Origin of the sequence: Uliginosibacterium flavum (genome assembly GCF_040566545.1) — a bacterium.
GTDB lineage: Bacteria > Pseudomonadota > Gammaproteobacteria > Burkholderiales > Rhodocyclaceae > Uliginosibacterium > Uliginosibacterium flavum.
Genome location: NZ_JBEWZI010000003.1, coordinates 281,384 through 339,054, shown reverse-complemented (window position 1 = coordinate 339,054; position 57,671 = coordinate 281,384). Strand labels below are relative to the sequence as shown.

At 61.7% G+C, this 57,671-nt stretch carries 45 protein-coding genes, 2 pseudogenes and 1 riboswitch (2 of these 48 running past the window's edge); of the genes and pseudogenes, 34 read left to right on the top strand and 13 right to left on the bottom strand.

Annotated elements, in window-relative coordinates:
* The 12 genes from ABXR19_RS04875 to ABXR19_RS04820 form a co-directional block, all read left to right on the top strand.
* Positions 1–357, top strand: partial view of a DUF4914 family protein gene (locus ABXR19_RS04875; RefSeq protein ID WP_354599971.1) — the 3' portion only. Its footprint begins 1,602 nt before the window's first position; the window shows 357 of its 1,959 coding nt (coding positions 1,603–1,959); its start codon lies off the left edge, out of view; the stop codon is at positions 355–357.
* 86 nt (positions 358–443) lie between these two features.
* Complete coding sequence (locus ABXR19_RS04870; RefSeq protein ID WP_354599970.1) at positions 444–2,156, top strand: diphosphate--fructose-6-phosphate 1-phosphotransferase; 1,713 nt, start codon at positions 444–446, stop codon at positions 2,154–2,156.
* A 270-nt stretch (positions 2,157–2,426) separates the two neighbouring features.
* Positions 2,427–4,067 (top strand): thiamine pyrophosphate-dependent enzyme, encoded by a 1,641-nt coding sequence (locus ABXR19_RS04865; protein ID WP_354599969.1) that lies wholly within the window; start codon positions 2,427–2,429, stop codon positions 4,065–4,067.
* Between the two features lie 10 nt (positions 4,068–4,077).
* The gene (locus tag ABXR19_RS04860; protein ID WP_354599968.1) at positions 4,078–4,572 is read left to right on the top strand and encodes a 2-oxoacid:acceptor oxidoreductase family protein; all 495 of its coding nucleotides are present in this window, start codon (positions 4,078–4,080) and stop codon (positions 4,570–4,572) included.
* A 35-nt stretch (positions 4,573–4,607) separates the two neighbouring features.
* On the top strand, positions 4,608–5,942 hold the full coding sequence (locus tag ABXR19_RS04855) for a phenylacetate--CoA ligase family protein (protein ID WP_354599989.1): 1,335 nt from the start codon (positions 4,608–4,610) through the stop codon (positions 5,940–5,942).
* Positions 5,943–6,060: 118 nt separating this feature from the next.
* Entirely contained in the window at positions 6,061–6,492 is a 432-nt protein-coding gene (locus ABXR19_RS04850) for an amino acid-binding protein (RefSeq protein WP_354599967.1), read from the top strand.
* 471 nt (positions 6,493–6,963) lie between these two features.
* Positions 6,964–9,087 carry an NHL repeat-containing protein gene (locus ABXR19_RS04845; RefSeq protein ID WP_354599966.1) on the top strand — a complete coding sequence of 708 codons (2,124 nt, stop codon included), beginning with the start codon at positions 6,964–6,966 and terminating at the stop codon, positions 9,085–9,087.
* Between the two features lie 237 nt (positions 9,088–9,324).
* A complete protein-coding gene (locus ABXR19_RS04840) occupies positions 9,325–10,404 on the top strand; it encodes a hypothetical protein (RefSeq protein ID WP_354599965.1) in 1,080 nt (359 codons plus the stop codon).
* 380 nt (positions 10,405–10,784) lie between these two features.
* Entirely contained in the window at positions 10,785–12,620 is a 1,836-nt protein-coding gene (locus ABXR19_RS04835) for an AAA family ATPase (protein WP_354599964.1), read from the top strand.
* Positions 12,621–12,789: 169 nt separating this feature from the next.
* Positions 12,790–13,299 (top strand): tetratricopeptide repeat protein, encoded by a 510-nt coding sequence (locus ABXR19_RS04830; RefSeq protein ID WP_354599963.1) that lies wholly within the window; start codon positions 12,790–12,792, stop codon positions 13,297–13,299.
* A gap of 96 nt (positions 13,300–13,395) precedes the next feature.
* Entirely contained in the window at positions 13,396–14,052 is a 657-nt protein-coding gene (locus ABXR19_RS04825) for a 4Fe-4S cluster-binding domain-containing protein (protein WP_354599962.1), read from the top strand.
* A gap of 655 nt (positions 14,053–14,707) precedes the next feature.
* Positions 14,708–17,086: a serine/threonine-protein kinase gene (locus ABXR19_RS04820; RefSeq protein WP_354599961.1), complete on the top strand. Its 2,379-nt coding sequence runs from the start codon at positions 14,708–14,710 to the stop codon at positions 17,084–17,086.
* Positions 17,087–17,236: 150 nt separating this feature from the next.
* On the opposite strand, the gene ABXR19_RS04815 is transcribed toward ABXR19_RS04820, so the two are convergent.
* Positions 17,237–17,602: an endonuclease domain-containing protein gene (locus tag ABXR19_RS04815; RefSeq protein WP_354599960.1), complete on the bottom strand. Its 366-nt coding sequence runs from the start codon at positions 17,600–17,602 to the stop codon at positions 17,237–17,239.
* Positions 17,603–17,974: 372 nt separating this feature from the next.
* On the opposite strand from ABXR19_RS04815, the gene ABXR19_RS04810 reads away from it, so the two are divergent.
* The 3 genes from ABXR19_RS04810 to ABXR19_RS04800 all read left to right on the top strand — a co-directional run bounded on the left by ABXR19_RS04810 (position 17,975) and on the right by ABXR19_RS04800 (position 20,897).
* Positions 17,975–19,516, top strand: coding sequence for a helicase HerA-like domain-containing protein (locus ABXR19_RS04810; protein ID WP_354599959.1), 1,542 nt, complete (start codon positions 17,975–17,977; stop codon positions 19,514–19,516).
* A gap of 173 nt (positions 19,517–19,689) precedes the next feature.
* Complete coding sequence (locus tag ABXR19_RS04805) at positions 19,690–20,334, top strand: hypothetical protein (protein ID WP_354599958.1); 645 nt, start codon at positions 19,690–19,692, stop codon at positions 20,332–20,334.
* Positions 20,335–20,405: 71 nt separating this feature from the next.
* Positions 20,406–20,897, top strand: a complete 492-nt coding sequence (locus ABXR19_RS04800) for a GNAT family N-acetyltransferase (protein ID WP_354599957.1) — start codon at positions 20,406–20,408, stop codon at positions 20,895–20,897.
* 251 nt (positions 20,898–21,148) lie between these two features.
* On the opposite strand, the gene ABXR19_RS04795 is transcribed toward ABXR19_RS04800, so the two are convergent.
* Positions 21,149–21,544 carry a hypothetical protein gene (locus tag ABXR19_RS04795; protein ID WP_354599956.1) on the bottom strand — a complete coding sequence of 132 codons (396 nt, stop codon included), beginning with the start codon at positions 21,542–21,544 and terminating at the stop codon, positions 21,149–21,151.
* A 300-nt stretch (positions 21,545–21,844) separates the two neighbouring features.
* Between ABXR19_RS04795 and ABXR19_RS04790 the strand changes: the two genes are divergently transcribed.
* Both ABXR19_RS04790 and ABXR19_RS04785 read left to right on the top strand, forming a co-directional pair.
* Positions 21,845–22,942, top strand: coding sequence for a rhamnogalacturonan acetylesterase (locus ABXR19_RS04790; RefSeq protein ID WP_354599955.1), 1,098 nt, complete (start codon positions 21,845–21,847; stop codon positions 22,940–22,942).
* A gap of 214 nt (positions 22,943–23,156) precedes the next feature.
* Entirely contained in the window at positions 23,157–23,870 is a 714-nt protein-coding gene (locus tag ABXR19_RS04785; protein ID WP_354599954.1) for a YebC/PmpR family DNA-binding transcriptional regulator, read from the top strand.
* Here the strand turns inward: ABXR19_RS04785 and ABXR19_RS04780 are convergent.
* Positions 23,867–25,153 (bottom strand): Fic family protein, encoded by a 1,287-nt coding sequence (locus ABXR19_RS04780; protein WP_354599953.1) that lies wholly within the window; start codon positions 25,151–25,153, stop codon positions 23,867–23,869. The genes ABXR19_RS04785 and ABXR19_RS04780 overlap by 4 nt on opposite strands.
* A 434-nt stretch (positions 25,154–25,587) precedes the next feature.
* On the opposite strand from ABXR19_RS04780, the gene ABXR19_RS04775 reads away from it, so the two are divergent.
* Complete coding sequence (locus ABXR19_RS04775; RefSeq protein WP_354599952.1) at positions 25,588–27,045, top strand: efflux transporter outer membrane subunit; 1,458 nt, start codon at positions 25,588–25,590, stop codon at positions 27,043–27,045.
* An 8-nt stretch (positions 27,046–27,053) separates the two neighbouring features.
* Positions 27,054–28,205, top strand: a complete 1,152-nt coding sequence (locus ABXR19_RS04770; RefSeq protein ID WP_354599951.1) for an efflux RND transporter periplasmic adaptor subunit — start codon at positions 27,054–27,056, stop codon at positions 28,203–28,205.
* 286 nt (positions 28,206–28,491) lie between these two features.
* On the opposite strand, the gene ABXR19_RS04765 is transcribed toward ABXR19_RS04770, so the two are convergent.
* Positions 28,492–29,034: an REP-associated tyrosine transposase gene (locus ABXR19_RS04765; RefSeq protein ID WP_354599950.1), complete on the bottom strand. Its 543-nt coding sequence runs from the start codon at positions 29,032–29,034 to the stop codon at positions 28,492–28,494.
* A gap of 250 nt (positions 29,035–29,284) precedes the next feature.
* Here ABXR19_RS04765 and ABXR19_RS04760 point away from each other — a divergent pair, with 250 nt between their 5' ends.
* Both ABXR19_RS04760 and ABXR19_RS04755 read left to right on the top strand, forming a co-directional pair.
* The gene (locus ABXR19_RS04760) at positions 29,285–30,370 is read left to right on the top strand and encodes a GmrSD restriction endonuclease domain-containing protein (protein ID WP_354599949.1); all 1,086 of its coding nucleotides are present in this window, start codon (positions 29,285–29,287) and stop codon (positions 30,368–30,370) included.
* Positions 30,371–30,379: 9 nt separating this feature from the next.
* On the top strand, positions 30,380–30,931 hold the full coding sequence (locus tag ABXR19_RS04755) for a hypothetical protein (RefSeq protein WP_354599948.1): 552 nt from the start codon (positions 30,380–30,382) through the stop codon (positions 30,929–30,931).
* A 93-nt stretch (positions 30,932–31,024) separates the two neighbouring features.
* Here ABXR19_RS04755 and ABXR19_RS04750 read toward each other — a convergent pair.
* From ABXR19_RS04750 to bamE, 5 genes and pseudogenes are all read right to left on the bottom strand, one after another.
* A pseudogene (locus ABXR19_RS04750) lies at positions 31,025–31,285 on the bottom strand (vitamin B12 dependent-methionine synthase activation domain-containing protein); the annotation flags it as partial.
* 23 nt (positions 31,286–31,308) lie between these two features.
* A complete protein-coding gene (locus tag ABXR19_RS04745) occupies positions 31,309–32,652 on the bottom strand; it encodes a type II toxin-antitoxin system HipA family toxin (protein WP_354599946.1) in 1,344 nt (447 codons plus the stop codon).
* A gap of 3 nt (positions 32,653–32,655) precedes the next feature.
* Positions 32,656–33,030 carry a helix-turn-helix transcriptional regulator gene (locus ABXR19_RS04740; RefSeq protein WP_354599945.1) on the bottom strand — a complete coding sequence of 125 codons (375 nt, stop codon included), beginning with the start codon at positions 33,028–33,030 and terminating at the stop codon, positions 32,656–32,658.
* Positions 33,031–33,404: 374 nt separating this feature from the next.
* Positions 33,405–37,094, bottom strand: coding sequence for a methionine synthase (metH, locus tag ABXR19_RS04735; protein WP_354599944.1), 3,690 nt, complete (start codon positions 37,092–37,094; stop codon positions 33,405–33,407).
* Between the two features lie 94 nt (positions 37,095–37,188).
* Positions 37,189–37,278: riboswitch (S-adenosyl-L-homocysteine riboswitch) on the bottom strand.
* 53 nt (positions 37,279–37,331) lie between these two features.
* The gene (gene bamE / locus ABXR19_RS04730; protein ID WP_354599943.1) at positions 37,332–37,853 is read right to left on the bottom strand and encodes an outer membrane protein assembly factor BamE domain-containing protein; all 522 of its coding nucleotides are present in this window, start codon (positions 37,851–37,853) and stop codon (positions 37,332–37,334) included.
* A 335-nt stretch (positions 37,854–38,188) separates the two neighbouring features.
* Here bamE and ABXR19_RS04725 point away from each other — a divergent pair, with 335 nt between their 5' ends.
* The 6 genes and pseudogenes from ABXR19_RS04725 (at position 38,189) to ABXR19_RS04705 (ending at position 43,212) form a co-directional block, all read left to right on the top strand.
* Positions 38,189–39,301 (top strand): branched-chain amino acid ABC transporter substrate-binding protein, encoded by a 1,113-nt coding sequence (locus ABXR19_RS04725; protein WP_354599942.1) that lies wholly within the window; start codon positions 38,189–38,191, stop codon positions 39,299–39,301.
* A gap of 284 nt (positions 39,302–39,585) precedes the next feature.
* Positions 39,586–40,587 (top strand): branched-chain amino acid ABC transporter permease, encoded by a 1,002-nt coding sequence (locus ABXR19_RS04720; RefSeq protein ID WP_354599941.1) that lies wholly within the window; start codon positions 39,586–39,588, stop codon positions 40,585–40,587.
* Between the two features lie 24 nt (positions 40,588–40,611).
* Complete coding sequence (locus ABXR19_RS04715) at positions 40,612–41,712, top strand: ABC transporter permease subunit (protein WP_354599940.1); 1,101 nt, start codon at positions 40,612–40,614, stop codon at positions 41,710–41,712.
* Between the two features lie 68 nt (positions 41,713–41,780).
* Positions 41,781–42,239, top strand: a pseudogene (locus ABXR19_RS19680) (ABC transporter ATP-binding protein); the annotation flags it as partial.
* Positions 42,240–42,257: 18 nt separating this feature from the next.
* Positions 42,258–42,485: an ABC transporter ATP-binding protein C-terminal domain-containing protein gene (locus ABXR19_RS19675; RefSeq protein ID WP_435594298.1), complete on the top strand. Its 228-nt coding sequence runs from the start codon at positions 42,258–42,260 to the stop codon at positions 42,483–42,485.
* A complete protein-coding gene (locus ABXR19_RS04705; RefSeq protein WP_354599938.1) occupies positions 42,475–43,212 on the top strand; it encodes an ABC transporter ATP-binding protein in 738 nt (245 codons plus the stop codon). The genes ABXR19_RS19675 and ABXR19_RS04705 overlap by 11 nt, the downstream gene beginning before the upstream one ends.
* A gap of 199 nt (positions 43,213–43,411) precedes the next feature.
* Here ABXR19_RS04705 and ABXR19_RS04700 read toward each other — a convergent pair whose 3' ends face one another.
* Both ABXR19_RS04700 and mltA read right to left on the bottom strand, forming a co-directional pair.
* Positions 43,412–43,981 (bottom strand): isochorismatase family protein, encoded by a 570-nt coding sequence (locus ABXR19_RS04700; RefSeq protein ID WP_354599937.1) that lies wholly within the window; start codon positions 43,979–43,981, stop codon positions 43,412–43,414.
* Between the two features lie 291 nt (positions 43,982–44,272).
* Positions 44,273–45,544, bottom strand: a complete 1,272-nt coding sequence (gene mltA, locus ABXR19_RS04695; RefSeq protein WP_354599936.1) for a murein transglycosylase A — start codon at positions 45,542–45,544, stop codon at positions 44,273–44,275.
* A 69-nt stretch (positions 45,545–45,613) separates the two neighbouring features.
* Here mltA and ABXR19_RS04690 point away from each other — a divergent pair, with 69 nt between their 5' ends.
* The 3 genes from ABXR19_RS04690 (at position 45,614) to ABXR19_RS04680 (ending at position 48,321) form a co-directional block, all read left to right on the top strand.
* On the top strand, positions 45,614–46,486 hold the full coding sequence (locus tag ABXR19_RS04690; protein WP_354599935.1) for an ATP-binding protein: 873 nt from the start codon (positions 45,614–45,616) through the stop codon (positions 46,484–46,486).
* Positions 46,487–46,580: 94 nt separating this feature from the next.
* Positions 46,581–47,519 carry a Nudix family hydrolase gene (locus ABXR19_RS04685; protein WP_354599934.1) on the top strand — a complete coding sequence of 313 codons (939 nt, stop codon included), beginning with the start codon at positions 46,581–46,583 and terminating at the stop codon, positions 47,517–47,519.
* A gap of 139 nt (positions 47,520–47,658) precedes the next feature.
* Positions 47,659–48,321 carry a hypothetical protein gene (locus ABXR19_RS04680; protein ID WP_354599933.1) on the top strand — a complete coding sequence of 221 codons (663 nt, stop codon included), beginning with the start codon at positions 47,659–47,661 and terminating at the stop codon, positions 48,319–48,321.
* Positions 48,322–48,585: 264 nt separating this feature from the next.
* Here the strand turns inward: ABXR19_RS04680 and cphA are convergent, their stop codons facing one another.
* On the bottom strand, positions 48,586–51,159 hold the full coding sequence (gene cphA / locus ABXR19_RS04675) for a cyanophycin synthetase (protein ID WP_354599932.1): 2,574 nt from the start codon (positions 51,157–51,159) through the stop codon (positions 48,586–48,588).
* A 28-nt stretch (positions 51,160–51,187) separates the two neighbouring features.
* Complete coding sequence (locus tag ABXR19_RS04670) at positions 51,188–53,338, bottom strand: cyanophycin synthetase (protein ID WP_354599931.1); 2,151 nt, start codon at positions 53,336–53,338, stop codon at positions 51,188–51,190.
* A gap of 396 nt (positions 53,339–53,734) precedes the next feature.
* Here ABXR19_RS04670 and ABXR19_RS04665 point away from each other — a divergent pair, with 396 nt between their 5' ends.
* The 4 genes in view from ABXR19_RS04665 to ABXR19_RS04650 are tightly spaced (each overlapping or abutting the next) and all read left to right on the top strand, a layout consistent with a single transcriptional unit that may run on beyond the window.
* The gene (locus ABXR19_RS04665) at positions 53,735–55,987 is read left to right on the top strand and encodes a cyanophycin metabolism-associated ABC transporter (RefSeq protein WP_354599930.1); all 2,253 of its coding nucleotides are present in this window, start codon (positions 53,735–53,737) and stop codon (positions 55,985–55,987) included.
* Positions 55,984–56,457, top strand: coding sequence for a cyanophycin metabolism-associated DUF1854 family protein (locus tag ABXR19_RS04660; RefSeq protein WP_354599929.1), 474 nt, complete (start codon positions 55,984–55,986; stop codon positions 56,455–56,457). The genes ABXR19_RS04665 and ABXR19_RS04660 overlap by 4 nt, the downstream gene beginning before the upstream one ends.
* Complete coding sequence (locus ABXR19_RS04655) at positions 56,454–56,849, top strand: hypothetical protein (protein ID WP_354599928.1); 396 nt, start codon at positions 56,454–56,456, stop codon at positions 56,847–56,849. The genes ABXR19_RS04660 and ABXR19_RS04655 overlap by 4 nt, the downstream gene beginning before the upstream one ends.
* Positions 56,846–57,671, top strand: the 5' portion of a protein-coding gene (locus tag ABXR19_RS04650) for a CapA family protein (RefSeq protein WP_354599927.1). The gene runs 131 nt beyond the window's last position; only the first 826 of its 957 coding nucleotides appear in the window; it begins with the start codon at positions 56,846–56,848; its stop codon lies beyond the right edge, outside the window. The genes ABXR19_RS04655 and ABXR19_RS04650 overlap by 4 nt, the downstream gene beginning before the upstream one ends.

Here is a 57,671-nt window from a genome sequence, read left to right as displayed (position 1 = left end):
TTCATGTCCGAATGGGTCGCTCGCGAGTATCTGGCGCGGCGTGGTTCGGCGCGTTTCCATCGCGAAGAACTGGTTGCTTCGCCCTGCTCCCTGCTCGGCTACGTGCCGCGCCAGGTCAAGGTCGAAGGCTCGATGATTCCGCCGGTGCTGCTGCACGTGCAAAGCCAGCTCGAAGGCGGGCCGGAGGTGTTCGAACACGGCGCGCAGATGTGGCGCGAATTCTTCAAGCGTGAGCTGACGCCCTTCCTGACGCCGGAGCTTGATCCGCTGGGCCGCAAGATCATCCAGGCCTGCCTGAACGATGCGACGCAGGAAGATTACTGGAAGCTGATTCCGCATTCCATGTTCAAGGACTGAGTGTCATCTTCAGGACCTAAAATTGCTTCTAAACAGCCGGCCATGCCGGCTGTTGCACATCCACCGATTCAGAGAGCCCCTACACCATGAGCACACTCGCCGCCCAGCTTGAGCAGATGGAAAACCATCGCTCCGTCTTCGAAAACGAAGTCCGCAAACTGCCTCTGCCGACCTGCACCGCCTTCGGCAGTGCCGCCGCCCCGCAAGCCATCGCCTTCGCCGCGACCGACCGCGTCCTGAGCACGCGCGACAGCGCCACCGTGGCCGCGCGTTTCCCGCAGTCCGTCGCGGCTTCGGGCAATGTCGTGTTGCGTGCTGACGGACTCGCGCCGACCCGTGTCTCCGGCAAGCGAGTTGCCGCGCTGTTCTCCGGCGGCCCGGCCGCGGGCGGGCATAACGTGCTGTGCGGCATCAAGAAACTGCTCGGCGCCGACAACACCCTGTTCGGCGTCAAGGGCGGCCCCAAGGGTCTGCTCCAGGGCAAGCTCTTCGAGATCACCGATGCCGATGCGGCCAGCATCCTGAATACTGGCGGTTTCGACTTCCTCGGCACCGACCGCACCAAGATCAAGACGGCCGAGCAGTTCGAGCAGGTCAAGCAGACCTGTATCACCCATAACCTGGACGCCATCGTCATTATCGGCGGCGACGACTCCAACACCAACGCCGCACTCCTGGCTGAGTTCCTCTACACTGGCATCAAGGCCGACGGCTCCGGCGTGCAGGTGCTGGGCGCGCCCAAGACCATCGACGGCGACCTGCAAGTGCCGGGTCTGCTGCCGATTTCCTTTGGCTTCGACACCGCCACCCGCATCTACGCCGAGCTGGCTGGCAACATCCTGCAGGACACGCGCTCCTCGGTGAAATACTGGCACTTCATCAAGTTGATGGGACGCTCCGCCTCGCACGTCACGCTCGAAGTCGCGCTGCAGACCAAGCCGGCCGTGACTCTGATTTCCGAAGAAGTCGCCGCGAAGAAAATGTCGCTCGGCGCCATCGTCGAACAGATCGCCAATGCCGTCGTTGATCGCTACAAGAACAAGGGCCTCAAGCACGGCGTCGTGCTGGTGCCCGAAGGCCTGATCGAATTTATCCCCGAGATCAACGCCCTGCTCGCCGAGCTCAATGATGTCGTCGCGCACCACGCCGAGGCCTTCACGGCATTGCCCGCAGAGGCGCGCCCCGCCTTCGTCTCCAGCCACCTCGCCGCCGCCAATGCAACGCTGTTCGGCTCGCTACCGGCCTACATCGTCAACATGCTGCTGGCCGAACGCGACTCGCACGGCAATCTGCAAGTCTCGCTGATCCCCACAGAGCAACTGCTCAGCGACATGGTGCGCGCCCGCCTGGTCGCCACCGCGCCGGACGTGCCCTTCAGCACCCACCACCATTTCTTCGGCTACGAAGGCCGCTGCGGCGCCCCGACCCTGTTCGATGCCGCCTACACCTGGAACCTCGGCCTCACCGTCGGCGCCCTGATCCTCGCCGGCAAGACCGGCTACATGGCCAGCGTCTCCGGCCTGACATCGGGCGGCGAGCCGCTGGCGATTCCGCTGACCGGCCTCTTCAACGTCGAGCGCCGTCACGGGCAGGATGAATACGTCATCGAAAAGGCGCTGGTGCGCACCGAGGCAGCGGCCATGCAGTTCTTCGTCTCGCGCCGCGCCGCCTGGGCTGCCGACGACTGCTTCGCCTCACCCGGCCCGCGCCAGTTGTGGGGCCCCGCCGCGCGCCAGATGCCGATGACTGTGGCCCTGAACGAAGGCGCGGACTCGCTGCTGTTCAAGATCGGCGAGTAAGCCGTTCTCGTCGCGTGCAAAAGGCCCATCCCGTCCGGATGGGCCATTTTTTTGGGCCCTGCCTGAAGAGCCGCACCCAGTAAGCCTCTCCAGTCATGCATCTCGCACAGCGCCGTCCTGCGCGGCTCTTCGGGCAGGCTTGCTGCAGCCGCAATCCCCGTGCGATTTGCACAATGCCGCGTCGCACCAACCCGGTGCCTTGACCTGTGGCAAGTCCGTACGGCTGCGCATGCCTAGAATCTTCGGCACCGATCAAACGATGGTGCTGCAATGGCAAAGATTCTCTCCGAGCGCATGCTCCTGTCCGGTGACGAAGCCGTCGCCCTTGCCGCCCTGAATGCGGGCGTTCTGCTCGGCACCGGTTACCCCGGCACGCCGTCCACTGAAATCCTCGAAGCCTTCGGCCAGCTAGGCGGCAAAGCGCAGTGGGCGCCAAACGAGAAAGTGGCGCTGGAAGTCGGCCTCGGTGCGGCCTTCGCGGGCGCACGGGCCCTGGTGACGATGAAGCACGTGGGCGTGAATGTGGCTGCCGACGTGCTGTTCACGGCGGCCTACACCGGCGTCACTGGTGGTCTGCTGCTGATCTCGGCCGATGATCCCGGCATGGCCTCCAGCCAGAACGAGCAGGACAACCGCAACTACGCGCGCGCCGCGGGCGTGATCATGCTGGAGCCAGCCGATTCGCAGCAGGCCTATGACTTCACCGGGGCGGGTTTCGCGATCTCCGAGCAATTCGGTCTGCCGGTGATCCTGCGCATGACCACTCGCGTGTGCCATTCCAAGAGCATCGTCGTGCCGCATCCGCTGGTACGCGGCGCGGCGCCGACCTTCAAGCGCGACATCCCGGCGCGCGTGATGATTCCGGCTCACGCCCGCCCGGCGCATCGCCGCCTGCGCGACAAGCTGGCGCGTGCCGCCGTGTTTGCCGAAAGCTGCGCGCAAACCCTCGTCGAGCCGCGTGGCAAGGCGCTGGGCATCATCACCTCGGGCATCACCGCGATGCACGCGCGCGATGCCGCGCCGGATGCGAGCATCCTGCAGCTGGGCCTGTCCTACCCACTGCCGATCAACGCGATCCGGGATTTCGTGGCTTCGGTCGAGCGCTGTCTGGTGATCGAGGAAGGAGATCCGATCCTCGTCACTGAACTGCTCGCCGCCGGCCTGAAAATCGAGGGCAAGTCCGAGCGCTTCCGCTTTGGCGAACTCAACGTGGACCGTGTACGCCGCATCATTGCAGGCGATGAATCCGAGGAAGCCAAAGCGCCACCGGGCAAGCCGCCGATGCTGTGCGAAGGCTGCTCGCATCGTCCGGTGTTCGAAACCCTGCGCGACATGAATTGCATCGTTGCCGGCGATATCGGCTGTTACACGCTGGGGGTTTTGCCGCCCTTCTCGGCGATGGACACTTGCGTGTGCATGGGCGCCAGCATCACCGTCGGCCTCGGCCTGCGCCATGTGCTGCCGTTCGAAGAGGCGAAGCGTGTCGTCAGCGTGATCGGTGATTCCACCTTCGTGCACAGCGGCCTCACCGGACTGGCCGAGATGGTCTACAACCCGCCAGCCACCGGCCACGTGCTGCTGATTCTGGACAATGGCACTACCGCCATGACCGGCCAGCAGGAACATGCCGGCACCGGTCGTGACTTGATGCACGGCGCTAGCCACAAGATCAACTTCGAGGAAGTCTGTCGCGCCATGGGCCTCAAGCAGGTCGTGACGGTCGATCCGATGGCCGGCGACGGCTCGCTGGAAGCGGCGATCACCACCGCCCTGGCGAGTGGCGAACTGGCCGTGATCGTGGCACGCCGCCCGTGCATTCTGGCCGCGCCGAAAATCCGCCAGTACGACAAGGCGGCCGCCGAAAAACTGCTGGCCCGCAATGCCGCGTGCAGCGCGGCCGTGGTCGACTGAGGACAAAACGATGAGCGAACAGAAAGTAGTGAACGTGGTGGTCGCCGGTCTGGGCGGGCAGGGCGTGGTGAAAGCCTCCGACATCCTCGCCGACGTGGCCTTCCGCGCCGGGCTGGACGTGAAGAAGAGCGAGATTCACGGCATGAGCCAGCGCGGTGGCTCGGTCGCCAGCGACGTGCGCTTCGGCCCGCGCGTGAATAGCCCGATGATCACGCGCGGCGAGGCGGATTGCCTGATCGTCGTTGCACCGGATCAGATGGACGTGAACCGCCATGTGCTCAAGCCGGGCGGCGTGCTGGTCTCACCCGAGGCACTGGCGAATGTACCCGGCAAGCTGCAGGCCAAGTCCATCAACGTGGCGCTGCTCGGCGTGCTCAGCACGCATCTCGATCTGCCGGTCGAGATCTGGGAAGAGGCCATCAAGGCCAATCTGGCGGAGAAGCATCACAAGTTGAATCTGGAAGCCTTTGCGCAGGGGCGGGCAGCTGCAGCACAGCAGGCGTAGGCAGCAATCAAAACTATAAGAGGGGACAAAACATGATGTTGCGAGAAAGCTGGAACGATCTTGGCCAGGGCTTCCACCCGGTCTCGGCGCCGGATTATCTGCCCACCGCGCAGCTGCGCGATCTGCAGCTGCGTCGCCTGCAGGCCATCGTGGCGCGGGCCTATGACAACGTGAAGCTGTTCCGCGAGCGCATGGACGAGCGCAAGCTCACGCCCGCCAACATCGAATCACTGGCAGATCTGGCCAAGCTGCCTTTCACGATCAAGACGGATCTGCGCGACACCTATCCCTTCGGTCTGTTCGCCAGCCCGATGAATGAGGTGGTGCGCCTGCATGCTTCCAGTGGCACCACCGGCAAGCCGATTGTCGTCGCCTATACGCAGGAAGATGTGCAGGTGTGGGCTTCGGTGATGCTGCGAACTTTCGCCTCGGCCGGCGTGCATCGCGGTGACATCGTGCAGAACGCCTACGGCTACGGCCTGTTTACCGGCGGACTTGGCGCGCACTACGGGCTGGAGGCCATTGGCGCCACCGTGGTGCCCACCTCTGGCGGCAACACCGACCGCCAGATCATGCTGATGCGGGATTTCGGCGTCACCGGTATTTGCTGTACGCCGAGCTACTTTGTGCACCTGATCGAGCGCGCCCGCGAACTGGGCGTGGATCTGAAGGATCTGCCGCTGCGCGTCGGCGTGTTCGGTGCCGAGCCCTGGACCGATGCGATGCGTCAGCACATCGAGCAGGAGAGCAACATCAAGGCCTACGACATCTACGGCCTCTCCGAAATCATCGGGCCGGGCGTCGGCAGCGAGTGTTCGGCGCAAAGCGGCCTGCATATCTTCGAGGACCATTTCTATCCCGAGATCATCGACCCGGAAACCCTGCAGGTGCTGCCCGACGGCGAGGAAGGCGAACTGGTGCTGACTACACTGTCCAAGCGCGCCATGCCGATGATCCGCTACCGCACGCGCGACATCACCCGTATCATCACCGAGCAGTGTTCGTGCGGCCGCACCATCCGCCGCATCGCCCGTATCGGCCGCCGTTCTGATGACATGTTCATCATCCGGGGCGTAAACGTGTTCCCCTCGCAGATCGAAACTGCACTGCTCGCCGTGGAAGGCGCGCTGCCGCACTACCGCATCATTCTTTCGCGCGACAAGGGGCTGGATCAGATGGGCGTGGAGGTCGAAGTCAGCGCCGACGTCTTCAGCGATCAGGTGCGCGCCATGGAAGAGCTGCACAAGCGCCTGTCGCACAGCATCGAGCGCATCACCGGCATTCGCGCCGCATTGCGGCTGGTGGAACCGTACAGCATTCCGCGCAGCGAAGGTAAGGCCAAGCGCGTGTGGGATGAACGCAAGGACTGACTCTGTAGGTGCGGCTTCAGCCGCACGCCACGCGTGGTGGCCGACTGAAGTCGATCCTACAAAACGCTGTACATGGCCGCCCGAAGCCGGCCTTACATGAGAACGGAGAACCCAAGCCATGAAAGTCACCCAGATTTCCAGCTTCATCGAGAATCGCCCGGGCCGCCTGCACGCGGCTTGCGAAGCGCTTGCCGCCAAGGGAGTAAACATCCACACCCTGATGCTCGCCGACACCTCCGAATTTGGCATCCTGCGGCTGATCGTCGCCGACCCGGCCGCCGGCAAGGCCGCGCTGGAAGCGGCAGGCTACATCGCCAAGTTGACCGACGTTGTCGCCGTCGAAATTCCCGATGACGCAGGCGGCCTCGCCGGCATCCTCGCCAAGGCAGACGCGGCAAGCCTCAACATCGAATACATGTACGCCTTCAGCACGGCCGTGGGCAAACGTGCAATCGTCATCATCCGTTTCAGTGATGCCGATCGGGCGGTAAATGAACTGCAGCAGCGTGGCGTGAACGTAGTGGCACCGGTGGAATTGCTGCAGGCCTGACCTGGATTCCCACAACAAGATTCACGACGTCATTCCGACGGTGGAGGATTTCAAGCTGTTACGCGAGTTGGCTGGGGGGGCCACCTGAAGCATTGCCACTCGGCCGCACCACTACCCTGACGGCGGCTGAAGGCCTGAGCCAATTTTACGCAAAGTTTGGGTTTAGGGCCCGGCCCCAGAGCCGACCGGGGATGCAGATGCGGCACTAGACGCCCGTATATGCCTGCAAAGCGACTCCGCGTCTGCCCGTGCGAGTAGCTTGTAGCGCACCTCTATAGAGATGGTCGCGTTCGTGCTCCTCCCTCCGCACGTCGCCTGCCCTTTCAGGATGTGATGAAAGTCACACTCCGGGGCAATTCTGGCATAAGTCCTTGGCGTAATTGTGGGATAGTGCAGGCCGTGCTGAAGGCATATCAGTTCCGTACAAGCCATTGATAAATTTGGCGAATTTGGTGTTTAAGGGGTGGTAAAATGATCGGAAAGCGTGTGAGTGTGGCATTCGTTGGCAAGGCGGTAGTGGCGTCGGCCGTTTTGGCTTTGGTTGCGTGTGGCGGCGGGGGCGGGGGCGGTGGAGGCGGCTCCAGCAGTTCCAGCAGCACGACGGGCAGTTCTGGCGGCAGCTCGAGCTCGGGCGGCCCGGCTGTCATCACTAATTACGCAGCTGGCGGCAGCCTGTCGCTGTATTCGGGCAGTCTTGGTGGCTATGGCTACAACAACGCCAGCGGCAGTGCGGCGCGCTTTGATGAGCCTTTTGCGCTGGCTCGTGACACCAATGGCGATATCTACGTTGCCGACTACTATGACCACACCATTCGTAAAGTCACTGCATCCGGCACCGTCTCGACTTTTGCAGGGAAGCCCTATGTAGCTGGGCATGTCGATGGCTCGACGGGTAACGCCCGCTTCAACGGACCCGCAGGCATGGCCATCAGCAATGGCGTGCTCTACGTTGCCGATGTTGATGACCAAACCATTCGCAAGATCTCGGGTGGTGTTGTCTCTACCCTGGCCGGCCTGAGTGGCATCTCTGGCAGCGCGGATGGCATGACGGCAGCGGCGCGCTTTAATTCACCCAAGGGGCTGGCACTGGATAGCTTCGGCAATCTCTTTGTCGCAGACTCCGTTAGTCACACCATCCGCAAGGTCAGCAGCGCTGGCGCTGTCTCGACCTTTGCCGGATTCGCCGGCTCAATGAGCGGCAGCAACGGCACCGGTTCCAGTGCACGCTTTGCAAGCCCTGAGGCGCTCACTGTTGATGCCAGCAACAATGTTTACGTGGGCGACTACAACGGCATTCGCAAAATCACGGCAGCTGGGCTGGTGACGACCCCCGTTACTTCGTCTGATCTTTCATCTCTGGGTGGGTGTAACGGCATCATTGCCGGTTTAGCCGTTGATGCGGGTGGCAGCATTTATGTTAGTACCGGGACCCGTATCTGCAAGGTTGCCAGCAACGGCACAATCAGCTTCCTCGCTGGCAGTGGCAACTACGACGTCGTTGATGGAACAGGCGCATCAGCCAGTTTTTATACCAAAGGTATGCTCATCAACGCGAGCGGCGATACGCTCTACCTTGCCGACCGCTTCGCCGTGCGTCAGCTTTCAATTGCGACGGCGACTGTAAGCACGATTGCCGGCAAGGGATATGGCGACAGGTACGGCTTTCTCGACGGCGCCGTGGCTAGCGCGAAGTTCAAGCAACCCTATGGGATTGCCGCAGATGCCTTGGGCCGGCTGCTGGTGACGGATAGCGTTAACTTCCTGTTGCGCCGGATCGAGGCGGGGACGGTAAGCAGTCTTGCTGGCACGGCTGGTGGCTCCGGTACGGCGGACGGTAGCGGCACGGCAGGGCGATTCTCGTCCCCGAGTTCGGTCGCCACGGACGCGAACGGGAATGCCTATGTGGCGGATGGCAACGCCATACGCAAGATAAGCGCTGCTGGCGCGGTCAGTACCTTGGCCGGCAATATCACGACTGCAGGCACGAGTGATGGAAATGGTACGGCCGCACGCTTCAATGACCCGGACGGACTGAGCGTCGATAGCTTGGGCAATGTCTTCGTTGTAGAAGGCAACAGCCATACGATCCGCAAGATTACAGCGGCCGGTGTGGTCACTACTTTCTGTGGGCTTGCTGGAACGAGTGGCAGCACTGATGGCAATTGCGCATCGGCACGCTTCAATCGGCCTCACGACATCACCCAGGACAGCAGCGGCAATCTGTATGTGACTGATACGCTTAACCGGACCGTGCGCAAGATCACAGCTGCCGGCGTGGTCACTACATTGGCGGGCAGTGCCGGAACTGCGGGTTATATTGATGGCCCGCTTGCCGCGTCACGCTTCACGCTGCCGACGGCCATTACCATAGATGCCACGGGTAACTTATACATCGTCGACTATATTGACGCGGTTGTGCGCAAGATCTCCACTGCTGGTCAGGTCACCACGGTCGTTGGCAGTTCGGATGGACGCTGGATCGCTGCGACAGGCAGCCTGCCAGGGCATTTGAATGTGCCTAACAGCATGGCCGTCATTGGCAAGAAGCTCTATATCACCGATGAGAACGCCGTGCTAGTGGCGGATATTCCGTAAACGCCGCGTGTTTTGAGATTGAAAAGGCCCATCCCGTCGGGATGGGCTTTTTTCTGGGCGCTGCCTGCAGAGCCGCGCGGGGTTTGCCTGTGCAGGCAGCCTGCTTGCAGAAGACCGCCCCGTGCGGTTCTGCGGCAATGCACTTGCGCGCTGCGCCCGTCCGGGCTTATCGGTATGTCAGCGACTTGGCAGTATGATTCTGGTCTTGCACGCCACCCCCGATCACCGGAACTCGCCATGAGCAGCCCGATTACCGTTGGCATCACCGCAGATCCCTTTGTCACCTTGCTGGCCGCTGCCGCGATTCGCGCCGGGCAGGCCGTTGCTGCCGGTTACGCGGAAGCCGATCGGCTGCACGCCCAGCATGCCGGCGACCGGCGTGAACGTGCCGACGCGCAAGCCCAAGCCTCGCAACAAGGCACGGCGGCACTCGAACAAGCCGCCACCGAGGCTGAAACCAGGCTGGCGCAGCTCGCCAGTCTGGGGGCGTGTCTGGGCGCCGGCGAGCGCATCACCGCCAGCCAGCCGGTGCGCCCGCAGGCCACGGATCAGGCCAGTCTGGCTGCCTATGTGCGGGCGCTGGAATCGCTAGGCGCCGAGTTGCAGAACATCCTGCTGACCGAAGCCGGCCAGCGCAGCGCCGACACAGCCGGGCTGGGCGAGGCGCTGAGTGAATTCATGCACCTGCCGGACGAAGCGGCGCGCACGCCTTCCACCCGCTTGCTGGCCCGCATGGCGCATCTGGGCGAAGTGCCGGCCGAGCTGGCTGCGCTGGCGCAGGAGTTCGACGCCTGCCTGCCTGGCGAGCGAGCCGATCTGCTTGCCAGCGAATTGCGCCTGCGCGTGCAGCAGCACCTGCGCGCCGAGCAGGAACGCGCGGTGCACGAAGCCACGGCAGTGGTCATCGAACAGTCGCTGAAGGATCTGGGCTACGCGCTGGAAAGCGTGGCCCACACCTTGTACGTGGAAGGCGGCGTGGTGCATTTCAGCCGCCCCGGCTGGGGCGATTACATGGTCCGCATGCGCCTGGACTTCAAGAAAATGGGCGCCAACTTCAATGTCATCCGTGCCGTGGACGAAGGCAACAACGCCCGCAGTGTGGCCGATCACCTCGCCGAAGATCGCTGGTGTTCCGAATTCCCGGCGCTGATCTCTGCGCTGGAAGCCAAAGGTGTGATGTTCAACGTGACGCGTCGTGTCGAGCCCGGCGACCTGCCGGTGCAACTCGTCGAGCGCAGCAAGCTGCCGCGTTTTGGCGAGGAAGAGGAAGGCAGGCGGAGCGCCGCGCCGCAGGCCCGGAGTTTGCCGAGTAAGTGAAGGCTGCCTGAAGAACGGCCAGCATCGCGGTTCTTCAGGCGTGCGTGCCACGGAAATCACGAAGCCGTGCCCGAACGGCTCCTTCCCCTTTTCAGGGGGAAGGCTGGGATGGGGGTTGTCACGTCCAACAAGGCATTTCCCTGGTTTGACGTTTTTACCCCCTCCCTCGCCCTCCCTCTTAAAGAGGGAGGGAATGTTCGGGCCTACCGACTTCAGCGCAAGGGAGGCTTGCTCTTCAACGTGGGATCTACAAAGCCGTTGAAGCATGGCGTGATTGTTCAAAGCGATATTTTGAGATTAACACCAGCCTGAAGAACGGCCAGCAGCGCGGCTCTTCAGGCATTCAATTCAGCAACTGAATCAAACTTCAGGAAACCCCGATGTCCTACACCGAACCGCGCTGGCTTTCCGATCTGCAACGTCTGCTGGCGATCCGCTCGCAGTTCGTCATCTCCGGCAACATCCGCGACAGCTTCCTTGTGCCGCTGGCTGGCAGCCCGAGTCTGGTGCCGCTGCTGCGTGCGCTGTGGGAGAAGCTCAAGGCGCAGGGCTATCGTTGCCTGCTGGTGTATGACCCGGTCGATGGCCTGCGCGTGTATCCGAACGAAGTCGAATCGCGCGAGCTGGCCGAGCGCTTGTTCGATCTGAAACTCGCCAACGGCAGCCAGCTCGTCAGCCTCGAAACCCTCACGGGCGTGATGAAGAATCTCGTCGGTCAGCGTGAAGCGCGTTGCGCCTTGCTGGTCGATTTCGCCTCGCGCCTGACGCGTCAGGCCGATCACCTGTCGGAAGCCGAACACCGTTTCTTCGTCGCCGCCGAAAAGCTCTCGCTCAACGCCGCCGCTGTGGTGCCAAAGGATGGCGGGCCGCTGCTCTTCAACCCGATCCTGTGGCTACTCAATCGCCCGCAGGATCTGCCGTCCTGGTTCGCGCTGGATAGCGAACGCGTCGCCAGCCTGATCATCTCGCGCCCCGATTTCGAGACCCGCGCCGCCGCTGCGCTCCAGCTTGCGCCGCTGTTCGCCGGCCATGCCGAGGCTGACGCCGCCACCCGCAGCAAGCTGATCCAGCGCTTTGCCGAAGGCACCGAAGGCATGACGCTCTCGGCGCTGGCCGACATCACCGAACTCGCCAGCCGGCAGGCGCTGGGCCTCGCCGCCATCGACGACGCGGTGCGCTGCTACAAGGTCGGTGCGCTCGACAACCCCTGGCGCAAGGACTATCTGCGCAGCCGCATCCGCGATGCGCAGGGCTTCATCGAAGAACGCGTCAAGGGCCAGCGCCGCGCCGTGGTCAAGACGCTGGACATCCTCAAGCGCTCGGTCATGGGCATGACCGGCGCCCACGCCCGTGCCGGCAACAGCCGCCCGCGCGGTGTGCTGTTCTTCGCCGGGCCCACCGGCGTCGGTAAGACCGAACTGGCCAAGACGCTTACCCAATTGGTCTTCGGCGATGAACGCGCCTACATCCGCTTCGACATGAGCGAATTCGCCGAGGAACACAGCAGCGCCCGCCTGCTCGGCGCGCCGCCCGGCTACATCGGCTTTGATGCCGGTGGCGAGCTGACCAACGCGGTGCGCGAGAAGCCTTTCTCGGTCGTGCTCTTCGACGAAATCGAAAAAGCCCACCCGCGCATCCTCGACAAATTCCTGCAGATCCTCGAAGACGGTCGCCTCACCGACGGACGCGGCGACACCGCCTACTTCTCCGAAACCATCCTCGTCTTCACATCCAATCTGGGTATCTACGTCGAGAACGAACAAGGCCAGCGCGTGCAGAACGTGCGCCCCGGCGACGCCTACGATCTGGTCGAGAGCAAGGTGCGCGGTGCGATTGGCGACTACTTCAAATACCGTCTGTCACGCCCCGAGATCCTCAACCGCATCGGCGACAACATCGTCGTCTTCGACTTCATCGCCGCCGAAGTCGCCGAACGCATCTTCGACGGCATGCTGAAGAACGTTGCCCACCGCATCGCCGAAGAACTCAAGCTCCAGCTCGCCCTGCCCGCCGAAGTGCGCGCCACCTTGCTCGGCAACTGCACGCGCGACCTGTCCAACGGCGGGCGCGGCATCGGCAACGCCCTCGAATCTGGCTTCATCAACCCGCTCTCGCGTGCGCTGTTTGAACACGATCTGGAAGGCAAGCAGCGCGTGCTGGTCGCCGGAATCAGCGAGGAAGAGAAGGTGGTGAGTTTGCGGCTGGAGCTTTCTTGAAGAGTGGATTTGTTGACGCATGCGGAATGCGTGCAATCGGCTCGGATGCGGCATTTGTAGGGTGGGCACGGTGTGCCCACGCGGCGTATGATCAGATGCCATTGACACAAAACGTGGGCTCACCGAGCCTGCCCTCTTTGACTACGTGGCTCATCACGATGGTGCCAAAATGAACATTTTTAAAGTTCTGCAGGTAGGTATTGCTAATCGCCATAACAGAGTGGATAGGATTGATGTGCTCTGCAATTCTGTTCTTAAAAACAATCCGCGCGATGTTTTCTCCCTTTGGATTTTGGCAGATGTGTACTGGCGAAACGGTAAGTTTGAGCAAGCATTGCCGTACGCAATTCGAACTTTGGAAGTAGAACCTCATGACTTCGAAGCAATTCGTATTGCAGCACAAACCTATTACGAGCGTGGAGATCATGAAGTTACATATCAATACGCAAAATCTCTTTGTTCGGCGCCAGATCCCTACATCGCTGCCAAGGCCGTTTCGAAGTATCTAAAGTATTTTGATTGGGTTAATAAAATACGATGTCTTAGGAAAAATGCTGTCAAGGAGCGAAGAAGAAAGCAACTCTCTTGCCGCAGGTGGCGGCATTGGGCGCAAGCGTATGTGGAGCAGCACGAGGCTCAGTCTTCGCTATCTTCAGATGATCTCAAGGAAAGGCCGTAACCCGGAATGCGTAGCCTCATAAGGCGGGTGGTTGACCCGCGCTGAACATTACCGCGTGGCTTACGCCTGCGGCTAACCCACCCTACAATTTTCCCCATGAAAATCTCCCTCAACAAAGCCCACTTCCCCGTCACCGTGCTCGGCCCCGGCCGGCGCATTGGCCTGTGGCTGCAGGGCTGCACGATTCAGTGCAAGGGCTGCGTGTCGCAGGACACCTGGGCGCGTGATCCGGGCCGCGACATGACGGTGGCGCGCCTGCTCAGCTGGTGTCGCGCGGTGGGCAAGGACGGGTTTGATGGGGTGACGATTTCGGGTGGCGAGCCTTTCGACCAGCCCAAGGCGCTGGCCGCGCTGCTGGATGCGCTGGCGCACTGGCGCAGCAGCGCCGGGCTGGATTTCGACATCCTGTGCTACAGCGGCTATCCGCTGGCGACGCTGGAAAAACGCCACGCCGCGATCCTGCCCAAACTCGATGCGTTGATCCCCGAACCCTATGCCGACGCGCTGCCGCTGACCCATGTCTGGCGCGGCTCGACCAATCAGAAACTGATCACCCTGAGCCCGCGCGGCGCGGCGCGCTATGCGGCGTTCATTGATCAGGCGGTGACGGCGGACAACAAGCAGATCCAGGCCAGCGTGGATCAGGGCCGCGTCTGGTACATCGGCATCCCCGGCCGCGGCGACATGGCCGCGCTGGAAGCGCGATGCGCAGAGCAGGGGATTGGCTTTGATGAGGTTTCTTGGCGGCAGTGAACAAGTAGGGTGGGTTCGCGAAGCAACCCACCGTGAGGCGTGCCAAGTGCGGCGGTGGGTTGTCGCTACGCTCCGAACCCACCCTACGGCTTTGCGCGGAGCAGGGGATTGGTTTTGATGAGGCTTCGTGGCGGCGGTGAGTTCCGGGCGGGCGAGTTCCGGACGCCATGTTTTTGGCCGTCGTTCCCGCGTAGGCGGGAATCCAGTGTCTTGCGAAATGCCACTGGATTCCCGCTCCCCGTTCAAGCCGGGGGCAGGCTCCGCGAGAATGACGGGATTGGGTGGTAGAGGGTGCCTGTAGAGCGGCCACTGGTGCGGCTCTTCAGGCATGTTGGTTCGCAAGTGACCCACCATGGGTCTTGCCCAAAACGGCTCCTTCCCCCTCTCAGGGGGAAGGCTGGGATGGGGGTTATTTCGCTCAACAAGGCGTGTCCCCGGTTTGACGCATTTACCCCCACCCTCGCCCGCGCTCTGCGCCCCACTGCCGGGATTGCACTGTCGGCCGGCTACGCAAGCGGGAGGCGTACCTCCCGAATTCCTTGCTTCGCCCCTTAAAAGGGGAGGGAATGCTCAGGCCGATCTCTGCGAGCTCCGAGTTTGTTGCGGACATCAGTGCATCTTCGACGAAATGCCGGCCTTGGGCGACAATATGCACATGACGACTGAGCTTACCCCATCTGCCGAATACCACCGCCCTTGCCCCAGCTGCGGCATAGCCAATCCGCCGGAGGTGATGCGTTGTGCCTGCGGGGCGCTGCTGGCAGGGGTGGATCTGGTGCGCACGGCGGCGGCTGCGCCGGTGCTGGCCGAAGCGCCAGCGGAAGTCGCCACCCGCAGCGACGCGGCAACGCGTTTGTGTCCCTTTGAGGATTGCGGTCAGCCCAACGCGGCTGACAGCGAAACCTGCGTCTATTGCAATCGCCCGCTGGGCAGCCCCGCGCCCGCCGAAATCAGCCACGCCAGCCTGATCAGTTTGCCGCCGCAGCTGGCCGGGCGTTATCGCATTCTGCGGCCTTTCCCCTCGCGCGGCTCGGAAGCGGAAATCCTGCTGGTGGAGCCGCTGGGCGGCGGCGCGCCGGTGGTGGCCAAGCTGTATCGCGCTGGCATTCTGCCCAAGAGCGAGGTGCAGGCGCGCCTCGCCAAGATTGATCCGCGCAGCTGCGTGCGGGTGTTTGAGGCTGGCGTCGGCGGCGGCCACGCCTGGGAGGTGATGGAGTATTGCGCCTTCGGCTCGCTGCGTGATCGCCTGCAGGCCGGGCGACTGCCGCCCGAAGTATTCCAGACTGTGGTCAGCGAACTGGCACAGGCGCTGGCCGCCACCCATGCCCAGGGCATCGTGCACCGCGATCTGAAGCCGGAAAACGTGCTGGTGCGCTGCGAAGCGCCGCTGGATCTGGTGCTGACCGATTTCGGCATCGCCTCGGTGCTGGAGGCTACGCAGTGCTTCACCGGCATGGCGCGTACCCTGCTGTATGCCGCGCCCGAGAGTCTCTCCGGCGTGATCGATGCCAAGGCCGATTACTGGGCGCTGGGCATGATCCTGCTGGAGGCGGCGCAGGGCACGCACCCGTTCGCGGGCTTGTCCGATGCGGTGATCCTGCATCATCTGAGCACGCGTAGCATCGAACTCGGCGCCATCGACGACCCCAATCTGCGCAAGCTGCTGCGGGGCCTGCTGCTGCGCGACCCGCGCCGGCGCTGGGGCCAAGCCGAACTCAAACGCTGGCTGGCGTATGACCCAATGCTAGTGGAGCCGGTTGAGCAACAGCCGGGGCTGGCTGGTGCCGCGCCCTATCATCTGGGTAAAGACATCTGTCAGTCGCCGGAGCAGCTCGGCATCGCGCTGAGCCGCAACTGGCTGGCGGGCGTCAGCGATCTGCTGAATGGTCAGCTGCGCGCCTGGTTCCGCGATGCGCAGAAAGATCAGAACACCGTGCGCCTGCTGCACGATCTGCAACACGAGCGTCAGCTGACGCCGGACATGCAGCTGCTGCAGCTGATCTTGCATCTGGCCCCCGGCATTCCACCGGTATGGCGTGGCGAGAACATCGAGCCGCGCGCCATTCTCAATCGTGCGGCACAGGCGCTCAAGGGCGATCAGGCCGCCGGGCGCTGGCTGGTCGAGATCTATCAGGAACGCGTGCTGGACGCCTATGTGAAAGCCGGTCATCCGGAACTCACGGATCTGGCGAAGCGCTGGTACGGCGCCTGCGACGCCTTCGCCGCGCGCTGGAAGGCGCGCATGAGCTGGCTCAAGGATGTGGCGCGCGCGCACAACGGCCTCGGCCTGCAAAGCGTGGAAGAGGCGCTATATGGCAGCGAGCCTTTGCAGCCGACCCTGATGACGCTGCTGCCGCGCATGCTGGCGCTGATTTACGACCGGGGCTGGGCGGCGCGCCTGCGCGATCAGCTTGCCACGGAAGTCGCGCAACTCGCCAGTCAGTCGCCCTGGCTAGCTGAGCTGGGCGATACGCGCACGCTGGATAGCACCGATCTGCTGGTCCTCGAAGGCCTGCTGCCGGACGCGCGCAAGGCGACCGCACGGGCGCAGCAGTTCGAACAGGCGCAGCGCGAGCAGGACGCCGCGGAGCTGCAGGGCGTGACGCGTGAAACCAGCGAAATCCTCGGCCGCCTGCGCCAGCACGCGAACCATCGTTTCTTCACGACCACGGTGCGTGAAGGGCTCGCCAGCGATCTGGCCGATCTGGATCGGCTGCTGGCCCGAGTGCGCAGCCAGGGCGACAGCCGCAGCGACTGGCAGGCCTTGCGCAAACGCCTCGGGCGTACGGAATCGCTCGCCAATCGCCTGCAAACGCATGTCGATGACCATGCCGAGCGCGCCGCGATCAGCTCCGGCTGGTTCAGTCAGGAGGTGCTGGGTGCTTATTTCCTGGCGCTGTTCCTGCTGCCGATCTGGTTTGGCCGCAGCGTGCTGACCATCGCGCTGGGCGTGGGGCTGATCATCGTCCTGTGGCGCTGGCTGCCGCTGCTGACGACGATGCGCAAGGTGCGGGATTTGCTGGATGAGATTTGACGCGGCATGCCCGAACATTCCCTCCCCCTTTTAAGGGGGAGGGCGAGGGAGGGGGTAAAAGCGTGAAACGGAGGGCAGGCCATGTTGAGCGAGACAACCCCCATCCCAGCCTTCCCCCTGAAAAGGGGAAGGAGCCGGTTTGTCACTGGTTCAAGCAGGCCGCTCGCCATCGCATGTCAGTGCCTCAGCGATCTTCTGCATCACGCCTTCAATGTTTTCCAGCACCTCATTGTTCCAGAAGCGGATGACGTGAAAGCCCGCTTGCTCGATTTGATGTGTGCGAACTGCATCGTAATCAAGCGCTTCGGCGTGCTGTCCTCCGTCCAGTTCAATAACGAGACGTGCCTGGATGCAGGCGAAATCGACAATGTAGTTCCCAACCGGATGTTGTCGACGAAAACGTGGTTCGTCGGGAAACTGCTCGCGAAGCGCGCGCCAGAGAAGTCGTTCGGCGAGCGTCATGTCGAGGCGCAAGGCGCGGCTGCGGGTGGTGGTGGAAGGTTTGAGACGGAGCATGCAGACAAGCATATGTCAGGCGTCTGCTTTCCGAATTTGTTCACAAGGGAAATGGGCGCATACGGATCCCCTCCCCTTTTCAGGGGGAGGGTTAGGGTAGGGGTGGTCAAAACGTCAAATCGACAGACATGCCTTGTTGAGCGTGAGAACCCCCATCCCAGCCGGAGGGTCGAGTTTGCACACTCGACCCGCTTTGACGGCGCAAGGCAGTGCCTTGCGAATTCCCGTCTCAGCCCCCTGAAAGAGGGAGGGGATGTTCAGGCCTGCCGATTGCAGTGAGTGGGAATGCAAGCCCGCATTTTTACAGCAAGATCCTTCTGAACATCCCAGCCAATCAACATACAATTAGCTGAAACCCATCCGGAGAGTCCCATGGCCGCACCCCTCGTCATCGCCCGCAGTGGCGACACTGAAATTGCCCTGTTGCCCCAGTTTGCCAACCGTCACGGCCTGATCACCGGCGCCACTGGCACCGGCAAGACCGTCACCCTGCAGAAGCTGGCCGAATCCTTCGCCAATATCGGCGTGCCGGTCTTCATGGCCGATGTGAAGGGCGACCTGTCCGGCCTTGGCGCCAGCGGCGAACTCAAGCCCAAGCTGCAGGAACGCCTAGCCATGCTCGGCGTGAAGGACTGGGAGCCGGGCAAGTTCATGACCACGCTGTGGGACGTGTTCGGCGAGCAAGGCCATCCGGTGCGCGCGACGATTTCGGACATGGGCCCGCTGCTCATCGGGCGCCTGCTGGCGCTGAACGAAACCCAGGCCGGCGTGCTGCAGATCGTGTTCAAGGTGGCCGATGACAACGGCTTGCTGCTGCTGGATCTGAAAGATCTGCGCGCCATGGTGCAGTGGATCGGCGAGAACGCGCGCGAGCTGACCACCAAATACGGCAACGTCTCCGCTGCCAGCATCGGCGCCATCCAGCGCGGCCTGCTGACGCTGGAAGAGCAGGGCGCCGACAAGTTCTTCGGCGAGCCGATGCTCAACATCATGGACCTGATGCAGACCGACGCGCAGGGCCGTGGCGTGATCAACATCCTCGCTGCCGACAAGCTGTATAACGCACCCAAGCTCTACGCCAGCTTCCTGCTGTGGATGCTTGCCGAGCTGTTCGAGCAATTGCCCGAAGCCGGTGATCTGGACAAGCCCAAGCTGGTCTTCTTCTTCGACGAAGCCCACCTGCTGTTCAACGACGCGCCCGCTGCGCTGCTCGAAAAAATCGAACAGGTCGTGCGCCTGATCCGCTCCAAGGGCGTAGGCATTTACTTCGTCACCCAGAACCCGCTCGACGTGCCCGACTCCGTGCTCGGTCAGCTCGGCAACCGCGTCCAGCACGCCTTGCGCGCCTTCACCCCGCGCGACCAGAAGGCCGTCAAGGTCGCCGCTGAAACCATGCGAGCGAATGCCAAGTTCAGCACCGAAGCGGCGATCACCGAACTCGGTGTGGGCGAGGCGCTGATCTCCTTTCTCGACGCCAAAGGCACGCCCTGCATCGTCGAGCGCGCCTTCGTGCTGCCGCCAGCTTCACGCATCGGCCCGATGAGTGCTGACGAGCGCAATGCGGCGATCAACAACTCGCTGGTGTATGGCGCCTACGAAGAAGCGCTGGACCGCGAATCCGCGTATGAAAAGCTGCGTGCAGCCCCGTCGGTAAGCGGCGCGCAGCAAGGCTCTGCAGGCAGTGTTCCCGGACAGGCCCAGTCCGCGCCGCAGGACGAAGGGGGTGGTCTGTTGGGCGGGCTGGGCGGCGCGCTCGGCGGCTTCCTCTTCGGCAAGACCGGCCCGCGCGGCGGCCAGCATGACGGCCTGGCGCAGATGGCAGCGAAATCCATGACGCGGACGATTGGCAGCGCCGTCGGGCGCGAGATCGTGCGCGGGATGCTGGGGTCGATTCTGGGGGGGAGAAGGCGGTGAAGAAGTGCTGAGCGCTGAGGATTGAGTGCTGAGGAAAACCGGCAGGCATCGCGCTTGAGACGCTCTGCGCCGGGTTTTGCTCAAGATAGGCAGGAGGGACGCAAAAGCGTCCGCACAGGCGTTACCACGCGGAGCGTGGTAACGATTAAATGCGCTCGTTCGGGAACATTATCGTGTCAATACAAAGCTCAAATTTTGCGGCAATGTTGCTTCTGTCGGAGATCAATCTGCAGTGCCACACGATTGCTCGTGCCGCTGAAAAACTACACGAAAGCGCGGAACACTGGATTACGTTAGGAAAAGGAATCGACGATCAGAAGAAAGCACCACCAATCGAAATCGTCATGTGGTGCTCTGCATGCCTATCTGCAGCAGTGGCAATTCGTAGGCTTTTGTTTTTGAATGGTCAGAAAAATAAAAGTGTGGTCAAAAAGCGCTGTAAAGCACTCATGGATATTTTAGGAAATCCACTACTGCCAATCTTAAGCTCAGCAGAGGTTCGCAACTCTTGGGAGCACCTTGACGAGCGACTAGATGATTTGCTGTCCAGCTCCCCGCACGTGTTTACTGCTATCACGCCTATCCACGTAGAGGTGAAGCAACCAGATCCAAAGGTCTTCGTTTTGCGTCACTTTGATCCATTATGCATGGAGATCAAATACGGCCCAGATACAATCCCCCTCGTCCCTCTTGCGAATGAAGTCAAAGAACTTTCCGGCTTTGTGGCGGTTGCATTTAAACGGCTTCAATCTCAGCATTGTGATATTTACGGATCGCTTACGGCGTCACCATCCCATTCGGTATCAGGGCATCAATAAAACCTTTCGGTGCAATTCGCTACGCTCATTGACACCCTACGAAAATCCGCCCTTTCACGCCTTTGATCGCCATGCCCTACACCCTCGCGCCCACCACCGAAGCCTACTTCCCCGGCCTGCACCGTGCGCTGGATATCGTGGCGCGTGAGCGCAAATATCTGGCCTTCCTGCAGGCGCCGCCTTTCGAGGTTTCGCTGCCGTTCTATCGCAACATCGTGGCGAATGATCTGTGCCAGTTCGTCGCGCTGCAGGGCGAGGAGGTGGTGGGCTGGTGCGATGTGCTGCCTTGCCCGATGCCGGTGCGCACGCATGTGGGGCATCTGGGCATCGGCCTGATTCCGTCGGCGCGCCATCAGGGCCTCGGCGCGCGGCTGATGGAAGCCACGCTGGCCAAGGCGCAGGCCAAAGGCCTGACGCGCATCGAGCTGGTGGTGCGCTGTGACAACCCGAGTGCGCAGGCGCTGTATGAGCGTTTCGGTTTCATCGCCGAGGGCGTGCAGCGGCGCGGCAACTGCATTGAGAGCGAGTACATCGATACGCTGGCGATGGCCTTGTTGTTTTAAGGCGGCGTTGCATGTTTCTGAATGGATGCAAGCACTCCGAAAAACGTCATTCCGGACTTGATCCGGAATCCAGAGGAGGGTGGCGAAAGGCTCTGGATTCCGGATCAAGTCCGGAATGACGGGGGCGGAGGTCCGGCATTTGCGAGGCACTACTATCGGCGTAGCTGGCCCTGCCTGGTGAGCCGCACTGCGCTTGCCTATGCAGGCAGCGTTGCTCGCTCAGTCAATACCAGCATGACTTTTCAGGCAGGCTACTTCAAGGCTGGCGTCAGCAGCCGGTAAGCCACTAGCAAGGGTTCCTGCCCTTCATCGGCGCGGATCACAAACTCCTCTGTCGCCGGACCGTTCGCGTAGGCCGTCTTATAGGTCAACGTGACGCGTCGCCCCTCCACTTTCGTCGCCGTCCGCTCCGCGCCTTTAACCTCGCCCAGAGTGCGGCGCACTTTTTGCAGGTAGCTCACGAAATCCTGCTGCGACTGAGCTTGCTGCAGTTCCCTGGCCGCGTGGCCATAGATCCCCGCGAAATCGCCGCCCATCAAGGACATATGAAATTGCGGCACCGCCTGCTCGGCCTGATCCGGATCGGCCGGCTTGGCGCAGCCCGCCAGCACACAAACGGCCAAGATCGCCCACACGATTTTCCACATTCCAGACTCCCCAAAAAAGTCGGGCTGATCGCCCGTCCGCAGTTTCCCACATGCGCACGAGCGCCGCTTTCGCAGTGCAACCGGCCCGACAGACGATTCACCTGCAATAGCGCAATCCGGATCAAGTCAGATCATCTTCAAAAATATACCCTTAGCCGGGCTTTTCCCGCTGGTAGCTTCATGCGCGCGCATTGCCTAGCCCCGGCTGGATTGCGGGTTCAAACACAAAATTGAAAACAGAGCGGAACGTGACGTGCAGCAAAGCTGCCCGTGACCACACCGCCAAACCAGGAGACAAATATGAAACTCAGTATCGTTCTGGGCGCCTTCGCGCTCGCCCTGTCAGGCAGCGTCTTCGCTGCCAGTGACGCGCCTTCGGGCTGGACCAAATGCGCCCAGGTCGGCCAGACCTGCAGCAGCATGGTTGGCACCCACCAGGTGGCAATCGGCAAGTCCGGCGTCTTCGCCTACAAGACGCTAACCGGCAGCTTCGCCTGCACACTGGCCGACTTCTCCGGCGCACCGAGCAACTCGGCCTGGTGCTCCTACAACCCGGCCGTGGCGAGCAGCTCGTCCAGCTCCTCGTCCAGTTCCTCCTCTAGTTCGAGTAGTTCTTCCAGCTCAAGCTCCAGTAGCTCATCGAGTTCCAGCAGCAGCTCAAGCTCAAGCAGTTCTTCAAGCTCCAGCAGCAGCTCCTCCAGCTCCGGTGGCACCGCTGCCATCAAGATCTTCATCGCCGGCGACTCCACCGCCAGCGTCTATGACGCCAGCCGCTATCCGCGTATGGGTTGGGGCCAGACCTTCCAGCAGTATTTCAGCAGCTCCGCCACCGTAGTCGATCTGGCCAAATCCGGCGCCAGCACCACCAGCTTCCTCAGCACCACGAATTACACCAGCATCAAGAGCCAGATCAAGGCCGGCGACTACTTCCTGATCCAGTTCGGGCATAACGACGAGAACGGCAATCCAGCCGCCACGACCTTCAAGACCACGCTGAAGACCTACGTCGACTATGCCATCAGCAAGGGCGCCCATCCGATCCTGATCACCCCGGTGACGCGTCGCACCTTCGCGACCGACGGCTCGGGCACGATGAAGAACAGCCACATCACCACCGCTGGCGGCGACTATCCGCAAGCCGTGCGCGAGCTGGGCACGAGCATGGGCGTACCGGTTATCGATCTGACCGCACGCAGCATGACTTTCTTCACCGGCGTCGGTGACACAGGTTCCAAGGCCTACTTCCTGTATGTGCTCGCCTCGGAAGGCTATCCCGGCTACACCTCGAACACGACCGACAACACCCACTTCCGCGAGAAGGGTGCAGTAGCCGTCGGCAAGCTGGTGGTGGACGGCATCCGCACACTCAACTCACCGCTGGTGCAATACCTGAAATAAGTGCGCATGCGCGGCAAGCGGATCGATGCAAGTCGTTCCGCAAGCCGCCTGAACGCAAGAACAAAAGGCCGCACTTGCGGCCTTTTGTCATCCCAGACCCGGAAACCGCAGCGGAATGGTGGGCGCATTACATCCTTGACGCCTTAGAATGCAGGGCTTCAAGAAAGGCTCCTTCGCGAGCACTCACCAACACATCAAGCAAGGAGCAAGCGTCATGGGCGCGCAGTGGAAAGCAAAGCATAAAGACATCGCCGCGAATGTCAGGGGCCGCGTCTTCGGCAAGCTGGTCAAGGAAATCCTCGTCGCCGCCCGCGGTGGCGCCGATCCGGCGATGAATTCGCGCCTGCGCCTCGCCGTGGAGCAGGCGCGCAAGGCGTCCATGCCCAAGGACACGCTGGAACGCGCGATCAAGCGCGGCGCCGGCCTGACCGACGAACCGGTCAATTTCGAGCAGGTCATCTACGAAGGCTTCGCGCCGCATCAGGTCGCCGTGATGGTCGAATGCCTGACCGACAACGTGCGCCGCACCGCACCCGAAATGCGCGTGCTGTTCCGCAAGGGTCAGCTTGGCGCATCGGGCGCCGTGGCCTGGGATTTCGACCACCTCGGCATGATCGAAGCCGAGCCGACCGCCAAAGGCATCGACCCCGAAGAAGCCGCCATCGAAGCCGGCGCCCAGGATCTGGAGGCAGGTGAAGAAGAAGGCACGACGCTGTTCTACACCGACCCGAGCGAGCTCGATCTGGTCAGCAAGGCGCTCGCCACGCACGGCTTCAACGTGCTGTCCGCCAAGCTCGGCTACAAGGCCAAGAACCCCGTCAGCGCCGCCAGCCTGAGCGCTGAGGCGCTGGAAGAAGTCGAAGCCTTCCTCGCTGCGATTGACGAGAACGACGATGTGCAGAATGTGTATGTGGCGTTGACGGATTAAAGCTGTTCGGCCGCCAGCGCCGCCACCTTGGTACGCAGCTCTGGCACCGGGTAAAACTCATACGCTTTGCCACGTTTGGCTTTGATGAACAGCCCGAGGGACTCGAGATCCAGCAGGTCTGCGCGGGCGGTCTGATAGACGACGCCATGAGTATTCTGGTGCGCATCGATACGCAGCGCGGCTTCGGGGTGTTTGAGGGCGCTTTGAAGCAGACCTATCTGGCGGTGGTTAAGCCGGAAGCGCAGCTGTGGCGTATTGCTGGCCAACAAGCGTTCGGCATCCTGCTTTTCGGCCGTTTTACGTGCGATGTACTCATGCAGCGCAGAGATGGCGCGACGGATGGTCGTGAGCTGGTGGAGCAGAAAATAAGTGGCGTCTCCGTAATCTGTCTCGGTATGCAGGTAAGCGCGAACGTATTTTGCGGGCGCCAGCTTGATGATGTGCGAGATCGACACGAATTCCATCAGCCAGTAACCGCTGCGTGCCATGGCCCAGTAGAACAGGGCACGTGCAGTACGGCCATTGCCATCCACAAAAGGATGGTCGTAGCCGATCATGAAGTGCAACAGGATGGCGCGTAGCACCGGATGCACGAAGGGCGCCGTGTCTTCGCCAGCGTTGGCGAAAGCGCATAGCGCCTCAAGCCGCTTCGGCAGGTCCTGAAAATCGGGTGGCGAATGCAGGATGCTGCCATCCCGCTGATCAATCACATCCACATCGTTGCTGGTCCGCAGGCGCCCCGCATCGTCCGGGTTTTCGAGTGTGTCGAGCGTCAGGATGCGATGCAGCTCAAGCACGCGGGCAGGCGTGATCGGCTCCTCGCGCAGCTCCCGCAGATGTTCCATCGCGCGGTAATTGTTGTAGATCATCTGCTCGCCGTGATCACGCGGTCGCCGCCCTTCGCGCAGCATGCCAGCGGCCACCTTGCGGGTCGTCGCGGCACCTTCGATCTGGCTGGAGGTAATGGCTTCTTCGATAAGCGAGGCGAGCAGATAGGGCTGCCTGTTCTCATGGATTGAAGCCCCTTCGGGCGCGCGAATCTGCCCAGCCGCATCGCGGTCGATGTGGTGCAGGTCGATCAACACCGGCTGCGGCGTGGCGAAGCGAAAGGGCTCTCCGTTTTTGTCTTGCAACGGCAATAACTGCAGCAAGGGCGTGCGCCCCAAGCTTGTAGCCGCCCACCACTGCTCGTGGCTCAGCCCTTCAGGCGGAGTCCGGTAACGCAGCTCTTCGTGATGCAGGTAGCGTCCTGCAGGCAAAGGATTGGCGTGCTGAGCCAGCAAGCGGAGGGCATCAGGCTCGTTCAGTGAGGACAGTATCTCGTGCAGAGAGGGGGGGGGGCGAGGAATACGCATTTTTCTACTAACTTAGTGCTTAATTAGTAGGAAATTAGCACTTCAGACAATAGTCGTCTACTAAATCAATAGTGAATTAGTAAACGTTCAGGCGCTTTGCAAGATTGCAACACTTAATCTACTCAGGTCTTGGCGATTTCCGTGGCCTCCCCCGACCCCGAACAAGCCCCCCGCCCGTTTCATCCCCATGCCCCGTACCGCATCCCTGTGCAAAACCAGGCTTGACACATGGCAGACGGCCCCCCAATCTTTCACGGCTCAGGCAGGCGCGTATGGAACCATTTTCAATCTAAGCTCACCAATGCCGACAAACCAAAGGCACTCCACAGCCAAGCACTCTGCCGGCAAAAAAAGGATTCAACATGCTCAGCCGTATCGCCCCGGGTTTAAGGTGGGGTGCATTCTGTGTCTCCCTCATCCTGTGCGGATGCAAAGCCGTGGGGCCGGATTACAAGACGCCAAAACTCTCGGAAACCGAGCTTCCTCAGCGCTGGACCTCGCCGACAGGCAAAGCCGCCGCAACGGCGCCTCAAGCCGCCGCCGCGCAGTGGTGGGCCGAGCTTGCTGACCCGGCCCTGAACGATCTGGTCAACGAAGCCTTCAGCAACAGTCCGACGCTCGAAGCCGCCTTGGCCCGCCTCAATGAATCGCGCGCCGCGCATGCCCAGGCGAGCGGCGCGGCCCTGCCAGGGCTAGGCGCCAGCGCGGCCGGACAACGCGCAGATTCAGGCCCCGACTCGGCGCCGTCCAACAGCGGCTGGCTGTCGCTGAATTCAAGCTGGGAATTGGACTTGTTCGGCGCCGTGCGTCGTGGCAGCGAAGGCGCGGCGGCGCGCGAAGAAGCCCAGCTCGCCACCCTTGCCGATGCCCGCGTGAGTCTGGCCGCCGATGTGGCCGATGCTTACCTGAGCTACCGCGCCTGCCAGTCGCAAGAAACTCTCAGCGAACAGGATCTGTCCTCCCGCGAAGCCACCCGCAAACTCACCGCGGACAGCGCCGAGGTCGGCTTCACTGCGCCTTATCTGGCCATCCGCAGTGCGGCCTCGGTGGCTGAAGCCAAAACCCGCCTCAGCGACAGCCGCTCGCAGTGCCAGCAACTGGAGAATCTGATCACCCGCCTGAGCGGCATCGCCCGGCCGACTCTGGCCAAGCTGCTGGCCCAGGCGCCCACCGGCCTGAACCGCCTGCCCGAGCCCCGCCATTTTGACGTTGCCATTCCCGCCCAGGCCGTGATGCAGCGCCCCGACGTGCGCGCCGTGGAACGCTCGCTCGCCGCCGCCTCGGCCGATGTCGGGCTAGCCGAAGCGGATCGCTTCCCGCGCATCGCCCTCAATGGCGAACTCGGCTATTCAAGCAACGGCAGCAGCACTGGCGGCGGCTACCTGTCCTTCGGCTCCTGGTCATTCGGCCCCTCGATGAGCCTGCCCATCTTCGATGGCGGCCGCCGTGCCGCCGCCGTGAAATCCGCCGAATCGCGTTATGCCGAGGCGCTGGCGGCCTACAAGGCCAAGGCTCGCGAAGCCATTCAGGAAATCGAAAACGCGCTCACCCGCTACGCCGCCACCCTCGATCGCACCGAAAATGCACGCACCGCCGCCAGGCAGTACGATCAATTTTTCAAGGTCGTCGAAAACCGTTACCGCGAAGGCGCCAGCAACCTGCTGGAACTGGAAGACGCGCGGCGCACCCGCCTCGATGCCCAGCAAAGCCTGCTCAGCGTGCAGAAGGAACGCCTGCAAGCCTGGATCGCGCTGAACCGCGCGACCGGTGGCGCGGCCGACTACGCGCCCGAACCCGCCGCCCCGGGCAAATCCTCATGAATCACACCATGCCAAAACTTCTCACATCCCTTCGCCTTCCCGCCCTGCTGCTCAGCACGCTCTGCCTCAGCACGCCCGCTCTTGCTGACGACAAGGCGCCGACAGCCACCGCCCAGATCGCACACGCCGGCTCGGAGGCCGGCGCCCGCCCGGCGCCCGACTTGCGCAAGCTGCCCGTAATCCGGCCGAAGATCGAGCTGTGGCCTGACCGCGTCGAAGTGGAAGGCAATGTCATGCCCTGGCAGGAAGTGCTGGTCTTTGCAGAAACCGGCGGGCTTCGCCTGACCAGTGTGCAGGTGAATATTGGCGACTTCGTACGTAAGGGCCAGGTGCTCGCCGTACTCGACACCGCCAGCGTCGAAACCGAGCTGGAAGCCGTCAACGCCCAGCTGATCGAAGCCAAGGCCACGCACAGTCAGGCCGAAGCCACCCTCGGCCGCGCCCAACGCCTGCTCCCCTCCGGCGGCGTCAGCCAGCAAGAACTCGCCCAGTACGAAACCCAGAAACAAACCGCCATCGCCCAGCTCGCCGTGGCGCGCACCCGCGTCAAGGCGCAGGAACGCAAACTCGAATCCGCCAAACTCCTCGCCCCGGACGATGGCCTGATCTCGGCCAGCACAGCGGCTGAGGGCGATATCGTGCGCACCGCCAGCGAGCTTTTTCGCCTGATCCGCCAGGCACGCCTCGAATGGCGCGCCGAAGTGCCAGGCAAAACACTGCTGCGCATCGAACCCGGTCAGGAAGTCGTCATCGCCAGCCCGCTGGGCGAAGAACTCAAAGGCCGGGTGCGTCGCGTCGCCCCCACCATCGACATCAAAACCCACACCGGCCTCGTCTACGTCGACCTGCCCGCCGACAGCCAGCTCAAAGCCGGCTTGCGCGTGACCGGCAGCCTCAGCACCACGCGCAAAGCGCTGGTCCTGCCGGCCGCCGCCATCCTTCACGACAAGGATGGCGACCGCGTCTTCACGCTTGAAAACAACCAGGTGCAGGCCATCAAAGTCAGCATCGGTCGCACTCAGGATGACAAGAAAGAAGTCATCGCCGCCGGCCTGAGCGAACGCAGCCGGGTGGTTGCGCGCGACCTGGAAGAACTCCTCCCGGAAAACCCGAAGGCCGAGCCAGCCGCACAAAAACCCGAAGCGCCAGCAAAATCCTGAGCCAAGGCGCGCTTGCCGGAATCAATCTGAGCTGGGGACGAGCGCGGCCTGCTGGCTGACCGTCCCGCCCAGCACCTGCCTGAAGATCCGCATGCAGCAAGGTTCTTAGGCAATGCATCGCAAAGATCGTTGTCAGCATTGGGCCTTGGGCATGCCTGCCCGGAGAGGGCTGCCCCATGCGGCTCTGCAGGCATACAAAAGTCCGGAAGGGTGGGCTCGGTGAGCCCACGCGCCAGCAGCAAAATGACCCAAACCGCGTGGGCACACCGTGCCCACCCTACAGTTTTCACTCTTCGCCGAAGGCTTCAGCGGATGAATCGCCCGCCCAATCAGACGCGCAGAGCCCCGTAGCCACATACCGGTGGAAGGACGACCACGGCCAACCAACTACACGCGTGGCATGACCGTGCTTGACCGGGTTGTAATGGATGTAATCCACCCAACGCGCAAAGTCTGCGTCGTCACGCAACGTGTGTTCGAAATAGCGGCGTTGCCACAAGGTGCTTTCCCGATGCTTTTCCTTGGAAGCGCTCATCCACGCCTCAATATGCAGGCTTTCACCGAGCGCCATGGAGACGCGCCGCTTGATCAACGACCAGCGCGTCGCAAAATCGCTATCGCCCGGTGGCAGTGTCCAGATGCAATGCAGGTGATCCGGCATCAGCACCCAGGCATCAATCGAGAAAGGATGTTTTTCGCGCGTACGCGTGATCGCCTCGCGCAAGGCTGCGCGAGCCGCAGCCTCAACAAGCCAGGGCTGCCGACGATAAGTGACGACGGTGAAGAAGAAGCTCCCTCCAGGCTGTACCGCACGACGGTAGTGGCTCATCCGTTCCCCCTATGCCATTCGTAGGGTGGGCTCGGTGAGCCCACGCTTCCGAACGTACATCAAAGAACTGCGTGGGCACACCGTGCCCACCCTACCGGGCTAAATTCAGCGCCTGAGCATGATACAAATATAGAGTGCAAACAAAAAGTCCAAATACATAGTAGAGTTCGCTTGTGAGGGTACCAGCTAGTGAGTGTTTTCGTTCCTGCTTTGCCTGCTCGAAAACTCAACAATAAAACATGGAAACGTCATGGCAACATCAAGCAAAATCACCAGTGCTGAGCAGGCATACGAGGATTCATATGCAGCACCACAGGATCCTCCCCCAGACATAGTTGTCTACAACGAACTGCGTTCATGCGCTGATCTATATAGACTCTACTCGAAGGGTCAGCTTGAGATCAAACCTGACTTTCAGCGGGATGTCGTCTGGAAATCCCCAGACAAGACCCGTTTTATCGATTCTTTGATGAAACAATTGCCAATACCGAGCATGTGTTTTGGGTACGACAACAGTACGGCCAAGTGGATTGTTATTGATGGTCTGCAACGGATGTCGTCCATTGTCGAGTTCTTGGACCCAAAATCAGAATGGAAGCTATCCAAACTGCCTGATATTGACCCGAAAATTGCGGGCGAACGAGTTAGCGCATTGCGGGACGCAACGTCTCCCTTACATGTCATGTATGAACGAGTTGAGAACCTGACCTTACCGGTGACGGTTCTGCGATGTGACTTCTCATCCGGGGAACACATGGAATATCTTTTTAAAATATTCCATCGCCTGAACGCGGGAGGGATTCGTTTAACGAACCAAGAAATTAGAAATTGCATCTACTCTGGAGATTTCAACTCTATGTTGATGACCCTAGACGACACCCCAAATTGGATCGAGGCAAAAAAATACATTACTGGGCGAAAAGATCGCTTTCGTTCCGTCGAACTAATCCTCCGTATCTTCGCCTTCCAAGATAATCTGGAATCCTACAATGGGAACCTCACAACGTTTTTGAACACTTTCATGAAATGCCATCGCTTAGATGGTGCAGCTCAAATTAAAAAATACAAAAGAAGGTTTGAGCAGGTTGCGGAGATATTTGTCACGAAGGTAGCAGAACACATCGAGAAGATCGGGTTTTCGCAGGCGGAGGCGTTACTTGTGGCCGTTGCGATAAACTCCAAATCTCTGTTGTCAAGTACGCCGCTTGCCATGAAGAAAAAGATCGGAAAGTTTTATAAAATTGAGTTACTACAGACAGCAGCATTGAGCTCTGATCTGTCGCGGACAGAACATGTCCAGCAGCGTATTAACGAAGCAATTCAAGCACTCAGTTGAGGAATCTGGATGTTATCGAATGCCCGCCTGCTGGCCTCGCTTGACATGCTTGAGTACTACTTCGGGAAAGTTACAAATCCGCCAGCCCCCCCGGCAAAGCCAGAACCTGGTCAGCCGAGCCAGTTTTGCAAATACGCCGCATTAGAGCTATGCGGATGGATTGAAGAGGCTCAAGACCACATTGCGGGACTATTCGCAGCCAGCCTGAAAACCGTTGAATGCAAGTCGCGGCTAACCGAGTTGATCGAAAAAAATTACGGCTTCGACATGTACCAAAATTTTATGCCAATGATGGCTTTTGTTATCGGCATGGAACGTTACGACCTGTTAATTTCAGATCTACGCTCTCCGGGAAGTCCATTCTACATTTTGGAATCAACCATCCAAAGCAACCAGTACAAAAAATTGCGGAACACTCACGCCCATACTCATTTCAATGAAGCTGAAGTTAAAAAATTAACTCACCTAAACTCCCCTGCTGTGGTGAAGAAGCATGCTGAATGCATCTACAAAGGATTTGATGTACTGGTTTCTGAGCTGAAAATCCGCAACCTGCTGTAGGCCGCAGATTCAGTACCCCTAATCCAATTTCCCACGGCGACCTTTTCGAACCTGACTAGCAAATTCGCCCATCAAAACAACAAAGCGGAATAATCACAACACCGGCGCCAGCCAGCGCTTGGCCTCGCCCTCGCTGAGGCCCGCGCGCACAGCCCAGTCCTTCAGCTGATCCTCACCGATCTTGCTCACCGCAAAATACTGCGCATCGGGGTGAGCCAGATAGAAGCCGCTGACCGCTGCCGCCGGGTTCATGGCGTAAGTTTCGGTCAGAGTCATGCCGATGGCTTCTTCAGGATTGAGTAGCTTGAAGATCTCGCCCTTGGCGGTGTGATCCGGGCAGGCCGGGTAGCTTGGCATCCGCGCAGGTAGCCCGACGATCATCCGCGTGGCATCGCCACAAGACGGCCGCCCTGCGCCCGGATGCCCGCAAAAACAGCCTCAGCCACATCCAGCGGAAAATCGCCGGGGAGCTGCGCAGCGACCTCGGCAAGCACGCGCTCTGTTGCATCCAGCGTTTCCTGGATCACGGACTCTGCCAGCTCACGCCCAAGCCCCAGCTGCTGGGCCATGGCAATCCAGTGACGGCGCTGGATCTGTTGCAGGCCGTAGTAATTTTCACTGCCACGAATGGCCATGGCGAGCTTGGCCTTGCTGGGCGGGAGCTTGTTTCTGCCTTTGCCCATAATCGGAAAAGCAGAGAGCACATCGTACAAAGGCGTGGCTTTGAAGCGCCCGCCAGGCAGCAGGAAGAGGCTGAAGTTTTTGGCATGGCCGTCGGTGGCGGCCAGCAGCCAGAAGACGATCTGCGTCTTGAAGAAGTTGCGGCGGTCTTGTGCGGCGGATTCTGAGCCCGCCAGGATGTTCATGATCGTGGCGATGCCGGGGCCGCCATCGGCCTGGTATTTGCGCAGGGGCGGCGTGCCGGTGGCCTGGCATAGATCCTCCTGCGGCAGGCGGATGATCCAGCTGGCATCGCTGGCGGGCCGGCGGTCGAAGCGCTCGACGACCAGAACCTTCTGATCCTCGAAGCGGGCAATTTCGCAGGCGGCACTCGGCAAACCGTAAGCGGCCACGATTTTTGAGCAGAGCCATTCATTTTCGACCGAGCTGCGCATGTCGGCCTGCATGTTGCCGACCAGCCCCAGCGGCAGCTTGAAGATATGCGTGGTGGGGGTGCTGCCATGTGGCAGGAGCCACTGCGCGCCTTGGCGCAGCAAGGCGGTTTTCTCCTGTGCGCCCGCAATCGACAGGCGCAGATCATCGCCACGCTCGTCCTGCCCGAGCGGCATGCCTGCGGTGACATTGCGCAGCAATTGTGCGATGCCCGCCTCATCAATTGCCTCGCCCTGAATGCTGTGCAGCGCCTCAGGTTCGAGATCAGGCGCCAGCAACTGGATGGCGCCGACACAATCGCGCCCAAGCGTTGCGAGCAGGTCGAAGGGCGCAACGCTCTCGGCCTTGTAGCGCCGCGCCAGACGCAGTCGGATCGCATCGCTGTCGGGCAACAGATTGTCAAAGAAGGCGGCAACCCGGTCGCCCTTCCAGACTTGATTGCCCGGCGTGAAGGGCAGCGAGAGCGACAAGGGGCGCCCTTGCTCATCGGCAATCCATTCCTCGAAATAGCCGAGCTGCTCGCCGCGTGAGGTGTGCTCCCAATAGCCCACAGGAAGACCGTTCATCCAGATATTCAGGCGCAGCAGGCGCGAGCTTCGTTTGGCCATGAGCTACCAGGCCTCCCGCTTTTTTGTTGCGCTACGGCCGTTCTTCGGCGCGCTGCGTGAAGGCTCGGCCGCTTGGTGCTGGCGCGCCTCAACGGAATGAAGTGGCACGGGGTAAGCGCTCGCGGCCTGCGGATCAGCGTCGGCCACAGAGCTCATGATCACCCTTGCATCAGCAAGCACCCACTCGACCCCCAACACCCGCAGCACTTTGAACAGACGCTCGACGCTGGCAGAGGCCGGATTGGTCTCCAACTGTGCATAGGTTTGCTGGGTCACCCCCAGCAGTTCGGCCAGCGCCGATTGCGTAAGCCCTCTGGACTTGCGGAAGCCGAGCAGGATCGGGCGCAATTGATCCAGCGTGGTAATCGGATAGTTCATGGAGGCCTCCTTGCGCACAGACTTTAAATACACACAATTAACTGTAAATCAAAAATACAGCTTTCGCACTGTTAATTTAAAAAACAGTCTATTAGCTGTAATTAAAATCAACAGCCTTTCTATGCATCAGTCTGCCCGAAAGGCGCGCGGCCCTAGCCTGCGAATCGAATCATAAAGGGCCGCAATCGCTGGAGACTGGTCACTCAAGGAGATGCCGTCTCTCCGATGTCGTTCCCGCGAAGGCGGGAATCCAGCGGCGTTCGCGAAGTCACTGGGTTCCCGCCGTCGCGGGAACGACGGGACTGTGATGTCAAATGACTTGAATGAACAAGGGCCGCAATCGCGGCCCTTGTTCATTTCACCAACTCAGAAAATCACAGCACTGGTGCCAACCAGCGCTTGGCCTCGCCCTCGCTGAAGCCCGCCCGCGCCGCCCAATCCTTCATCTGATCCTCACCGATCTTGCTTACGGCGAAGTACTGCGCATCGGGGTGGGCCAGGTAGAAGCCGCTGACCGCAGCCGCCGGACTCATGGCGTAGGTTTCGGTCAGGGTCATGCCGATGGCTTCTTCGGGATTGAGCAGCTTGAAGATCTCGCCCTTGGCGGTGTGATCCGGGCAGGCCGGGTAGCCGGGGGCGGGGCGCACGCCGACGTATTGCTCGGCTATCAGTGCATCCCGATCCAGCGCTTCGCCCGCCGCGTAGCCCCAGTAATCGGTGCGCACACGCTGATGCAGCCATTCGGCGGCAGCCTCGACGAAGCGGTCGGCGATGGCCTTGAGCATGATGGCGTGATAGTCGTCATGCACGGCTTCGTATTCGGCGACGCGCTTTTCCAGATTACGCCCGGCGCTGACGGCGAAAGCGCCGATGTAATCGGGCACGCCTGAATCTGCATCGGCGATGAAATCGCTGAGGCAGTAGTTGGGCTTGCCGGCCGGGCGTTCGTGCTGCTGGCGCAGGCCGCGCCAGGCGGCGATGATTTCGGTGCGCGATTCGTCCTTGTAGATCAACACGTCGTCATTCTGCGCAGCCGCCGGGAAGAGCCCGAAGACGGCATGGGCCTCAATCCAGCGTCCGTCGATGGCCTGCTTGAGCATCCTCTGCGCATCCTTGAAAACATTCGTCGCGGTTTCGCCCACCACCTTGTCCGTCAGGATCGCCGGATAGGCGCCGGCCAGATCCCAGGTCTGGAAGAAGGGCGCCCAGTCGATGTAGGGCTCCAGCGTGGCCAGATCGATGTTACGCAGACGCTGGATGCCGGCGCGTGCAGGCTTGGCCGGCACATAAGCCGCATCGCTGTTCCACTTGAATCGGTTGGCGCGCGCAGCGGCCAGCGACACCAGTTTCACGCCGGCCTTGGCGGCGTGCTGCTGGCGCACTTTTTCGTAATCCTCGGCCACTTCCGCAACGTACGCATCGCGGCCGTCGATGGACAGCAGGCTGGTCACGACGCCAACGGCGCGTGAGGCATCCGGCACGTACACGACGGGGTGTTCGTAGTGCGGCGCGATCTTGATGGCGGTGTGGGCGCGACTGGTGGTGGCGCCACCGATCAGCAGCGGCACAGAAAAGCCCTGACGCTGCATCTCGGCGGCGACATGGCTCATCTCTTCCAGCGAGGGCGTGATCAGGCCGGACAGGCCGATGATCTGCGCGCCATGTTCTTTCGCGGCGTGCAGGATCTTCTCGGTGGGCACCATCACGCCTAGGTCGATGACTTCGTAACCATTGCAGCTGAGCACGACGCCGACGATGTTCTTGCCGATGTCATGCACATCGCCCTTGACGGTCGCCATGATGACCGTACCCTTGCCGGCGGCACCGGTGCGCTTCTTCTCCTCCTCGATGAAGGGGATCAGGTGGGCCACGGCGGATTTCATGACGCGGGCGGATTTGACCACCTGCGGCAGGAACATCTTGCCGTCGCGGAACAGGTCGCCCACCACGGACATGCCGGCCATCAGCGGGCCTTCGATCACGGCCAGCGGCGGCTTGCCCTCGGCGAACAGCTTGGCACGAACTTCTTCGGTGTCTTCCACCACGAACTGGGTAATGCCCTTGACCAGCGCGTGCGACAGGCGCGCTTCGACGGTCCAGTCGCGCCAGGCCAGATCCTGCACGTTTTCCTTGGCCTGACCTTTGACGGTCTGGGCGAATTCGACGAGGCGCTCACCCGCATCAGGATGACGGTTCAATACGACGTCTTCCACCTTGTCGCGCAGCTCCGGCGCGAGATCGTCATACACGCCCAACTGGCCGGCGTTGACGATGCCCATGGTGAGGCCCGCCTTGATGGCGTGATACAGGAAGACGGTGTGGATCGCTTCGCGCACCGGATCATTGCCACGGAAGCTGAAGCTCACGTTGGACACGCCGCCGCTGGTCTTGGCGTAAGGCAGATTCGTGTGAATCCAGCGCACGGCTTCGATGAAGTCGACGGCGTAGTTGTTGTGCTCTTCGATGCCGGTGGCAATCGCGAAGATGTTCGCGTCGAAAATGATGTCTTCGGGCGGAAAGCCGATGCCCATCAGCAGATCGTAAGCGCGCTTGCAGATCTCCGTCTTGCGCTGATAGGTGTCGGCTTGGCCCTTTTCGTCGAAGGCCATCACCACGGCGGCCGCGCCATACTGCATGCACAATTTGGCGTGATGCAGGAACGCAGCTTCGCCTTCCTTCATCGAAATGGAATTGACGATGCCTTTACCCTGAATGCATTGCAGGCCGACTTCGATGATCTCCCACTTGGAAGAGTCGATCATGATCGGCACGCGCGCGATATCCGGCTCAACCGCGATGAGCTTGAGGAAGCGCTCCATCGCGGCCTTCGAATCCAGCATGGCTTCGTCCATGTTGATGTCGATGACCTGCGCGCCGTTCTCTACCTGCTGGCGGGCCACGGCCAGTGCATCGTCGAAGCGCCCTTCGAGAATCATGCGGGCGAAGGCCTTGGAGCCGGTGACGTTGTTGCGCTCGCCGACGTTCACGAACAGGCTGTCGGCGCCGATGCTGAAGGGTTCCAGGCCGGACAGGCGCTGGCGCACTTCGATTTCGGGAATGCTGCGCGGTTTGATCGTCGCCACGGCTTCCGAGATGGCACGGATATGCGCGGGCGTGGTGCCGCAGCAGCCACCGATGATGTTCAGGAAGCCGGCTTGTGCCCATTCCGTGATGTCGGCAGCGAGCTGTTCGGGCGTTTCGTCGTAGCCCGTGGGCGAGAGCGGATTGGGCAGGCCGGCATTCGGGTGAGCGGAGACAAAGCTGCTGCAGAAACCGGAGGTCTCGGCAACGTACTGACGCAGTTCCTTGGCGCCCAGCGCGCAATTGAAACCAAAGGAAATCGGCTTGGCATGTGCCAGCGAATTCCAGAAGGCTTCGGCGGTCTGGCCCGACAGGGTGCGGCCGGAGGCATCGGTGATGGTGCCGGAAATCATGATCGGCAGCGTGCGGCCCAGATCGGCGAAAAGCTTCTGCACGGCGAACACGGCGACCTTGGCGTTGAGCGTGTCAAACACGGTTTCGATCAGCAGGATGTCGGCGCCACCTTCCATCAGGGCCTTGGCGGACTGATAGTAATCCTCGGCCAACGCGTCGAAGCTGATGTTGCGATAGCCCGGATCATTCACGTCCGGAGAGATCGACAGGGTGCGCGATGTCGGTCCGATCACGCCGGCGCAGAAACGCGGCTTGGCGGGATCTTTAGCGGAGAATTCATCGCACAGCTGGCGCACCAGACGCGCGCCTTCGACGTTCAGCTCGTAGGTGATGTCTTCCAGCCCGTACTCGGCCTGCGACACGCGCGTGCCGTTGAAGGTGCAAGTCTCGATCAGGTCAGCACCGGCTTCCAGATAGGCGCGATGGATTTCAGCAATGACTTCCGGCTTGGTCAGCAGCAGCAGGTCGTTGTTGCCCTTGAGATCGCGATTGAAATCGGCAAAGCGCGTGCCGCGATAGTCGGCCTCGGTGAGCTTGTATTGCTGGATCTGGGTGCCCATGCCGCCATCCAGAATCAGGATGCGATGTTTGAGCAGGGCGGTCAGTTCAGTCGTGCGGTCGGCTTGCATGGGTCATTCTCCGGGCGTGTCAAACGCTCAGCAGTCAGAGGGGAAAAGCGGGGGAGTTTTCTGGCTCACCGGCGTTCCGCACGAGATCTGCATGAAGCGGTGAGCGCCGTTGAATCTGGCCCGCACCGGGTGCGGGTTCCGAGCCTGGGAATCTGGACAGATCCTCGCAGCGCTCCTCGGAAAGGACGGATTATCCCAGATAATTCATCAGGGTGCGAGATGATGGCGAGCCTGGGATCACAGTTGCGGACGCTTCTGCTGACCAGTCGCCGCTGCGCCGCCCAGGGTCTGCCCGTAGAGAATCCGGCTGCGGCGCACCTCAAGCAAAGTGCCTGCTACAGAAAACTGGGCGTCTACCTGCCACACTTCGGGGCGGTTCTGATCCAGCGGCCAGTGCCATAGCTCGCCAGATTCGCGCCCCTCAATCCACCCCGGCCGCCCCAGCGCACGCCTCACCTGATCACGGCTCATGCCTGGCTGCAAGGCCTCGACATTGGCTTCGGTCAGCACTTGCTGCAGGCTCATCAGGATTCCGTTCGGTGCCACACGCGCCATGAAATTTCCGCCGCCCTTCGGTATCCGCGCAAACTCCAACTGCAAACTGCCATCACCCTCTGACCACACCATGCTCGGCTCGCCCATCTGATCCAGCAGCTGCGGCATCGTCGCCTTGCCCGGCTCCAGGCCATGCGAGGCCGGTCCGCAGGCACTCAGCACGCAGACCAGCAAGAACAGGGATGAGAGGATTATGCTTCGCACGTTTCACCACGTAGACCACAGGAGATAATGCCCAGCCTAGCGCAGGGCCGGGTCGCCAAGCTATGCGTGTATTCCCCGAGCCGCGTGGCGCGGAAATTGCATGACTCATGACGGCAAGCGATGCCTGAAGAGGCGCACAGGGCGGCCTTCTGCAGCATGGCATGCTGAAGAGGCAAGCTGCGAGCGGATCTGCAGCACGGGTCGTCCAATTTTCGAACGGCTTGGCTGACAAGCAGCACGCAGCTTTTTGTTGTGTACCATCCGTCATCAGGCTCACCCGGCCTGACATTCCGCAAGGCATGCGCAGCACCCACCTATCCAAGGAGACCATCCAGATGAAGAAGACTGTGATCGCACTGGCCGTACTGAGCTTTGCTTCGGGCCTGGCCCAGGCGCAGGAAGTAATCGTGAAGATCGGCCACGTCGGCCCGCTGACCGGCAACGTCGCCCACATGGGCAAGGACAATGAGAACGGCGCGCGTCTGGCCCTGGAGGAATACAACGCCAAGGGCGTGATGATCGATGGCAAGAAGGTTAAATTCGAACTCATCGGAGAAGACGACGCTGCCGACCCGAAGACCGGCAACATCGTCGCACAACGCCTTGTGGATGCAGGCGTCAAGGGCATCATTGGTCACCTGAATTCCGGCACCACCATCCCGGCTTCGCGCATTTACAACCAGGCCGGCATCCCGATGGTTTCGCCCTCGGCTACCAATGTGACGCTGACCCAGCAGGGCTTTCCCTACATCTTCCGCACCATGGCCAACGATGCCCAGCAAGGCAGCGTGATCGGTAAATATGCGGCGACCAAACTGGGCAAGAAAGTTGCGATCATTGACGACCGCACGGCCTACGGCCAAGGCCTGGCCGATGAAGTGGAAAAAGGCGTGAAGGGCAATGGCGGCACGCTGACGTCCCGCGAATTCACAACCAATCAAGCCACCGATTTCGCCGCCATCCTCACCAAGATCAAGGCCAAGAACCCGGACGTGATCGTCTATGCCGGCATGGATGCGCAGGGCGGCCCGATGCTCAAGCAGATCAAGCAGCTCGGCATCAAGGCAAAGTTCGTCACCGGCGATGGTGGCTGCACGCCTGAATTCATCAAACTGGCGGGTGATGCCATGAGCGACGCAGCGTACTGCTCGCAAGCCGGCCTGCCGCTGGAACAACTCTCTGACAAGGGCTTCAAGGATCGCTTCAAGAAGCGCTTCAACGTGGATATCCAGAATTACGCACCCTACGCCTACGATGCCGCTGCCGCGATCATCGAAGGCATGAAGGCCGCCAATTCGTCCGATCCGGTCAAGTACCTGCCTGCGCTGAAAAAGGTTCAGTTCAAGGGCGTGACGGGCAATGTTGCCTTTGACGAAAAGGGTGACACCAAGTTTGGCGCCATCACCATGTATCAATTCAAAGCAGGCACCTGGGCCGCGTTGAAGTAAGCTCGCGCTTGAGCACAGAAACGGGGCGCCATGATTGTTGCGCCCCGTTTTTGTGCAATGCACTCTTGATCTTGATTAATGCCCGGTTTGTTCGAGGTGTGGACAATCGCCCCCCTTTGAGGCTGTTCATGAGCTATAGCGAGAGACCGTCAGCAGGGTGAAGAGCAGCGCAGGAACCGGAATGTATGTTGATACATGAGGATTCCGAGCCGCGCATGAGCCCTGATCACGGCCTCGCAGTAAGATCATGAACCGCCTCTAGCACTTTGGTACTATCGCCAGCCATGGAAACCCTGCTCCAGCAAATCATTAACGGCCTCGTCGTCGGCAGCGTATATGCGCTCGTCGCCTTGGGTTACACCATGGTCTACGGCATTCTGGGCCTGATCAACTTTGCCCATGGTGACGTACTCATGGTAGGCGCGCTGGTCGCGCTGCAAGTCGTCGTTTTCGTACAGAAGACCTGGCCTGCCCTCGGCGCGATTCCTGTGCTGCTGATCGGCCTCAGCGTCGCCATGATCGTGTGCATGGCGATGGGCTATATTATCGAGCGCACCGCCTATCGACGATTACGCAATGCGCCACGCCTTGCGCCGCTGATCACCGCCATCGGCATGTCCTTCCTGCTGCAAACCCTGGCCATGATCATCTGGGGACGCAATTACCACAGCTTCCCGCAACTGATTTCCACCACACCGCTGCAGCCTGTCGACGGTGTATTCATCACGCCAGTGCAGATCATCATCCTGATCAGCTCGGCATTCCTGATGCTGGCCCTGACCCTGCTGGTGAACAAGACCCGGCTGGGCCGCGCCATGCGTGCCACGGCCGAGAATCACCGCGTTGCCAGCCTGATGGGCGTGGACACCAACAAGATCATTTCGACGACCTTCATCATCGGCTCCGGCCTCGCCGCCATTGCCGGCGTGATGTACGCCTCGAATTACGGCGTGGCGCACTACGCAATGGGCTTCGCTCCCGGCATCAAGGCCTTCACGGCGGCGGTGCTGGGCGGCATCGGTAATCTGGGTGGCGCCATGGTGGGAGGTCTGGTGCTCGGCCTGGTCGAATCCATCGGTGCCGGCTATCTGGGATCGGCTACCGATCTGTGCCATCTGCCGCTGTGGGCTCAGTCAATTTCGCTGCAGGAAACCTGCGCCAATGGTGGCCACTTTGAACTGCTGTCGAGCAACTATCAGGACATCTTTGCCTTTGTCATTCTCGGCATCGTCCTGATCTTCCGCCCCACCGGGCTGCTCGGCGAACGCGTTTCTGATCGCGCATAAGCACCAACTCTCGGGACTCCCCATATGAACGAACTCGCTGTCGCGATTCCCTGGCTCGGTAGCCGTAACCCCAAGGCCGCACGCGGCGTGGTGCTGGCGCTGATGCTGATCGCCCCGCTGATTGCCGCAATGGTCGGTAACACCTGGGTGCGCATTCTGGATTTCGCCTTGCTCTACGTGATGCTGGCGCTGGGCCTGAATCTGGTTGTCGGCTTCGCCGGACTGCTCGATCTGGGCTACATCGCCTTCTACGCGGTGGGCGCCTACACCTGGGCCTTTCTCGCCTCGCCACATTTCGGCCTGCATCTGCCCTTCTGGCTCGTGTTGCCGGCAGGCGCCGGCTTTGCCGCATTGGCCGGGCTGATCCTCGGTGCGCCAGTACTGCGCCTGCGGGGGGATTATCTGGCCATCGTCACGCTGGGTTTCGGCGAGATCGTGCGCATTTTCATGAACAACCTGAATTACCCGATCAACATCACCAACGGGCCGCAGGGCGTGAACATGCTCGACACCCTGAACCTGTTCGGCTGGGATGTTTCACGCCATATCCCGATCACCGACAACTTCAAGATCAATTCACTGGTGATGTTCTATTACGTCTTCCTGCTCTTCGTGGTCGGCTCGGTAATCGTCATCCGCCGCTTGCAGGTCTCGCGTATCGGCCGTGGCTGGGCGGCGATTCGCGATGACGAACTGGCGGCCAAGGCCATCGGTATCAACACGCGCAACATGAAGCTGCTGGCCTTCGCCATGGGCGCCACTTTCGGCGGCGTGGCCGGCGGCCTGTTCGGCAGTTTTCAGGGCTTCGTCTCACCGGAATCCTTCTCGCTGATGGAATCCATCGCCATTCTGACCATGGTCGTCTTCGGCGGCATGGGCAATCTGGGCGGCGTAATCCTCGGCGCCATCGCCCTGTCGCTGCTGCCGGAAATCCTGCGCAGCGTTGCCCTGCCGGTGCAACAAGCCGTCTTCGGCCAGGTGATTCTCGACCCCGAAGTGCTGCGTATGTTGCTGCTGTCATTGGCCATGATCTTCATGATGCTGCTACGCCCGGCCGGTCTGCTGCCCGCCCATGCCCGCTACTCCCGCCCTGAACTGGCGAAGACCGGGAGGGTTACGGAATGAGTATCAGCCTGCTCGAAGCCCAGAACATCAGCAAACGCTTCGGCGGCCTCACCGCGCTGTCGGATGTTTCGCTGAGCATCCGCAAAGGCGAGATCTACGGCCTGATTGGCCCCAACGGTGCGGGCAAGACCACCCTCTTCAATGTGCTGACCGGCGCCTACACACCGGATGGCGGCGAATTCATCTTTGCCGGCAGCGAACTGCCAACCGGCACGCCACATGTGGTGGTGGCGCGCGGTATTGCGCGCACTTTCCAGAATATCCGCCTGTTCCGTGAAATGACCGCGCTGGAAAACGTGATGGCCGGCCACCACCTGCGCTCGGATTCGAGCCTGTGGGGCATCCTCACCCAGAACCGCCACGCCCGCGAAGAAGAACGCCTGATCACCGAGCGCGCCTTCGAAATGCTGCGCTATGTGGGCATCGAACATCACGCGACAACGGTGTCACGCAACCTCTCCTATGGCGATCAGCGCCGTCTGGAAATCGCCCGGGCGCTGGCCACCGAACCGCAACTGCTGGCCCTGGATGAACCGGCGGCCGGCATGAACGCCACCGAAACCGGCCAGCTGCGCGAGCTGATTTCGACGATCCGTCAGGATGGCGTCACCGTGCTGCTGATCGAACATGACGTGAAACTGGTGATGGGCCTGTGCGACCGCGTGGCGGTACTGAATTTCGGCAAGAAAATCGCCGAAGATGTGCCTGCCGTGGTCCAGAAAAATCCTGACGTCATCGAAGCCTATCTGGGGAGCGGTCACCATGGCCACTGAACAAAAAGCGCCCATCCTGCAACTCAAGGATGTGCAGATTGCCTACGGCCAGATCCAGGCGGTCAAGGGTGTCAATCTCGAAGTCTGCAGCGGCGAGCTGGTGTGCCTGATCGGCGCCAACGGCGCGGGCAAGACCACCACCCTGAACGCCATCGCCGGCCTCCTGCCGACCAAGGGCGGCGAGCTGATCTATCAGGGCGTGAACATCAACACCCTGCCCACGCACTTGCGCCTGCGTCAGGGGATCGCACTGGTGCCGGAAGGGCGCGGCATCTTCACGCGCCTGACGGTGGAAGAAAACCTGCGCATGGGCGCCTATACGCGCGACGATCAGGAGGGCATCGAAGCCGATCTGGAACGCGTCTTCAGCATGCTGCCGCGCGTGAAGGAACGCCTCGCCCAGGTCGCCGGCACCCTGTCGGGCGGCGAACAGCAGATGGTCGCCATCGGCCGCGCGCTGCTGTCGCGGCCGAAACTGCTGCTGCTGGATGAACCGTCGATGGGCCTGGCCCCGCTGGTCATCGAGACGATCTTCGAAGTCGTCCAGACCGTGGTGAAGGAAGGCATGAGCATCCTGCTGGTGGAGCAGAATGCCAACTTGGCGCTGGCCTTTTCGCAACGCGGCTACGTCATGGATGGCGGCCTGATCACCCTCTCCGGTACGGGCGAAGCCCTGCTGAACGACCCCAAGGTCCGCAGTGCCTATCTGGGCGAAGTCGAGGCCTGATCAAGCCGGCCTTGTAGGTGCGACTTCAGTCGCACGCCGAGCGTGGGTGGCCGACTGAAGTCGGCCCTACGAAAATCGGGTCGCGCTGTCCGAAAAACACTCAGGCTCTGAATGGCCAATTTCGAGGCCTGCCTGCACAGCCGCACCCAGCAAGGCTCTGCAAGCATGCATTCCGGAGAAGCAATCTGGGAGCGGCTCTTCAGGCGGCCTGACCTGCGACATAATGCAGCGCCTGCTCCACCGGCACTATTGCCGCCGGCCCGCCATACACATCGATGGCATTGATCAGCACGCTCACCTTGTAGCCGCGCACCATCGCGCTGCGGGCCGTGCGGTGAATGTCGAACTCCGGCCCGCCGCCGGCCAGATACAGCTCATCGACTTTCAGAGCGAGCAGGAATGCCTCGAATTCCTCGCTCTCGAACGCATCCTTTTCCGTTACGTAGAACATCGGCAAAGCCGCCTGCTCCGAGAAGTCCATCGCCCGCAGCCTGCCACTCCAGCCCGCTGAAGGGCCGCGCATCACGGCGCTCTCCACACCCACCACCTCAAGCCCGGCATCCCGTGCAGCGGCCACATGCGCAGCCAGATGGGCCTGCACCGCGCCCTGCTGCGCAGCGGGCTCCAGCACCACCAGCGCCTTGCGCGCCTGCCGGTACGGGCCGATCTGCCCCTGCCGTCCGGTTGAGGACCGCCAGGCCAGCCAGGCCAGAAAAAACAACAACTGCAGGAAGGCAAAACTCAGGAGTTCAGGCAGGTGCGGAAACATGATGAATGGGTCACTGTCAGATATTGATGAAGTCGGAGAAGACACTTCAATCAAGACCATCCCCGCGCAATCTGCCCAATTCCAGCGCTAGCGGGCAGTGCCACCTTCATGGCAGAACGCATCGCGTAAAGCCTCTGCAGCAAAGGCTTTACGACGACCCGGACAAACCCGGCTATGCCTGATGACTTAAGCCAGGCAGGTCGCGAGGTGTCAGTGCCCGTCCTACCTGATTGATGGCTCCCACCCAGAGCATGGGAACGATCCGAATTCCGCCCCCAAACAGATCTTCAGCTAGTTCGTCACCACCGGCAGTGCCGCGCCCTTCGGCCACAGCAGCCACATGCGGCCTTGCTGGCGCATCTGGCCGGCGAGCTTGCCGGCCTCGGCACCAAAACCCCAGAAGAAATCCGCCCGCACCCGGCCACGGATCGCCCCGCCGGTGTCCTGCGCCAGCACCATGCGCTGCATCGGCTTGCCATCCGGCAGTGCAAAACTGATGAACACCGGCGCGCCCAGCGGCACCATGCGCGTATCCACGGCAATCGCCCGGCCTGCCGTCAGCGGCACGCCCAGCGAGCCTTTCGGCCCCTCGCCGTTGGCGGATTCCTCGCGGAAAAACACGTAGCTGGGGTTGGCGTTCAGTAACTCGGACAGGCGCTGCGGATTGGCCCGCGCCCAGTTCTGGATGCCTACCATGCCGGCCTGCGCCAGCGTCAGCTCACCCTTGTCGATCAGCCAACGGCCAATCGATTTGTAGGGATGGCCATTCTGGTCGGCATAGGCGATGCGCACGCGCGAGCCATCGGCCAGTTGCACCTGACCCGAGCCCTGCACCTGCAGGAAGAAGAATTCGACCGGATCATTCACCCACAGCAGGGTTTTGGCGGCAAAAGTCTCGCCCTGTGATTCGATCTGCGCACGCGACCAGTAAGGCAGCACCTTGCGCCCCTCGACGCGACCACGCAGACGCAGGCCCTTGGTTTCCGGATACACCTCGGCCAGGTCCAGCTGCAGCATGTCTTCCGGCACACCATGCACCGGCACCGGATTCTTCGCGCTCTTCCAGCGGCTGCCATGCATCAGCGGCTCGTAATATCCGGTGATCAAACCTTCGCGCCCGCCATCGGCATTCACGATCTGCTGCGGCGCCAGCCAGGTTTCGAGGAAGCTGCGCACCTGCGCGGTGGAGGGTTTGCTGCCCAGCGCCTGCGCAGCCTCGCATACCAGCATCCATGCCGCTTTCACCTCAGGCTGACGCATCGCCTTGCAAGAGGCGAGCAGGCCCGGCCAGGCTTCATCTAGTTTGTCGCGCGACCAGTCAGGCAACTCGCTCCACTGTGCCGCGCTGAAGGGCGCTGCGGGTGGTGGCGGAGTGGGCGCCGACGCGGCCGGGCCCGGCACCTCAGGCTTGGGCGGCACAGGGCACACCGGGCAAGTCGGCGCGCTTTGCGCCGGCTGCGGCGCGGACTCCGGCGCCACCGGCGCCTCCTTCACCCCCGGATAAGTCTGCAACGTGCAAGCCGCCAATAACGCCAACACCATCCCTGCCAGAATCTGCTTCATGCCTGCCGCCCTCATCTACCGGAGGAGCAAGTATACTGGTCGCCTCCCCGGTTCCGGAAAGCTCACGCAATGATTTCTCCCGATCTCGAACGCCTGCTGGTCCGCGCCGAACACGTCCTGACCCACTTCGAAGCCCTGCTGCCACCCGCCCCGCCCGCGCCCGACTGGACGGCACTGGCACATCGTTGGCGCACGCGTCAGGGCCGTGGCTGGCTGGAGCCGCTGCATCATTTGCACAGCATCCGCCTCAGCGACCTGCAGGACATCGCCGAACAGAAAGCCCGCGTCGACGCCAACACGCGCCAGTTCGTCGCCGGGCGTCACGCCAACAACGTGCTGTTGACCGGCGCACGCGGGACGGGGAAAAGCTCCTTGGTGCGCGCCGTGCTGACGGAATACGCCGATCAGGGCCTGCGCGTGATCGAAGTCGACAAGACCGATCTGATCGATCTGCCACACATCGTCGAACTCGTTGCCGAACGGCCCGAGCGCTTCATCCTGTTCTGCGACGACCTCTCATTCGAGGATGGCGAGCCGGCCTACAAGGCACTCAAGAGCGTGCTCGACGGCAGCTTCGCCGCCGTGCCCGACAACGTCCTGATCTACGCCACCAGCAACCGCCGCCACCTGATGCCGGAATACATGGCCGACAACCTCGGCGCGCGCCACGGCAACGGCGAAATTCACCCCGGCGAGGCCGTGGAAGAAAAGGTCTCATTGTCCGATCGCTTCGGTCTGTGGGTCAGCTTCTACAGCTTCAACCAAGACGAATATCTCGCCATCGTGCGCCACTGGCTAGGCAGCTTCGGCGTCGATCTGGCTGCGTGGGACGAGGCCATCCGCGCCGAAGCCCTGCTCTGGTCGCAACTGCGCGCCTCGCGCACGGGGCGCGTGGCCTGGCAGTTTGCGCGGGATTTTGCAGGGCGGCTTGAGCAGCAATGAAAATCCTCCAGCCTTGTAGGGTGCGCACCGCGCACGCCGACTCGGCCTCAAACCCATGACAAGCGGTGCGCAGTGCGCACCCTACACATTCACCATGAAAAAAATCACCCACGTCGCCGCCGCCGTCATCACCCGCCCGGACGGCAGTTTTCTCCTCGGCCAACGCGCACCAGACACCTTCTATCCCGGCTACTGGGAATTCCCCGGCGGCAAGGTCGAAGCGGGCGAGTCGCCGTGCGAAGCGCTGCTGCGCGAGCTGCGCGAAGAGTTGGGCATCGAGGTCGAAGTTGCCAACCCCTGGCTCACCCGCGAGCATGTGTATGAACATGCCCACGTGCATCTGCATTTTTTCGAAGTCCCGCAGTGGAGTGGCGAGCCGAACGGCCACGTGCACAGCGCGCTGACCTGGCAACAGGCCGATGCGCTGGAGGTCGGCCCGATGCTGCCGGCCAACGGCCCGATCCTCAAGGCCCTGCGCCTGCCACGCGTGATGGGCGTGACTCAGGCTGCACAGATCGGCGTTGCCGCGCAGCTGACGGCGCTGGATCGTGCACTGGCCAATGGCCTCGCTTGGGTGCAGGTGCGCGAACCGGACATGCCCGAAGCGCCGCGCGCAGTCTTCATCCGCGAGGTGCAAGCCCGCTGCGCCAAGGTGGGCGCGCTCTGCAGCATCAATGCCGCGGAGATCGCCGCTGGCAGCGCCTCTCCGGACAGCCTGCATTTGCCCGCACGCCTGCTGATGCAGCTCACCAGCCGCCCGGATGGCGAATGGGTCGGCGCCTCCTGCCACACCCGCGCCGAGCTGGAAAAAGCCGCCGAACTCGGCCTGGACTACGCCCTGCTCGGCCACGTCCAGCAAACCCCCAGCCACGCCGGCCAGCCCGACCTGGGCTGGGCGCGTTTCGCCGAGCTCACCGCCGATCTGCCGATGCCGGTGCTCGCCATCGGCGGCCTCGGCCCGGATGACATGAACATCGCCCGCGCGCATGGCGCGCACGGTATGGCGATGATTCGCGGGGCTTGGGGCGTCTGATCATATCCAACAGAGTCCGACCAAAAATAACCTAAGGTGAAAATGCTCCGGAAGCTTCCGACTCATACTGCCCGAACCTAAGCACGCGCCGATAATTAAAGGCAAACCCCTTCCCTATAACAAGTTAGGCGTTGCAACCATGAGCACAGCCTGGAACCTCAAAGAACTACGCACGTATATCCACTCTCAACGGAATGCCGATCGACTTACGCTCGAACTGATTGATTCAGTAAATCGCAACAATTCGATCTTTGAGTATCACATGGTCACCGCACGCGACGCCCTGAAAGGCATTCTCAATTATGAGGAACCACAGGGGGTAGACAACTTGATGCTAATCCTCGGTTGCTCAGATCGGCGAGAAAAATTCCACTGCGCGAATGTTGTCAGCGAGGCAAATCTAATTAGTTGCATCCACACCGCCCGCAGCCTGCTTGAAAACTTCGCTCAGCTGGTCAATCGCATCTCGCTTGAAAGTAGCATCGACGTTGCAGATTGCACCCCCCAAAAAGTTGCCGCGAAATTGCCGAATGGCGAGCTCAAAACAAAGTTTGAGGAATTGCTTTCGTCACATTGGTTCAAATACACGTCCGCTTTTACCAACACCATCAAACATAGACAGCTTGTCCAACACCAAGTTGCCATTTCTTTTGTAGACAACGTAGTTGGCATCAAGATAGGGGCTTTTGAGTATCGTGACACTCGATATCAAGCCTGCTGGGCTAATGAGTTCCTACAGGGAGTCATTGATCTCAAGAACGGAACCATTGGCCTTGGCCAATCCCTTAATCGCACTCTTTAACGAGACTACGCCAAACCATTTCCGAAGTAGGTCGAAAACCACGCTCGCTGATCGCTATCTGAAAATTTCGGAGAACACCTCGCAGAGCCGCACCCAGCCTTGCTCTGCCGGCACCCATTCCACAGAACCAAGCCCCGCGACGCTCTACGAGCAAGTAGCCCAGAAATCGAAAACTGCGTCCATTTACTGCAGATTCGCGAGCACTGGCCACTCCATAAAAAAGGGCGACCACTGGGTCGCCCTTTTTCATCAGCACAAATCCACTCAACCTGCGTCAGCCACCCGCTTGGCGATATGCGCCAGCGCTTCCTCCACCTGATCAATCAGGATCAGGCACAGATCGCCCGGATTCAACTGCTCCAGGGCGCGGTCGATGGCGATGAATTCGCCGTTGATTTCCTCGACCACGCTGGTGCGATTGGCTCCTGCGAGGCCCGCGCGCAGCAGGCCGATCACTTCGCCATCGGCACGGCCGCGCTGGCAGGCGTCCTGATAGAGGATGACGCTGTCAAATGCGGCGCCGAGGATTTCGGTCTGCTGGCGGATGTCTTCATCACGCCGGTCACCGGCACCGGAAATCACCACCGAGCGACGCTTGGCGGGCATGCCTTCGACGGCGCGCACCAGCGCGAGCATGGCATCCGGATTGTGGCCGTAGTCAGCGATGACGGTGCTGCCCTTGTAATCGAAGACGTTGAAGCGGCCCGGAGCATTGTCGGAATCATTGACGAAACTGGCGAGACCGGTGCGGATCGCATCCCAGCTCAAACCCACGGCCCAGGCCGCGGCGACCGAAGCCATGACGTTTTCGACCTGGAAGCTGATCGTGCCATTGTGGGTGATCGGCACGCCGGCCAGAGAGATGCGTTGCGACATTTTGCCTTCGGTGACGACAATGGCGTCGTTCTCGACATACACGACGCGCTTGCCCTGGGCACGATGCGTGGCCATGACAGGGTGATTACGGTCGGCGGCGAAGAAGATCACGCCACCCGGACAGTTGGCGGCCATGCCGGCAACAATCGGGTCAGCGGCGTTGAGCACGGCGTAACCATTGTCGGCCACGTTCTGCACGATCACGCGCTTGAGCACGGCCAGATCGTCGAGGGTGGTGATGTAGTTCAGCCCCAGGTGATCGCCCATGCCAATGTTGGTAACCACGGCGACCTTGCAACGATCAAAGGCGAGGCCTTCGCGCAGCAGGCCGCCACGCGCGGTTTCGAAGACGGCGGCGTCGGCATACGGGTGCAGCAGCACGTTGCGCGCACTGCGCGGGCCGCTGCAATCGCCGCTGTCGATGCGCTTGCCTTCGATGTACACGCCATCGGTATTGGTCATGCCTGTGCGCAGGCCGCTCTTGCTGAGCAGGTGAGCGATCAGGCGCACGGTGGTGGTCTTGCCGTTGGTGCCGGTAACAGCCACCACTGGAATGCGACCGTCATCACCGGGGGCGAACATGGTCGAGATCACTGCCTCGCCCACGTTGCGGCCCTTGCCGTAGGACGGCGAGAGGTGCATGCGTAAGCCGGGCGCGGCGTTCACTTCGACGATGCCGCCGGCCTGATCTTCAAGCGGACGCAGCACGCTGTCGCAGACGATATCGACGCCGCAGATGTCCAGCCCGACCATCTGGGCCGCAGCCACGGCACGCGCGGCCATGTCGGGGTGCACGTCGTCAGTCACGTCAGTGGCCGAGCCACCGGTGGACAGATTGGCGTTGTTGCGCAGGATCACGCGCTGGCCTTTGGTCGGTACGGACTCGGCGTTCAGGCCCTGATCGGCGAGACGTGCAAGGGCAATCTCGTCGAAACGGATCTTGGTCAGCGAGGTCGCATGACCGACGCCCCGGCGCGGATCTTTATTCACTTCCTCGACCAGCGCGCGCACGGTGTGCACGCCATCGCCGATCACCAGCGGCGGCTCGCGCCGCGCGGCGGCAACCAGCTTGTCGCCCACCACGAGCATGCGGAAGTCATGGCCCGGCAAGTATTTCTCGACAAGGATTTCATCGCTGAATTCGCAGGCCACGCGATAGGCCAATTCCAGGCCTGCGCGGTTGGCGATGTTCACCGTGATGCCCTTGCCCTGATTGCCGTCCTGCGGCTTGACCACCACCGGAAAACCGATCTCATCGGCGGCAGCACAGGCATCAGCAAAATCAGTGACCGGACGACCTTTCGGCACCGGAGCTCCGGCGGCCTCAAGCAGCTTCTTGGTCAGATCTTTATCCTGCGCGATGGATTCGGCAATCGCACTGGTGGAATCAATCTCGGCGGCCTGGATGCGGCGCTGTTTGCTGCCCCAGCCGAACTGCACGAGGCTGCCGGAAGTCAGGCGGCGGAAGGGGATGTTGTGCGCCACGGCGGCGTATACGATGGAGCCGGTCGAGGGCCCCAGACGCTCGTCTTCATCCAGTTCGCGCAAACGATCCAGCGCGGCCTGCGCATCGAAATCGCCCGTGCCGGCAGCGGCGGCACACAAGGCTTCGGCCAGCTCGAAAGCCAGACGGCCAACAACTTCTTCGCTGTATTCGACTACGACCAGGTACACGCCCGCTTCAGTCGTCGCGGTGGTGCGGCTGAAGGTAACCGGGCAACCCGACTGCGCCTGCAAACCAAGCGCCGCATATTCCAGCGCATGAGCCATCGACAGGCCATCTTCGTGTGCAGTCGAGCGGATCGCGCCGATCTGCGGAAACAGCTCGCGCAAGCGGCCATCAAACTCCGGCAGATTGGCTAGCAGGCACTCGGTCGGCGTGCAGGTAACGATGGCCTCGATGGCCGTGTGGCGACTCCACAGATTGGGACCGCGCAGTGCCCGGATACGGGTGACTTCCATTGAATCGTATTCCTGTTGTTGGCCTGGCTCAGTGGCTCAGGCTGGATTCGAAACTTTCGATGGCACTGCTGATCAGATCCGGCGAGATGCCCAGCGCCCAGGCTGCCGCCACTGCAGCCAGTTCCGCCGACAGGGCATTGGCCGGGTGCGCCACGCGCGCCGCCAGCCTTTGCTCGCTCGCCCCCGTCGCCAGCACGACGCTGCCATCACGCACGTACACCGCCCGCCCGCCAGCGGCCAGATGTGCGGCCATGACATCCACTTCACATGACAAGGCGTAGAAAATCACCTCGCCGTCGCACAACTCCGCCAGACCGGCGACCTGCGCATCATCGGCGTTCAACACCGCTGCGCCGCTGCTCATCACCACATCCACCTGGGTACGCACCACATTGCGCACCTGATCGGCATCACGGATATCGAAGCGTTCCAGCTCGGTCGATGCGCGAATGCTGGTAACGACGCCGACCTGACAACGGTCATAAGGCAAGCCTTCACCCAGAATACTTGCCAGCGGAGTTTCAAACACCGCGGCATCCACTGTGCGATTCATCAACAGGCGCTGGCCGGCCTGCCAGTGGGCACAGTCGGTTTTCTCAACCGCACGCTGATCCAGAAACAGGCCATCACGGCAGGCCAGCCCGGCGTGATAGCCGCCCATGTGCAACTGCCAGCCGATCTGACGCGCCACGCGGGTGGTGTCGTCACAACCGGCCACGCCTACGATGGGAATGCGGCCGTCATTGGCTTCGCCCGGAAACAGGTGCGCCACAATCGCCTCGCCCACCGGACGCGCCTTGCCGGTCGCCGGCTTCAGGTGCATCAGCAAGCCAGGGCCGGCATTCACTTCGACAATCGCGCCACCGGTTTTTTCCAGCGGCAGGGAGATGTCTTCGGTCACCAGATCAATCCCGGCGATATCCAGATTGATGATGCGCGCAGCCAGCACGGCAGCGGCAGCGACTTCGGGGTGCACTTCATCGGTACAGTCATTGGCAACATTGCCATTGCGCTCAATGGTGATTTTCTGGCCGGCCGCCAGCACTGACTGGCCAGTCACGCCCTGACGTTCCAGCAAGAGCTGAATCGTGGGATTGCGTTCCAGCACGATGCGGTCAAGCGGGAACTGTTCGGCCTCGCCGCGACGCGGGTCGCTGTTGAGTTGGGACTCGATGAGTTCGGCAACCGTCGCCTTGCCATCGCCGCTAATCAAGGTGTGTTCGCCGCGTGCGGCCGCCACGAGCTTGCCACCGACTACCAGCAGGCGATGTTCGCAACCCCGGATGAAGCGCTCGACGATCACTTCGCTGCCTTCGGCATCGGCTACCGGATAGGCGGCCTCGACTTCGGCCTGGGTCATCAGCTCCAGCGAGATGCCACGCCCGTGATTGGCATCGGACGGCTTCACCACCACCGGCAGGCCGATATCCTGCGCAGCCTCCCAGGCTGCTGCCGGGCTGTTCACAACCTGGCCTTCGGGCACCGGCACACCGCAGGGCACCAGCAAGCTCTTGGTCAGATCCTTGTCACTGGCGATACTCTCGGCAATCGCACTGGTACGGTCGGTCTCGGCAGTCCACACCCGGCGCTGATGCACGCCGTGGCCGAGCTGGACCAGATTGCCGTCGGTAAGGCGAATCGAGGGGATATTGCTGTCGGTGGCCGCATCGACGATGCAGGCCGTGCTCGGGCCCAGACACAGGGAATCGGCTAGTTCGTGCAGACGTGCGACCGTCGCCGGCACGTCGAAGGGCTTGTCTTCGATGGCGGCCATGACCAGATCGCGCGCAGCGTTCAGGCAGGCGAGGGTGACTTCCTTGTGGCGCGAACGCACGGCGACCTTGTAGACGCCGCGCTGCGAAGTGCTGCGCGCCTTGCCAAAGCTGGTGCGCTGGCCGGCCTGCGTCTGCAGTTCCAGGGTGACGTGTTCGAGAATGTGCGCGGGCCAGGTGCCTTCCTGCACGCGGCGCAGGAAACCGCCACGCTCACCGTAGCTGCAGGTATGTTCGATCAGGCCGGGCAAGAGGCCCGAAAGGCGTTCGTAAAACCCGGGGATGGTGTTGGAGGGGCACTCCTCCAGTTCGCCGATATCAACCCGGGCTTCAATGGCCGGGCGATACGTCCAGATGTTGGGACCGCGCAGATGCAGTACATCAAGGATTCGAATGTCTTTGGTCATGTTGTCGCAAATTTCGGGCGTGTGCCGTCACGCATCAAACCGGCAGCTTCACGAGCGGGCCTGCGTCGGCGCGCGGATTATGCGTCATCAGGCATCGGCTTCACACGATACAGATCATTTCACTGGCGGATGGATCACTGCCAGCAAGCGGCCCGCAACGTTTATCATGTGAGGCTGGCGTGCCCTGACTTCGCAGGCAGGAGTTTAACGGACTTCGGCCCGGAATCGGCCCCAATTCAGCGGCCAGAAGCTGGCATCAAGCTGACAAAACAGGAATAGGCACGCCGCTGAAGTATAAGAGTTCTGCCCGTTTTTCTATTTTCAAAACCCCCTCCCGCACGCGGGTGAGGGAAGCCCTGAGAGTCACCCCACGACTTTCTTATCAAGTGAGCCCTGATGCTGCCTGTGATTACCGACAATAGCCTGCCTGAACGCTGGCGCACTGATACCGCCGCGCAACTGAGCGCAGACGAACCTGTGCTGGCCTGGCTGGAGCTGGATCTGGATGCGCGCCTGCAGTTCGCCCCCGGCCTGCTGCTGATCACCGCCCGGCGCCTCGTCGCCTGCACATCCCGCACGCAGGCTCAGAGCTGGGCGCTGGCGCCGCAGCTTGAATTGCGCCACACGGATCACGCCGGCGTGGGCTGTCTGGAATTGGTCGACGCCAGCGGGCGCCTCGCCAACTGGCGCTTCACGCTGAATCAGAACCTCGCCGCCCTGCGCGTGCTCGGCGAATTCGAGCGCCAGATTGAATCCCTGCGCACCGGCCAGCCGCCGGCCGTGGCAGAGGAAGAAGTCTGCGACAGCTGCAAGGCCCCGCTGCCACCGGGCGAAGACGAATGCCCGATCTGCGCCCGCGAACTGCACGAGGCGCCCTCGACCTGGACGCTATTCCGCCTGTGGCGCTTTGCCAAGCCCTACCGCTGGCAGCTGATTTCCGGTTTCGCCCTGATGACCGGCGCGACGGCCGCCACGCTGGTGCCGCCCTACCTGACCATGCCGCTGATGGACAAGGTGCTGATCCCCTACCAGAACGGCCAACCCATCAATACTCAGCTGGAAATCATGTTGCTCGGCGGCCTGTTCGGTGCCGCCATGCTGTCCTGGCTGTTGGGCTGGGCCAAAACCTACATCCTCGCGCTGGTGTCCGAACGCATCTCGGCCGATCTGCGTACCAGCACCTACGAACACCTGATGAAGCTCTCGCTGGAGTACTTCGGCGGCAAGCGCACCGGGGATCTGATGGCGCGCATCGGTTCGGAATCCGACCGGATCAGCGTCTTCCTGTCGCTGCACGCGCTGGATTTCATCACCGACGTGCTGATGATCGGTATGACGACGGCAATCCTGTTTTCGATCAATCACTGGCTGGCCATCGTCACCCTGCTGCCCCTGCCGCTGATCATGTGGATGATCCATGTGGTGCGCGACCGTTTGCGCACCGGCTTCGAGAAGATCGACCGGGTGTGGGGCGAAGTCACCAACATCCTTGCCGACACCATCCCCGGCATCCGCGTGGTCAAGGCCTTCGCGCAGGAAAAGCGCGAAACCCAGCGTTTCCGCGAAGCCAATGCGCACAACCTGGCGGTCAACGACAAAATCAACAAGACCTGGTCACTGTTCTCGCCCAGCGTCACCCTGCTGACCGAACTCGGCCTGCTGGTGGTGTGGGCCTTCGGCATCTGGCAGGTCTCGCACAATGACATCTCGGTCGGTGTGCTGGTCGCTTTCCTCGCCTACATTGGACGCTTCTACGCACGCCTGGATTCGATGAGCCGCATCGTTTCGGTCACGCAGAAAGCCGCCGCCGGCGCCAAGCGTATCTTTGACATTCTCGATCACGTCTCCAGCGTGCCGGAACCCGTCAAGCCGGTCGCCCTGCCACGCGTGCAAGGCAACATCGCCCTGCGCGACGTGGGCTTCCGCTACGGCAACCGCTCGGTGATTCGAGGCCTGTCGCTGGACATCAAGCCCGGCGAGATGATCGGCCTGGTCGGTCACAGCGGCTCGGGCAAGAGCACGCTGGTAAATCTGATCTGCCGATTCTACGATGTGTCTGAGGGCGCAATCATGATCGACGGCGTGGATATCCGCAGCGTCGCCATTGCCGACTTCCGCCGCAACATCGGCCTGGTGCTGCAGGAGCCTTTCCTGTTCTTCGGCACGATTGCCGAAAACATTGCCTACGGCAAGCCGGACGCAAGCCGCGCCGAGATTATCGCCGCCGCACGCGCTGCCCACGCTCACGAATTCATCCTGCGTTTGCCGCTGGGATATGACTCCATCGTCGGCGAGCGCGGCCAAGGCCTGTCCGGTGGCGAGCGCCAGCGCGTGTCGATTGCCCGGGCGCTGCTGATCGACCCGCGCATCCTGATCATGGATGAAGCCACCTCCGCCGTGGATACCGAGACCGAGAAGGAAATCCAGCGCGCGCTCGACAACCTCGTACAGGGCCGCACCACCATCGCGATTGCCCACCGCCTGTCGACCCTGCGCAAGGCCGACCGCCTAGTCGTCATGGATAGAGGCGAGATCGTCGAAGTCGGCAACCACGATGAGCTCATGGCCGCCGAGGGCGCTTACTGGCGCCTGTATCAGGCCCAGTTGCGCAACGCTGAACAAACCCTGACCGAAGGAGCCGAAGCATGAGCACGGCCATCAACTTCACTCTGCAACGCAACGACTTCGGCCATCTCAGCCTGACCGACGCCAACGGCCTCACTCACGACAACGTCGTGCCGGTGCGCGCCAGCCCGATTTCGGCCCCCACCGAAGGCATCTCGCTAATGGGTCAGGATGGGCACGAAATCGTCTGGGTCGAACAACTCGACGAGCTGCCGCCGGCCGTGCGCCAGCTCATCGAGGAAGAACTCGCCACGCGCGAATTCATGCCGCAGATCCAGCGCCTGATCAAGGTCTCCAGCTTCGCCACCCCCAGCACCTGGACGGTAGAAACGGATCGCGGTGAAGCCAGCTTTATCCTCAAGGGCGAAGAAGACATCCGCCGTCTGCCCGGCGGCATCCTGCTCGTCGCTGATGCGCATGGCATCCAGTTCATGATCCGCCAGCTCAGCGAACTGGATCGCCACTCGCGCAAGCTGCTGGATCGTTTCCTGTGAGACGGATTGTCATCCTCGCCTGCGGGCTGCTCATCCAGAGCGCGCAGGCCGCGCCGCAACTGCTCTGCCACTACAGCTACGGCGGCGAAACCAAAACCCTGCGCACACCCCGGCACGACGTCACCGCACGCTACGAACTCGAACCTCTGGCTATCGGCTCCTACTTCCTGTTCCGCCCGGTTTTCGAGCCGGGTGCCGTCAAGCTCTACACCTGGGTCGATCATCCCGATGGCCCGGCACTGGTGCATCAGGCCACCTATCCGCATCCGGCCGCCACGCGTTCGCGCGGCCAATATGGTTTCACCGGCGAACAGCGCGTGTATGAACCCGTGCGCGACAGTGAGCTGGAATACTGGTGCGAAATCCAGCAGCCCCGGGAGGGCTCGCGATGAAACACCTCTTGCTCTGTCTGCTGCTGATCAGCGGCTCTGTCCACGCCGAAACGCTCACCCTCCTTTTCGCCGGCGACCTCATGCTCGACGATGGCCCGGGCCAAGTCATTGCGCGCGGTGAAGATCCCCTGGCCCCCTTTGCCGCGATTCTGAAGGCGGCCGACTACCGCATCGGCAATCTCGAAACCCCGGTCGCCACCGGTGGCAAACCCAATGCCAGCAAGATGGTGACTTTCCGCTCCGCGCCAGGCGTAATCAAGCACCTGCAGGGGCGCTTCGATGCCGTGTCGCTGGCCAACAACCACTCTGGCGATTACGGTCAGGCAGCCTTTGTCGAGACCATGCAGCTGCTCGATGCGGCGGGTATCCGGCATTTCGGCGGCGGCAAGAATCTGGCCGAGGCGCATGCGCCGCTATGGATCACGCAAAAGGGGCTGAAGATCGCCGTGCTCGGCTACAACGAATACAAACCGCGCAGCTTCGAAGCCGGCCCCACCTGGCCCGGCATCGCCTGGTCGGAAGACAGTCAGGTCATCGCCGACATCCGCGCCGCACGCAAGGCCGGCGCTGATCTGGTAATCCCCTTCATGCACTGGGGCTGGGAGAACGAGCCCGAGCCGACACAGCGTCTGCGCACATTCGCCCGCAAACTGATCGACGCTGGCGCCGACGCGGTGGTCGGCAGTCACCCGCACCGAACCCAGGGCGCGGACATTTATCGCGGTAAACCCATCATCTACAGCCTCGGCAACTTCGTCTTCGACGGCTTCAAAGCCGCACCTGGCCGCACTGGCTGGCTGTTGCGCCTGACGCTGGACAAGC

Coding starts and splice junctions, on each gene's coding strand:
- ABXR19_RS04835 (WP_354599964.1), top strand. CDS start 10,785: ATGTCCTACACCGAACCGCGCTGGCTTTCCGATCTGCAACGTCTGCTG.
- ABXR19_RS04830 (WP_354599963.1), top strand. CDS start 12,790: ATGAACATTTTTAAAGTTCTGCAGGTAGGTATTGCTAATCGCCATAAC.
- ABXR19_RS04865 (WP_354599969.1), top strand. CDS start 2,427: ATGGCAAAGATTCTCTCCGAGCGCATGCTCCTGTCCGGTGACGAAGCC.
- ABXR19_RS04660 (WP_354599929.1), top strand. CDS start 55,984: ATGAGCACGGCCATCAACTTCACTCTGCAACGCAACGACTTCGGCCAT.
- ABXR19_RS04870 (WP_354599970.1), top strand. CDS start 444: ATGAGCACACTCGCCGCCCAGCTTGAGCAGATGGAAAACCATCGCTCC.
- ABXR19_RS04680 (WP_354599933.1), top strand. CDS start 47,659: ATGAGCACAGCCTGGAACCTCAAAGAACTACGCACGTATATCCACTCT.
- ABXR19_RS04775 (WP_354599952.1), top strand. CDS start 25,588: ATGCTCAGCCGTATCGCCCCGGGTTTAAGGTGGGGTGCATTCTGTGTC.
- ABXR19_RS04825 (WP_354599962.1), top strand. CDS start 13,396: ATGAAAATCTCCCTCAACAAAGCCCACTTCCCCGTCACCGTGCTCGGC.
- ABXR19_RS04690 (WP_354599935.1), top strand. CDS start 45,614: ATGATTTCTCCCGATCTCGAACGCCTGCTGGTCCGCGCCGAACACGTC.
- ABXR19_RS04800 (WP_354599957.1), top strand. CDS start 20,406: ATGCCCTACACCCTCGCGCCCACCACCGAAGCCTACTTCCCCGGCCTG.
- ABXR19_RS04790 (WP_354599955.1), top strand. CDS start 21,845: ATGAAACTCAGTATCGTTCTGGGCGCCTTCGCGCTCGCCCTGTCAGGC.
- ABXR19_RS04770 (WP_354599951.1), top strand. CDS start 27,054: ATGCCAAAACTTCTCACATCCCTTCGCCTTCCCGCCCTGCTGCTCAGC.
- ABXR19_RS04760 (WP_354599949.1), top strand. CDS start 29,285: ATGGCAACATCAAGCAAAATCACCAGTGCTGAGCAGGCATACGAGGAT.
- ABXR19_RS04720 (WP_354599941.1), top strand. CDS start 39,586: ATGGAAACCCTGCTCCAGCAAATCATTAACGGCCTCGTCGTCGGCAGC.
- ABXR19_RS04685 (WP_354599934.1), top strand. CDS start 46,581: ATGAAAAAAATCACCCACGTCGCCGCCGCCGTCATCACCCGCCCGGAC.
- cphA (WP_354599932.1), bottom strand. CDS start 51,159: ATGGAAGTCACCCGTATCCGGGCACTGCGCGGTCCCAATCTGTGGAGT.
- ABXR19_RS04820 (WP_354599961.1), top strand. CDS start 14,708: ATGACGACTGAGCTTACCCCATCTGCCGAATACCACCGCCCTTGCCCC.
- ABXR19_RS04785 (WP_354599954.1), top strand. CDS start 23,157: ATGGGCGCGCAGTGGAAAGCAAAGCATAAAGACATCGCCGCGAATGTC.
- ABXR19_RS04755 (WP_354599948.1), top strand. CDS start 30,380: ATGTTATCGAATGCCCGCCTGCTGGCCTCGCTTGACATGCTTGAGTAC.
- ABXR19_RS04855 (WP_354599989.1), top strand. CDS start 4,608: ATGTTGCGAGAAAGCTGGAACGATCTTGGCCAGGGCTTCCACCCGGTC.
- ABXR19_RS19675 (WP_435594298.1), top strand. CDS start 42,258: ATGAACGCCACCGAAACCGGCCAGCTGCGCGAGCTGATTTCGACGATC.
- ABXR19_RS04705 (WP_354599938.1), top strand. CDS start 42,475: ATGGCCACTGAACAAAAAGCGCCCATCCTGCAACTCAAGGATGTGCAG.
- ABXR19_RS04745 (WP_354599946.1), bottom strand. CDS start 32,652: ATGGCCAAACGAAGCTCGCGCCTGCTGCGCCTGAATATCTGGATGAAC.
- ABXR19_RS04850 (WP_354599967.1), top strand. CDS start 6,061: ATGAAAGTCACCCAGATTTCCAGCTTCATCGAGAATCGCCCGGGCCGC.
- ABXR19_RS04810 (WP_354599959.1), top strand. CDS start 17,975: ATGGCCGCACCCCTCGTCATCGCCCGCAGTGGCGACACTGAAATTGCC.
- mltA (WP_354599936.1), bottom strand. CDS start 45,544: ATGAAGCAGATTCTGGCAGGGATGGTGTTGGCGTTATTGGCGGCTTGC.
- ABXR19_RS04765 (WP_354599950.1), bottom strand. CDS start 29,034: ATGAGCCACTACCGTCGTGCGGTACAGCCTGGAGGGAGCTTCTTCTTC.
- ABXR19_RS04665 (WP_354599930.1), top strand. CDS start 53,735: ATGCTGCCTGTGATTACCGACAATAGCCTGCCTGAACGCTGGCGCACT.
- ABXR19_RS04845 (WP_354599966.1), top strand. CDS start 6,964: ATGATCGGAAAGCGTGTGAGTGTGGCATTCGTTGGCAAGGCGGTAGTG.
- ABXR19_RS04795 (WP_354599956.1), bottom strand. CDS start 21,544: ATGTGGAAAATCGTGTGGGCGATCTTGGCCGTTTGTGTGCTGGCGGGC.
- ABXR19_RS04670 (WP_354599931.1), bottom strand. CDS start 53,338: ATGACCAAAGACATTCGAATCCTTGATGTACTGCATCTGCGCGGTCCC.
- ABXR19_RS04860 (WP_354599968.1), top strand. CDS start 4,078: ATGAGCGAACAGAAAGTAGTGAACGTGGTGGTCGCCGGTCTGGGCGGG.
- ABXR19_RS04740 (WP_354599945.1), bottom strand. CDS start 33,030: ATGAACTATCCGATTACCACGCTGGATCAATTGCGCCCGATCCTGCTC.
- ABXR19_RS04840 (WP_354599965.1), top strand. CDS start 9,325: ATGAGCAGCCCGATTACCGTTGGCATCACCGCAGATCCCTTTGTCACC.
- ABXR19_RS04815 (WP_354599960.1), bottom strand. CDS start 17,602: ATGCTCCGTCTCAAACCTTCCACCACCACCCGCAGCCGCGCCTTGCGC.
- metH (WP_354599944.1), bottom strand. CDS start 37,094: ATGCAAGCCGACCGCACGACTGAACTGACCGCCCTGCTCAAACATCGC.
- ABXR19_RS04725 (WP_354599942.1), top strand. CDS start 38,189: ATGAAGAAGACTGTGATCGCACTGGCCGTACTGAGCTTTGCTTCGGGC.
- ABXR19_RS04715 (WP_354599940.1), top strand. CDS start 40,612: ATGAACGAACTCGCTGTCGCGATTCCCTGGCTCGGTAGCCGTAACCCC.
- ABXR19_RS04700 (WP_354599937.1), bottom strand. CDS start 43,981: ATGTTTCCGCACCTGCCTGAACTCCTGAGTTTTGCCTTCCTGCAGTTG.